The sequence below is a fragment of the Mesorhizobium sp. M0938 genome (genome assembly GCF_040319125.1).
Lineage (GTDB): Bacteria > Pseudomonadota > Alphaproteobacteria > Rhizobiales > Rhizobiaceae > Mesorhizobium > Mesorhizobium robiniae.
On the sequence record NZ_JAMYNS010000020.1, the window covers coordinates 54,422 to 109,140 of the forward strand.

Consider the following 54,719-nt stretch of genomic DNA (forward strand, 5'->3'; position numbering starts at 1 on the left):
CGAACAAGGTCAGGAGATAGGTTGCGGTGTGCGGCAGATCGAGCAGGACCAGCGGCCGCTCCGCCAGTTCCGCCAGCCAGATGCCGTCGCGCGCGGCGAGGGGATCATCCGCATTGAGCACGGCGTGTGCCGGCACCTTGCAGATGCGGGTGACGCTGTCGATACCGATCGGCCCGATGTCGTAGAGAATGGCCAGGTCGATCTGACCGGCGACAAGCCGTTCCTGCAGCTGGACTTGGTCGGCCTCGACCAGGTCGATCTCGACATCGCCGACGCTGTCGAGATAGCTGCGCAGCATTTCCGGCATGAACAGCGCCCCGAACGGCTCGAAACAGCCGATGCGCAAGACTTTCGGCACGCGGCCGCTGAGATCGCCGATGGAACGGTTGAACTCTGTTTCCGCCGCCAGCATGACGCGGGCTGCGGCGACGAAGCGTTGGCCGGCCGGCGTGATGGAGACGCCGCGCGCCGGCCGCCTGTCGAAAATACGCGCGCCCATCTCGGCCTCGGCCAGCGTGATCGCCGCCAGAATGGAGGATTGCGAGATGTAGAGCGATTTGGAGGCCGCCAGCACGCTGCCGAGGCGAGCGACCTCGCAGACATAGCGCAGCTGGCGGATCGTCAGGTTCATCACAGGCCATTATTACATTTAATAGCGCATGTTACTCAGAATAATACATTTTGTGGAAGTGAAGAAACGCGCCAAACTGCCTGTGCTGACAAGGCTGCCACGAGAGCGGCCATGGAACGAGGGGTTCGCACTGCATGCCGAATGGGATCTCTCCCATTGCCGACGCCGATGATCTGTGCCGCCTGAGCGCCGCGGAACTCAACGCCGCTTATCACACTGGTGCGCTGTCGCCCGTCGAGGTGACGATGGCGGTGCTTGATCGCGCTGAAGCGATTAATCCACTTTTCAACGCCTTCACCCTGGTCGACCGCAAGGCTGCGATCGACGCCGCCGGCGCTTCCGAAAAACGCTGGCGGGGAGGCGCGCCGCTGTCGGCGGCCGACGGCATACCGACGACGCTGAAAGATATCGTCTGGGTCGAGGGCTGGAGCGTGCGCTATGGCAGCAGGACCACGCCGGCGGCGCCTTGCGACAGGGATGCGCCCGCCGTTGCCCTGCTGCGCCGAGCGGGCACCACCTTCATTGGGCAGACGACGACGCCCGAATTCGGCTGGAAGGCGATCACCGACAGCGGACTTTGCGGCATCACGCGCAATCCCTGGAATGCCGAGAAGACGCCCGGGGGTTCTTCCGGCGGCGCGGCGGTAGCGGCCGCCACCGGAGCCGGCGTCTTCCACCTCGGCACCGACGGCGGTGGATCGATCCGGATCCCGGCTTCGTTCACCGGCATCGCCGGGCTGAAGCCGACCTTCGGCCGCGTGCCGGCCTATCCGTCGAGTGCGTTTGGAACCGTCGCTCATATCGGGCCGATGGCGCGGAGCGCGGCCGATCTTTCTGCTATGGCGGAGGCGATGTCCGGCCGCGATCTCAGCGACTGGCAGCAAGGCGCGGGAACGCTGACGCCGCTCGGGCGGATCGAGGCGACGCTGGAAGGCGCCCGGATCGGCTATTGGTCGAAGCCGGCATCCGGCGCGCTGGATGACGAGATTGCCGCGGCGATTTCGCAGGCGCTGAAGCATTTCGAGAGGTTCGGCGCAACGGTCGACGCGGTTGACCTTCCGGGCGGCGATCTTCTCAGTCTTTTCCAACACCACTGGTTCACCGGCGCCGCTGCGCGTCTGGCCCTTATCCCTGAGACCGAACGGGCAGGCATCGATCCGGGTTTCCTGGAGATCGCCCGGGTCGGGGCGGCGTTAGACGCCAAGGCACTGGTTGCCGCACAGTTACAGCGCGGCGAATTCGGCGCCGCCATGGACCGTCTGCTCGACGCCTATGACTTCATCGTTTCGCCGGGGACATCGGTTCCGGCCTTCGATGTCGGGCTTGAAGTTCCCTCGGGCAGCGGCCTGTCGCGCTGGACCGAATGGGCGGCGTTCAGCTATCCGATCAATCTCAGTCAGCAACCGGCCTGCGTCATCCCCTGCGGCATGACGGCGGCGGGCCTGCCGGTCGGCTTCCAGATCATCGGCGCGCGCGGCGATGATGCCCGCGTGCTTTCGGCGGCGGCCGACCTGGAAGCCGCATTTCGGCCGCTGACGCAAACGTTTGGCCTGAAGGATGTCGCCTGACCCGTTTCGTATGAAGAACAGACCATAACCGACGACAAAAAAAGGGGAATTTTGCCATGATCAACAGACGTGCAATGCTGCAAGGGGTGGTCGGCGCGGGAGCTGGCGCTGCTCTTCTTGCCGACATGAACAATGCGGCGATGGCCCAGGACGCCACCCCCATTCCGGTCGGCTCGGCCCTGCCGATGTCCGGCATCGCCGCCGCCGACGGCATCGAGTTCAAGAACGGCCTCGACCTCGCCGCCGAGGAGATCAACGCGGCAGGCGGCATTCTCGGCCGGCCTGTCGAAATCCACATCGAAGATACCAAGGAAATGGGCGCCGACCTGGTCAGCCAGTCGATGCAGCGCCTGATCGACCGTTTCACCGCACCGGTCATCATCAACGGCTACAATCTCGGCACCAACATGATCGAGATGGACGTCGCCGCCGACAACGACGTCATCATGATGCACTACAACACGCTGATTTCGCACAACGAGAAGTTCAAGACCGACCCGGCCCGCTACTACAGCTCCTTCCAGGGCGACCCGCCGGAATTCTGGTATGGCCCCGGCTGCCTGAATTTTCTGAAGACGTTGGCCGCGGACGGCAAATGGAAGGCACCGAACAAGAAGATCGCCATCATCCCGTCGGCCAATGAATATTCGATCGTCATCGCCAATGCGATCCGCGACAAGGCCGCCGAATACGGATTCGAGGTCAGCCTGTTCGAGACGGTTCCGTTCCCGACCAACCAGTGGGGTCCGACATTGGCGAAGCTCCGGCAAGATCCGCCGGCGGCGATCCTGGTGACGCATTTCCTGCCGCAGGACCTGGCGCAGTTCATGGTCCAGTTCCTCGCCGAGCCGATCAACAGCCTGATCTACATGCAGTATGGACCGTCGTTGCCGGCGTTCCGCGAGATCGGCGGCGAGGCGGTCAACGGCGTCGTCTATTCGACGGTGATCGGTTGCCTGCCTGACGATTTCTCCAAATCGTTCCGCGAGAGCTACCGGGCGAAGTTTGGTCCGAACTCCGCTTACATCACCGGATCGCAGACCTATGACGGCCTGTGGATGTGGGCGCTTGCCGCGGCAATCGCCGGTGGTCCGGGCGAGCCGTTCAACAAGGAGCAGACCACCAAGGTGGCCAACGCCATGAAACGGCTGGTCTATCGCGGGGTCAACGGCACCTACCGGGCCGATCCGGCGGGTCAGTCGGCCTTCTGCTACCCGACGCAGGTGGCGGATCCGTCGCTCGGCATGCCGCACCAGTTCCTGCAGCATCAGGATTACAAGACCGATCCAAAACTGATCGCGCCTGTGCTCTACGCGACGGACGACTTCATCCTGCCGCCATGGATCAAATGAACCGGAGGAACGGACGCGCCAAACCAGCCGGGTCAGGTGCCCGGCTGGTTTCCACGAGGTCAAGACGTGATGCCAGAGGCGAAGGATGACTGAGGCCGCAGGCCCGATGCTGGTTTGTGACAGCGTCGTCAAACGGTTCGGCTCGCTGGCCGCCGTCGACGGCGTGTCGATGGTGGTCAATCCGGGCGAGATCGTCGGCATTGGTGGGCCGAACGGCGCCGGCAAGACGACCTTCTTCGATGTGGTGACCGGCATTACGCCGGCCAGCAGCGGCCGGGTGCATTTCGGCGATACCGAGATTTCGACCCTTGGGGCGGATCGCATCTGCCAGCTCGGCATGGCCCGGACCTTTCAGCTCAATGCCGCCTTCGACAGCTTGACCGTGCGCGAAAATATAGAGATCGCTGCCTATTTCGGCCGCCAGCGGCGAAGGCTTGCCGGTTTCCGCCTGGGCGGGGATGTCCAGCAAGCGACGATGGAGGCTCTGGACTTCGTCGGACTTGCGGCCAAGGCTGAAGAGACCGTGGCGCGGCTGCCGGTGCTCGACCGCAAGCTCCTGATGATTGCCGGTGCCATCGCCACCAAGCCGAAGATGCTGTTCCTGGACGAGCCGGTTGGCGGGCTCAACGTCGCCGAGATCGACCAGATCATGGCGATGGTGCTGAAATTGCGCGACCAGGGACTGACCATCGTGCTGATCGAGCATGTCATGCGCTTTCTCCTGGCGCTGTCCAGCCGCGTCATCATCATGCACCATGGCAAGGTCATTTTCGAGGGCAGGCCGGACAAGGTGGCCGAGGACCAGACCGTCGTCGAAACCTATCTGGGACAAGGCACCCAGAAGCGGCTGAAGAAATTCTTCGACGACCAGGCCGCAACGCATCCGGTCGAGGGGGCGCAATGACGAGCGCAGCCGCCAAACCGCCCGTCCTGCAGCTCGACGCCATCGTCTCCGGCTATGACGGCCTCGAGGTCCTCAAGGGCATTTCGCTGACTGTCCATGCCGGCGAGTTCGTCACCGTCGTTGGCCCGAACGGACATGGCAAATCGACGCTTCTCAAGACGATCTCAGGCCTCGTGCCGCTACGCGGCGGGCAGATCAGCATCGACGGCCAGCGCCTGTCCGGAAAGCCACACGAAACGGCGATGCTGGGCGTCGCCCACGTGCCGCAGGGCGACATGCTGTTTGCGCAGATGAGCGTGCTCGAAAACCTTTTGATGGGCGCCTATCTGGCGTCCGACAAGGCCGAGATCAAGCGCCGGCTGGACGAGGTCTACACGCTGTTGCCGAAGCTCGCCGACCGCCGCGACCAAGTCGCCTCGAGCCTGTCCGGCGGCGAACGGCGCATGGCCGGCATCGGCCGTGGCCTCATGATGGGCGGACGCATCCTGCTGATCGACGAGCCGTCGCTCGGCCTGGCGCCGCTGATCATCGATCAGGTCTACGGCGTGATTGCAGAACTGAGCAAAGCCGGCCGGACGATCCTCCTCGTCGAGGAGAACCCGGCACGGGTCGAGGACCTCGCCGACCGCCTGCATCTGCTCGACGACGGCGCAATCGTCTGGTCGGGCAAACCCGCCGAACTGATGGCGCGCGACGAGCTCCTCGCAACCTATCTGGGAGGCTGACGCGATGACCGACGTTCTCATGGCCATTCTCGTCGCCGGCTTCACCTCTGGAGCGCTCTATGCCCTGGCGACGGTTGGGCTGTCGCTGGTCTGGGGCTCGATGGGCATGCTCAACATGGCCCATGCAGCAATGCTGACGCTTGGCGGCTACGTCGCCTACACGGTGATCACCTCGCTCGGCCTGCCGATCGCGATCGGTTTTGCCGGCGCCATTCTCGTGGGCGCCGCGGCCGGTGCGATCCTTTATTTTGCGATCGTTCGCAATCTGTTGAAGAACGACAAGTCGACATTCGAAGCCAACGTCATGATCGCCACGGTCGGCATCGGCATTGCGCTGGAGAATGCCATCCTGCTGACCTATGGCGGACAGCCGCTCAAACAGCCGGTCTCGATCGCCGGCGCCTTCCGCCTCGGGCCGCTGACGCTGCCATGGCAAAACCTTTTGATCATAGCAGTCGTCGTCGTCATGATGGTGGTGGTTTCGCTGGCGCTCGGCCGCACGCGGATGGGTCGCGCGATCCGGGCGACGGCACAAAACCGCGATGCGGCCCAGCTGATGGGCGTTGCCGTCAACCGCGTCTATCTGCAGGTGCTGATGCTGTCCGGCGCGCTCGCCGGTATCTGCGGCGTCATGGTCTCGTCGATGACGCAATTGTCGCCGCCGCTCGGCAACGATCCGATGCTGAAAGCCTTCATCATGTGCGTCGTCGCCGGTCTCGGCAATCTGCCGGGCGCGGTCGCCGCCGCGCTTGGCCTGGCGCTGCTCGAATCCTTCGTCCAGTACGCCCTGGGTGCTCGCTGGGGCTTTCCGTCGCTGTTGTTCGTGGTCATTGCCGTGCTGATCTGGCGACCGTCAGGCCTCTTCGGCCGCGCCGAAATCCGGCGCATGTGAGGGCACCATGGCAGACACCAGATCCATGTTGCGCATGTCCCGCTCAGCCAGGACCGATCTTGCCATCAGCCTGGTTCTGATCGCTGCGGCGGTTGCGCTGCCCTTCATGATCGACAGCCGCTACATTCTCGGCCAGATCGTGCTGGCGCTGTTTTATGCAACGATCGCATCGCAGTGGAACCTTTTGTTCGGCTTCTCCGGCATCTTCTCGCTGGCGCAAATGGCGATTTTCGCCTTCGGCGGCTACGCGACGGCGATGTTCTGCTTCTATTTCGGCTGGAACGTGTGGGCAGCGCTTGTGCCCGGCGCGCTCGGCGCGGTGCTGTTCTCGCTCGTCGTCGGCCTGGCCTGCCTGCGGCTGACCGGCGTCTATGTCGCGCTGCTGACGCTGGCGATTGCCCAGACGATGTATCTGCTGATCGTCACCGACACCGAATGCTTCGTCATGGTCGGCTCGGTCTGCCGCCAGTTCACCGGTGGCGCCGTCGGTTTTGCGCGCTTCGGCGATCTCGGCACCAGGGCCTTGCTGAGAGCGCAGTGGTTGGTCGGCAACTATGCGATCATTGCGGTACTGTTCGGCATCACCATGGTCTTCACCTACGCGATCGTCAAAAGCCCGATCGGTCTGGCCTTCCGGGCGCTGAAGGATAACCCCGGCTACGCGGTGGCGCGTGGCGTCAACCGCTTCCAAGCGCAGCTTCTGGTCTTCGGGATTTCCGCCTTCTTCACCGGGCTGGCCGGCGGTTTCTATGCCGCGCATTTCCAGGCGATCGGCCCCGGCGTGCTGTCGATGTCGCAGCTGATGTTCATCATCGCCATCGTCGTGGTCGGCGGCGTCGGCACGTTCTGGGGGCCGTTGGTGGGCACGGTGGTGCTGGTCCTGGCCGACGAGCTAATGCGCGAGAGCGGCGAATTCCGCACGCTCGGCCTCGGTCTGATCATCGCGCTGTCGGTGGTGCTGATGCCGAAGGGGCTGGTGGGCCGCTTTGGCGATCTTGTCCGCTGGCTGACGCGCAAGCGCAGCGGCCCAACGGGCAGCAAGCCAGTGGTGAGCAACATTGTGCAAAGCCCGGCTGCGGCCGGAAAATGAGAGACCGACGATGTTCGACACGATCATAGTGGGTGCCGGCTCGGCCGGCTGCGTGCTGGCAAACCGGCTCAGCGCCGATCCTGCCCGCAAGGTGCTTTTGCTGGAGGCTGGGCGCGAGGCGCCGCTCGCCTCGGATGTGCCGTCGGACTGGCCGACCATGTTCAACACCGCCGTCGACTGGGGTTACTACACCGAGCCGCAGGCCGGCTGCCGCGGCAGGCGGGTATTCTGGCCGCGCGGCAAGATGATCGGCGGTTCCGGCGCGCTGAACGCGATGATCTATATTCGCGGCCTGCCGTCCGACTATGATGGCTGGGCCGCCATGGGCTGCCCCGGCTGGGCCTGGGAAGACGTGCTGCCGGTGTTCAAGGCCAGCGAAAGCAATGCCGAGCTTGGCAACGATCCGCTGCATGGCGCCAACGGGCCGCTGCATATCGGCAACGTCGGACATGTCGATCCCAACGAGCTTGCCTGGATCGAGGCCTGCAAGGCCGCCGGCTACAAGCACAATCGCGATTTCAACGGCGTCGAGCAGGAAGGCGTTGGCCTCTTCCAGTTCACCATCAAGAACGGCGAACGCTGGGGCACCGGCAAGGCCTATCTGCGCCCGGCGCGGCAACGCCCAAACCTCACCGTGAAAACCGGGGTGCTGGCGACGGGCCTGATCGTCGAGAAGGGCCGGGTCAAAGGTATACGCTATCTGGTCAACGGCGTGCCGGAGACTGCCTTTGCCGACAGCGAGGTGGTGCTGTCGTCAGGGTCGATCGGCAGCTGCCAACTGATGCTGCTTTCCGGCATCGGCCCTGCCGACGAACTTAGAGAGATCGGCGTCGATCCAGTCCACGATCTGCCGGGCGTCGGCAAGGATTTGCAGGACCATATCAACATTCCGATCACCTTCTACACCAAGGACAAGATCGGCGTCGGCGCCTGGACCGACGAGACGCTGCAGCGCGATTTTGCGGAGTGGCAGACCTCGCGCAGCGGGCCGCGCTCCTCGCCTTGGGTGGCGGCCGGCGGCTTCGTCAGAAGCCGACCGGATGTCGAACCGGACCTGCAGCTTTACGGCGCCATCAGCCCGCATCGCGACTATGTGCGCTTCCTGTCGTCGAAGCCCGGCATCACGCTACACACCACGCTGCAGCGGCCGGACAGCCGCGGCGAGATCCGCCTGCGCTCGGCCAATCCGGTCGAATATCCGGCGATCGACCCGCGTTACTTCGTCAGCGACGAGGACGGCTCGGATATCGCCACGCTGGTCGAAGGCATCCGCATCAGCCGCCGGATCGCGGCGCAGTCGCCGCTCAAAGAAATGCTGGTCGGCGAAATCACGCCGAGCGCCGAATGCGAAAGCGATGCCGAGATCGCCGAGTACATTCGCGGCCACTGCACGACGCTCTATCATCCGACCAGCACCTGCCGGATGGGCACCGATAAAATGGCCGTCGTCGACCCAGCGTCGATGAAGGTGCACGGGCTGGACGGGCTTTGCATCGCCGACGCATCGGTCTTTCCAAAAATGGTCTCGGGCAACACCAACGCGCCGACGATCATGATCGCCGAACGCGCCGCATCGATGATCCTGGGAGGATAGGAAACAATGGCGACGGGTTGGAACTTCCACGAACTCTATCTCTGGCACGAGACCGGCAATGCGGCGCTGTTCTTTCAGCCGAGCCTGACCATAGAGCCGGGGGAGCATGCGGAAAATGCCGCGACCAAACGCCGGTTCCGCAACCTGATGGAGGTCTCGGGCCTCACCGAAAAACTGTGGAAGGTCGCCTCGGTCGCGGTGAGCGAGGACGATCTGGCCCTGTTTCACGATCGCGACTACATCCGCCGAATCAAGACGCTCAGCGACGAACGCGGCGGTGATGCGAGCTATCTCACGCCTTTCGGTCATGGCAGTTACGAGATCGCCTGCCTGGCGGCCGGCGGCACGGCGGCAGTGATGGATGCGGTGCTGAGCGGCGATGTCGACAATGGCTACGCGCTGGTGCGGCCGCCCGGTCATCATGCCGAACGCGCGCAAGGCCTGGGCTTTTGCCTGTTCGGCAATGTCCCGGTCGCCATCCTCAAGAACCGGGCCAAACATGGCTTCGAGCGGGTCGCCACCGTCGATTGGGACGTCCATCACGGCAACGGCACCCAGTCGGCCTTCTATGCGGATCCGTCCGTGCTGACGATCTCGATCCACCAGGAGGGGCTCTATCCGCCCGATAGCGGCTTCCACGAGGAACGCGGCGAGGGCAGAGGCGAGGGCTACAACATCAACGTGGCGCTACCGGCCGGATGCGGCCACGGCGCCTATATCTCCGTCTTCGAACGCATCGTGCTGCCGGCGCTCACTCGCTACAAGCCTGACTTAATCGTCGTGCCATCGGGCTTCGATGCCTCAGCGGCCGATCCGCTGGGGCGGATGATGCTGCACAGCGGCAGCTACCGCGAGATGACGCGGCTGCTGATGCAGGCGGCGGACGATCTCTGCGGCGGGCGGCTGATGATGTCACATGAAGGCGGCTATTCGGCTTCCTACGTGCCCTATTGCGGCCTGGCGGTGATGGAGCAATTGTCCGGCATCAGGACTGACATCGACGACCCGTTCCTGCCGGTCTTCGAAGGCTACGCCGGCCAGCCCCTGCAGCCGCACCAGGCAGCCATCATCGCCAAGGCGGAGGAACTGGTGGGCGGTATCAGATAGTGGATGTGAGTGGTGGTGCCGAGTGCGCTCAAGGTGTGCGCTCGAGATAGCCTGATCATCCCAAATTGACACGACAGCCGGTCTCGGCCATCCTTACGCCAGCCGCCTTCTTCTGCGGCAGCGTGTGTATGAGCGAGTCATGGCCAGTTCCGTCACCAGCCAGAAATCCAAGCGGGCCGCGGTGCGTAGGGCACTCGACCGCCACAAGGTCTACATCACCGCACAGAGCTTTTCCGCCGGCGCCTACAAGGCGCGTGTCCTCGTTGACGGTGAGGCCTACTGGGTCGACGAATTCCGGCTGAGCCAGCTTCAGCAGGGTCTGTCGCCGGCCGAGCTCGAATTGACGCCGGCCACTGACGATTGAGCTGTGTGAGGCACGACATCGGTCCGCCGCATGCTGACAAAATGATTCATGTGATGTGGGTCAAGCCCTTGTTTCTACAGGGCCGACGCATCCCGTTTGGGATGCGGACATGACGTCGAAGCTCAAGGCCTATCGCGCCAAGCGCGAATTCAGCAAGACACCGGAGCCCGCTGGCGGACTGGTTGCCGCAGAAGGCAACCGCTTCGTTGTCCACAAGCATCACGCTACCGCCGACCACTATGATTTACGTTTGCAAGTCGGGGATGTGCTGAAGAGCTGGGCGGTGCCTCGCGGCCCGTCGCTCAATCCCGCTGACAAAAGGTTGGCGGTCGAGACCGAGGACCATCCGCTCGAATATATCGACTTCGAAGGCGTCATTCCTGAGGGCGAATATGGCGGCGGGCCGATGATCGTCTGGGACACCGGCATCTGGGCGCCGATGGACGATGTCGAAAAGAGCTTGCGCACCGGTTCGTTCAAGTTCCGTCTGGCCGGCGACAAGCTGAATGGCGGCTGGATGCTGACCAGGCTGAAACCAAAGCCCGGCGGGGATGAGGGCAAAAAGAACTGGCTGCTGTTCAAGGAGCGCGATCTCGCCGCCGACGCCAAGCTCGACATATTGGAAGCCCGGCCAGAAAGCGTGAAATCCGGCCGCCGCATCGAGGAACTGGTCGAACCGCCGAAGCCTGCCGGGAGGCCTGTGAAACCTGTCGTGCTGAAGCCCGGCGCTTTGCCGGGCGCCGTCAAGGCGCCGCCGCCTTCCCGGATCGAGCCACAGCTGGCGACGCAGGTTCCGAAGCCGCCGGGGGGCGAAGGCCCCGCGGAAAAAACGCGCGAAACCTGGCTGCACGAGATCAAGTTCGACGGCTACCGCACCATGGCGCATCTGGCCGACAAGCAGGCGCGGCTGATCACCCGCGCCGGTCTCGACTGGACGAAACGCTATGGCGACCTTCCGCACGCCTTCGCCAGGCTGCCGTGCCGCGAGGCGGTTATCGACGGCGAGGTCGTCGTGCTCGATGCCAAGGGCATCAGCCGCTTCGCCCTTTTGCAGGACGCGCTGGCCGAAGGTGCCGGCAACAAGCTCCATTTCTACGCCTTCGATCTGTTGTATCTCGACGGATGGGACTTAAGAAAAGCGCCGCTCGGCCGGCGCAAGTCGCTGCTGTCGCAACTGCTGTCCGGTTTGGGCTCCAACTCCGCCATCCAGTTCTCAGACCATGTCGAAGGCGACGGCCAGGCACTTTATGACCAGGCCTCCGAGATGGGACTGGAAGGCGTCGTCTCCAAGCGCGCCACGGCAACCTACCAGAGCGGCCGCACCAAGACCTGGACCAAGACCAAGGCGCTCAAGTCCGCCGACTTCGTCATTGCCGGCTACACCACCTCCGACGCGGCCGAGGGATTGGCGGCGCTCGGCATGGCTGAATTCGAGGACGGCGAGTTGCATTATCGCGGTAAGGTCGGCACCGGCTTCGATGCCGCGACAGCAGGCGAATTGCTGGCCCGGCTGGAGCCGCTGCGCGCCGGCGCGTCGGCGCCCGAAGGGGTTCCGCGCGAGATCATGCGCGAGATGAACTGGGTGCGGCCGCTGCTGTCGGCCCGCATCCACTATGCCAACCGCACCGCGGACAATGCGCTGCGGCACGGCGTCTTCCGCGGCCTCAGGGATGTCGGCCTGTCGACGCCGGTATCGGCCAAGCGCAAGCGGCTGATCGCGGAGGCCGACCTCGCCACGATCTGGGTGACCAATCCGACGCGGCGGCTGTTCGGCAAGACGGGGCCGACCAAGCTCGATATCGCGGTCTATTACGCGCTGGTCGGCGACTTCATGCTGCCGCACATTCTCGGCCGGCCGGTGTCTCTGGTGCGCTGCCCGACCGGCAAGCCGCAGGATTGTTTCTTCCAGCGCCACGCCTTCACCGGCATGCCGCCTTCGGTCGTCACCTTCGAGGCGACCAACTCCGAGGGCGAGACCAAGTCGTATCTATCGGTCGAGGGCGCCAAGGGCTATCTGGCGCTGGCGCAGTTCGGCGTGGTCGAGTTCCACACCTGGGGCACCCATCGCACAAAACTGGACAAGCCCGACCTGGTCGTCTTCGACCTCGACCCGGGCGAGGGGATTGCGTGGCGCGAGGTGGTGGAGGCCGCGGTGCATATCAAGGGTGAGCTGGAGGGTCTCGGGCTGATGCCGTTCGCCAAGACCTCCGGCGGCAGCGGCATCCACATCACTGTGCCGGTGACGCAAAAGCAGAACTGGAAGAAGCTGCATCAGGCGAGCAGCGCCATTTCCACGCATCTGGCTGCCACAGCACCGGATACCTTCACCACCACCATGGGCAAGGACAACCGCAAGCGGCGCATCTTCATCGACTATCACCGCAATGCGCGGGGCCACACCTCCGCCGCACCCTATTCGCTGCGCGCCCGCACCAATCTGCCGGCCTCGACGCCGGTGAGCTGGTCCGATCTGGAATCCATCGACGCTCCGCAGGATTTGAATTATTCTTCGCTGCCGGGCCTTCTGGCGACTTCGGGCGATCCCTGGGCGGACATGGAAGATTTCGCTAGGGATTTGCCGGTATTGTGAGGGCTCGATGTAGGATTTCGGCGTTGTCATTCGTCCTTTGGACGAACAGCGCTGCAACAGTTCGACAGTGCACGGCCGCGTAGGAGAGAATTCATGGCGCCCAGGGCAAGTTGGAAAGGTTACCTCAAGCTCAGCCTCGTCAGCTGTCCGGTCCGGCTCTATCCGGCCACCAGCGCCAGCGAACGCATCAGCTTCAACCAGCTGCACAAGAAGACGCATAATCGCATCAACATGAAGCCGGTCGATCCCGAACTCGGGCTGGTCGAGCGCTCGGATCTGGTCAAGGGCTACGAATACGAGGACAAGCAGTACATCATCATCGATGATACCGACCTCGACGCGGTGCGCATCGAATCCAACCACACGATGAACATCGAGGCCTTTGTCGACGAGGGCGAGGTCGACGTCATCTATCAGGACGCGCCCTATTACCTGGCGCCCGATGGCGCGATGGCCGAGGAGACCTTCGCCGTGCTGCGCGAAGCCATGCGCAAATCCGGCAAGCTGGCGATCGCGAGGCTGGTGCTGTCCAGCCGCGAGCGCGTGGTGACGATCGGCGCGCGCGAGAACGGAATGTTCGTCTGCACCTTGAGGAACCCGAACGAAGTGCGCGGCACGGCTGAATATTTCGGCAACATCCCGGCCGGCAAACCCGATCCGGAAATGCTGCAACTCGCCGAAGCGCTGATCAAGCAGAAGGAAACCACCTTCGATCCGAAGAATTACGAGGACCGCTACGAGATCGCGCTGATGGGGATGATCCGCGAGAAGCTGAAGGGCCACAAGCCGATCATCGCGGCGGCGCCCGAGCGCGGCAATGTCATAAACCTGATGGATGCGCTGAAGGCCAGCCTGTCGCAATCTGCCAAGCCGCCGGCCAAGTCGAAGAGCAAGGGCGATGAGGCTGCGAAACCGGCTGCCAAGAAGGCGGCAGCAGGCGGCGCTGCCAAGGAAAACCCGTTGAAGGCCAATCTGCTGAAGGCCGTCGGCAAGAGCAAGGCGTGACGGTCCCCGCCGGCGGCATCTTCGGCGTCGTCGGCGCGCTGGCGGCGTTTCCGCTGCGGCTGGCCGCGCGTGAGGTCGCGCGCCAGCAGGGCCAGTTGCGGCGTGGCGTCACCAGGCGCACCAGCCATGTCGTGTTTGGTCGCACGCTTCTAGCCAAGGCGGGGGATGCCGAGATCGAGCGCCGCGTCGCGGCCGAGCGCGCGACCGGCCGTAAGCTGATCAGCGAGAACGGCTTTTTGCGCCTGCTCGGTCTGATGAAGGCGCCGGAGGCCTCGGCCCTGTCGCGGCAGTCGCTTCTCGATCAATCACGGTTGGCCGCATCCGACCTCGACCTTCTCAGCCTGTTCGATGCCTTCGAGCATGATTGCGAGCCCTATTCCTTCCGCGATTTGATCCTGGCCCGCAAATATGCCGGGCTGGTGGCCGGCGGCGCTTCGTGGGGGGCGATCGCGCGCTCGGTGCACCGCTCCGGCCCGGTCGCCTCGCTCACCGCCAAGTCGCTCAATGTCGGCTCGCAGTATGGGCGCGCGGATGCGATCTATCTCGAAGGCGGCCAGAGTGAACTGGACGGCCAGCTGCTGTTCGATCTGGGGTCGCCGGAAGACGACACGCTGGAAGAATTGTTCGCCGACGCTGAAGCGGCGGAGGAGGCTGAACATCACGAGCAGGCGGCGGCGCTCTACCAACGCTGCCTAGCCATCGATCCGACCGACGCCATCGCGGCCTTCAACCGCGCCAACTGCCTGCGCGCCTCAGGCCATGCAGCCGAGGCGGCGCATGATTATGCCCGCGCCATCAAGCTCGACCCCGGCTTCGTCGAGGCCTGGTTCAATCTGGCCGGGCTGATGACCGAGCAGGGCCGCGACGCCTCTGCGCGACGGCATCTGCAAAAGGCGCTCGCGTTCGATGCCAATTATGCCGATGCGGTGTTCAACCTCGCCCGACTGGAGTTCGACGCCGGCAACCTTGCGGAGGCGCGGCGGAACTGGGTGCGGTATCTCGAGCTCGACTCCAACTCCGAATGGGCGCGCATGGCGGCCAAGGGGGTACAGTTCGTCGATTTGCAACTGGCGCAGAAATCTGCGGGGTGAGGCTTCGTTTGGTCGCGCTTGAACACCCCCCTCTGGCCTGCCGGCCATCTCCCCCGCAAGGGGGGAGATCAAGCGCTCAGCCGCTTTCGCCATTCTCAAACGTTGCAAGAGTGAACGGCGCGTCCGAGCTGCCGATCTCCCCCCTTGCGGGGGAGATGGCCGGCAGGCCAGAGGGGGGTGGGACGGAACGCAGCCTCCATAAGTGGGGCACCTCATGACCACCTTCCTCTTCGACGGCCCCGACACTGCCCCCGTCACCATCCTGCTCGCCCATGGTGCTGGGGCGCCGATGGATTCGGCCTCGATGACCGCCACGGCAAAAGCGTTGGCCGAGGCCGGCTTCCGGATCGTGCGCTTCGAATTCCACTACATGGCCGCCCGCCGCTACGGCCACCGCAAGCCGCCGCCGCGGGCCGAGACGGTGAACCCCGAATACATCAAGGCGATCGCCGACCTGAGGGCGAAGGGCGTGAAGGGGCCGCTCATCATCGGCGGCAAGTCGATGGGCGGACGCGTCGCCTCGATGGTCGCCGACGAGATGTTTTCGAAGGGCGAGATTTCAGGGCTGCTCTGCCTCGGCTATCCCTTCCATCCGCCGGCCAAGCCGACGCAGCTGCGCACGAAGCATCTGGCCGCACTGAAGACGCCAACGTTGATGGTCCAGGGCACGCGCGACGAGTTCGGGACCAGGGACGAGGTCGCGACCTACGACCTTTCCGACCGCATCGAAATCCTCTGGCTGGAGGACGGCGACCACGACCTCAAGCCGCGCAAGAGCATCTCCGGCTTCTCCACCGCCGATCATCTGAAGACGATGACTGATGCAGTGAAGGCGTGGACTGAGCGCATCATGCGCTGAAGCAGGCCGATGAAAATCGCCACCTTCAACATCAACAACATCAACAGCCGGCTGCAAAACCTGCTGGCCTGGCTGGTTGTCGCCGAGCCGGACATCGTCTGCCTGCAGGAGCTCAAGGCCAAGGATACGCAGTTTCCGCGCACCGCGCTCGCGGATGCCGGCTATGGCGCGGTGTGGGTGGGGCAGCCGACCTGGAACGGCGTCGCCATACTGGCGCGTGGTTCAGAACCCGTTCTGACCCGCGAGGCGCTGCCCGGCGACGAGGAAGACCAGCAGGCCCGCTACATCGAGGCGGCGGTCAACGGCATCGTCGTCGCCTGCCTCTATGCGCCGAACGGCAACCCGCAGCCCGGTCCGAAATTCACCTATAAGCTGGCCTGGCACGAGCGCCTGAACGCGCATGCGGCGGAATTGTTCGACACCGGCCTGCCGGTGGTGCTGGCCGGCGACTACAACATCGTGCCCGAACCGCGCGACATATACCCGACCCGCTCCTATGACGATAACGCGCTGGTGCAGCCGGAAAGCCGGGCCGCCTTCGCAGCGCTGCTCGACCAGGGCTGGACCGACGCACTGCGCAAGAAGCACCCGAAGGACACGCTCTACACATTCTGGGATTATCGCCGCAACCGCTGGCAGCGCGATGCCGGCTTGCGGCTGGACCACATATTGCTGTCGAAGAAGCTGGCGCGCCGGCTGGCCGGTGCCGACATCGACCGCGACGTGCGCGGCGAGACCGGCGCCAGCGACCACGCGCCGGTATGGGTGGAATTGCGGTGAAGGATGGAGAGCCAATCTCCCCACGAGTGGGGAGATTGGCTTCTATCAGACGGGCATCGACAAGCCCGGCAATGGCCGGCATCATTGCCGGGTGAAGCGAAAGCGGCCCGAGGGGGGAGCCCGATGAACAGGTTTGTCGACAGGCTGCTCGCCGTGCTGCTGCTGGCGATCGGCTTGCTCTGCTCCATACGTGTGTATTTCGCGCTGAGCGGCGAGGGCGCCGGCGACGCTTTCGCCTTCATGCGCCTGGCTTTTTTCGGAGCGGCGGGCGTTGTCTCAGCCCTTGCAGCCCTGCTGTTCTGGGCCGGCCTGTTGCCGGGCCGATCGACGCTCGATCCGAAGACGCCTCTGTTCGGCAGAGGCGCCGAAACGCAACCCGCCGGACGACCACGCCTGCGGCAGCTCTTCGCCGTCGTTCCGTTCCTTGCCGTGCTCGCTCTGATGGCCGACCAGATCGGCCCCTGGTCGCGGCAGCCACAGGACGCCGGCAAAAGCCTGACCGCCGAGCCACCCGCGCCGAGCGCGCCAAAAAGCGAAGACGTCGCCAGCGGTCCGCCTGAGGCAGCGAGTGGGCCTGAGGCAGCGGTTGCGCCGCCAGAGAAAGCGCCTGCTGAGGCGGCACCTGCGTCGCCGACCGAGGTGACGGCCGAACCTCCGCCACAGAGCGGCAATGGCGATCAAACCGGCGACGCGGGCGCGGACCCCGGCGCGGGGGCTGAACAGGTTCAGCCTCCGGCTCCTGCCTCGCCACCCGAGGTCGCGCTTGCCCCGTCCGTTTCGTCTCCGGAGACTGCTCCAGCCCCGGCTCTGCCGCCGCAGACCGTTGCGCCGCTGCCCCAGGCTCCACCGCCGCAGCCGACGCAGCCCGATGGTCACCGCGAGCCCGTCGTCTGGCTGGCGGTGGCGCCCGACGGGCACTCGATCCTGAGCGCCAGCACCGACCGCACGATCAAGCTTTGGGATATCGACGGCAAGCGCCTGCTCCGCACTCTCGGCGTCCACAAGGACATGGCCCGGACAGCGCTTTTCCTGCCCGATGGGGCGCGGGCGCTGACGGCCGGCGACGATGGCGAGATCGTGCTGCGCCAGCTCTCCGATGGCGCTGTGCTGCATGTGTTTTCCTCAGGCCAGAACGGTGGCGTCAACAAGCTTGCGATCAGCCCCGACGGTAAACGTGCCGTGAGTGGGCACGACACCGGCAGGGTCATCGTCTGGGACATCGAGAAAGGGTCGGTGCTGCATGTGATGCCGGGGCACGACTGGTCGATCAGCGGGGTCGCCGTTTCGCCGGACGGCACACGCGCGATCAGCGGCAGTATCGAGGGCACGCTAAAACTATGGGACATCGGGACCGGCAAGCAGATGCGCAGCTGGCACGGGCATGAGCGCGGCCCCTATGGGATCGTGTTCATGGCCGACGGGCGCCATCTGATCACCGGCAGCGGCGACTATACGATCAAGCTCTGGGATCTTGACAGCGGCCGGGAAGTCCGGCGCCTCGAAGGCCATTCGGGCACGGTCTATGTGCTGGCGCTGTCGGCCGACGGCAAGCGGCTGCTCTCCGGCTCGCTCGACGGCACGGCACGGTTGTGGGACATGGAAACCGGCAGCGAGACCGCCCTGTTCGACAGCCGATCCGGTCCGATCTACGCGGTGGCGTTCGCCGCCGACGGCACGGTCCTGACCGGCGGCTACGACCGCACCATCCGGGACTGGCCGGCGGGCGGCGGTGAGGGCGTAGTGCTCTTCGCCGGCGCGCCGGAGTGATGTGCGAAGGCGGCCGCGACAGCCGATCTCCCCCCTTGTGGGGGAGATGCCCGGCAGGGCAGAGGGGGGCGCGAAGGATCGCCAGCCTTTGCTCTAACTCGTTCTCAACCAGGAACCAGTCTGCGGGCGTAGCTACGAATGATTGACAAGCCGGCGGGACAGCGCCCCCCTCTGTCCTGCCGGACATCTCCCCCACAAGGGGGGAGATCGGCTGTCGCGGCCGCCTTCGCAAAACCCCTTTACGGCATCGGATTTCGAGGCCAATACCGCCTCGACCAAGCGTGGGGGACACCATGACCAATCTCCACATCGTCGAGGCGTCGATCGAACAGTTGCGGCGGGCGCTGGAGGCCGGCACCGTTACCAGTGTCGAGCTGGTCGGCGCCTATCTGAGGCGCATTGCGCATTTCGATCGGCATGGGATCACCCTCAACGCCGTTCCGGTGCTTAACCCAAAAATGTTCGAGGAGGCTGCCGCGTCCGACCGGCGCCGCAGCAATGGTGCGACGCTCGGTCCGCTGGACGGCGTCCCCTATACCGCCAAGGACAGCTATAAGGTCTCGGGCTTGTCGGTGGCCGCCGGCTCGCCCTCTTTCGAACATCTCATCGCCGACGAGGATGCCTTCACCATCGCGCGGTTGCGGGCCGGCGGTGCGGTGCTCATCGGGCTCACCAACATGCCGCCGATGGCTAATGGCGGAATGCAGCGCGGCGTCTACGGAAGGGCGGAAAGCCCCTACAATGCCGATTACCTGACCGCCGCCTTCGCATCCGGCTCGTCCAATGGTTCCGGGACCGCGACCGCCGCCAGCTTCGCCGCCTTCGGGCTCGGCGAGGAGACATGGTCGTCGGGCCGCGCGCCGGCGTCGAACAATGCGCTGGTTGCCTATACGCCGTCGCGCGGCGTCATTTCGGTGCGCGGCAACTGGCCGCTGGTGCCGACGATGGACGTTGTGGTGCCGCACACGCGCAGCGTGGCCGATATGTTTGAACTGCTCGACGTGATCGTTGCCGACGACCCCGATCCGAGAGGCGATTTCTGGCGCGCGCAGCCCTGGGTGATGCTGCCGAAGAGTTCGGATGTACGGCCGCCACGCTATACCGGCCTCAGGCTGGAGGGGGCGCTGCAAGGCATGCGGCTCGGCGTACCCCGCATGTATATCGGCCGCGACACGCAGGTTGACGTTCCGATCCAGACCCGCGCGTCGGTGCTCGAGCTGTGGGAGCAAGCGGCAGCGGATTTGCGGCGGCTCGGTGCGACGGTGGTCGAGGTCGATTTCCCCATCGTCTCGAACTACGAACGCGACCGGCCGGGCACAAGGAACATGGTCGATCGCGGGCTGATTCCCAAGGAGTTCGCCGAGCGCGAAATCTGGGACCTGTGCGTCTTTGCCTGGGACGATTTCCTGCGCGCCAATGCCGACCCTGCCATCCCCGATCTCGCCTCGGTCGACGGCGCAAAGATCTTTCCGCAACCGCCGGGCACGCTGCCGGATCGTTACGGGGACAGCTTCGATCTGGCGGAGTATGTCGAGCGAGCCAAGCGCGGCGTGACACCTTTCACTGATGTCCCCGAGCTGGAGGCCGGCCTGAAAGGCCTGGAGGCGACGCGGCGGATCGACTTCGAGGATTGGCTCGAAGCGGAAGGGCTCGACGCGGTGGTGTTTCCCGCGGTCGCCGATGTCGGGCCGGCCGATGCGGATGTCAACGAGGCGTCCGCAGCGCTGGCCTGGCGCAACGGCACCTGGGTCGCCAACGGCAATCTGGTGTGGCGCCATCTCGGCATTCCGACCGTCACCGTGCCGATGGGCACGATGGCCGATATCGGCATGCCGGTCGGGCTGACCTTCGCCGGCAAGGCGTATGAGGACACGAAGCTGCTTCGGCTGGCCGGCGATTTCGAGCGTTTCGGCCAGCGCCGCACCCGGCCGCCACGCACGCCGGAATTGGCCGCCGATGTCTTTGCCGCCCGGCATGTCGCCCGCCAGCCCGACGATGCGCCGCCGCTGACCGTCACACTTGCCGCCGAGACGCGCCGTGCGGGAGGCCAAGACGAGATAACAGTCACGCTCGACGTGCATGGCGAGGTCGGAACCGAGATCAGCGTGAAAATCCATGTCAACGGCGAGCCCATTCGCATGCAGCGCACCGGCGCGCGCTTCACCGGACGTGCGGTCGTGCCGGCCAGCGAGCATGAGAGAATCCACAGCGTCTGGCGCGGCTCGTACGGCTCGATCGTCACCGCGGTCGTGCGTCTTGAGGACGGACGCGTCGCCGGCGCCTATGCGGTGACGGGAGGGATTGGATGAGATTGCGCCAGGTGAGACAGTTGCTGGTCGCTATGAAGGCAGCGAGGCCAGCCATTCATCCCAAAATTCCTGTTGTATGCGGACGAAGGTCGGCACAACGTCGTACCCGTCGTCAAATATATTGACCAAATCAGTCTTCTGGGGGAGCTGCCCCATTTTCACCTTGCAGGCGATCAATCCGCGGCTCATCTCGATGACCGTTCCTTCGGGATAAACATTCCCGCTCGCTCCATAACAAAAGGGCAGCAGGCCATCGAGTTCGAGTTGCTGGCGGATTTGGAACAGCGCCTCGAAATAGTCTTCCTCCTCGGCCTCGATCACCTTGTCACGGTAGCTGCAGGTGAGGTGGCAGACGGTTTCGGACGAGCGCAAAGTGAACACCGCTTGCTCGTCGCCGCCCGTGCCGCCACCGATCAGGAATACGGTATGCTGCTCGTCCATTTCCACCCCCCGGTTGCCGTCAGTGAAGATCGTAGTGCGGCGCGGGCCGGATTTCCATCTATTTACCTACTGCATCGGGCTGTCACGCGGCCGTCGCGTTCGAGACGACGCGAGACCGCGCTCGCTGCCCCTGCGGTCGCGCGGGTAAGGGCAACGCGGTGCTGATCGGGTTGACCTGACGGCATTCAGCGCGGCGTCTGCAGCCGGCCCTCAATCCGCGTCAATCCGGCTTGCAGGGGTCGGCCTTGGCCGCAGCGGTCTTGTCGCCTTCCTGCTGCGCCTCGGCATCCTGCTGCGAAGTGGCAAGGTTTTTATCCCCACCGCCTTCCTGGTTGGCAAGCGGCATGGTGTTGGCGTCCTTGTTGGCCGGGCCGCCCTCGACCTTGCTGCCGGCATTCGCGTCAGTTTCGAGAGGCGCATGCGTTCCGTCTTTTGCGATGCCTGATTGCGCTTCGATAGATGCAGTCGTGTCATGGCAGGTGGCGCTTGCCGTGCCGGCGGTCAGGCCGATCATAGAGGTGGCGAACAAAATAGCGGTAAGCGTCTTCATCTCATTCTCCTTTCGGTGTTTGAGGCTGTCTTTCTAAACTGCCGGCGGTATCCAAGGTTCCGCTAATTCAGTTCGAACTTCGAGACTGGAACGCTCAGAGGATCGTTCCGGCATCTAGCTGGCCGGCATCTCTCCGGCGTCGTATTGCCATTGATTTGCGGGCTTCCGCAGACGCGGCCTATCGCGTATTGGGCCGGGGAAAATCCCTTGGACACGCGTGAATAGTATGATTCGACTCGAAAGCATCAGCAAGCAGAACGGAAGGCAGATCGTCTTCATCGAGGCCTCTACCTCCCTGCAGAAGGGCGAGAAGGTCGGGCTGGTCGGCCCCAACGGCGCCGGCAAGACGACGCTGTTTCGGATGATCAACGGCGAGGAGCAGCCCGACGAGGGCCAGGTCTCGGTCGATCGCGGCGTCACCATCGGCTATTTCAGCCAGGATGTCGGCGACATGGAAGGCCGCAGCGCCGTCGCCGAAGTGATGGACGGCGCCGGGCCAGTGAGCGAGGTGGCGGCCGAGATGCGCGCGCTCGAAGCCGCCATGGGCGACCCGGAGCGATCAGATGAGATGGACGAGATCATCGCCCGCTACGGCGACCTGCAGGCGCGGTTCGAGGAGCTCGACGGCTATGCGCTGGACGGCCGTGCCCGCGAGGTGCTTGACGGTCTCGGGTTTTCCCAGGAGATGATGGATGGCGACGTCGGAAAACTTTCCGGCGGCTGGAAAATGCGCGTGGCGCTGGCGCGCATCCTGTTGATGCGGCCCGACGCCATGCTGCTCGACGAGCCGAGCAACCATCTCGACCTGGAAAGCCTGATCTGGCTGGAGCAGTTCCTGAAGAATTATGACGGCGCGCTGCTGATGACCTCGCACGACCGCGAGTTCATGAACCGCATCGTCAACAAGGTGGTGGAGATCGACGGCGGCTCGCTGACCGCTTACTCCGGCAACTATGAATTCTACCAGCAGCAGCGGGCGATCGCCGACCGGCAGCAGCAGGCGCAGTTCGAGCGCCAGCAGGCGATGCTGGCCAAGGAGATCGCCTTCATCGAGCGCTTCAAGGCGCGGGCGTCACATGCCGCCCAGGTGCAGAGCCGGGTGAAGAAGCTGGAGAAGATCGACCGCGTCGAGCCGCCCAAGCGCCGCCAGAAGGTGTCGTTCGACTTCCAGCCGGCGCCGCGCTGCGGCGAGGACGTGGTGACGCTGAAGAACGTCCACAAGGGCTATGGCAGCCGCTCGATCTATGAGGGGCTGGATTTCCAGGTGCGCCGCCGCGAGCGCTGGTGCGTGATGGGCATCAACGGCGCCGGCAAGTCGACGCTGCTGAAGCTGGTGGCCGGCGCTTCCGAGCCCGACAATGGCACAGTGGCGCGCGGGCCGAGCGTCAAGATGGGCTATTTCGCCCAGCACGCTATGGAAGTGCTTGAGGGCGAGCGCACTGTGTTCCAGACGCTGGAGGACACGTTTCCGCAGGCAGGCCAGGCGCCGCTACGCGCGCTTGCCGGCTGCTTCGGCTTTTCCGGTGACGAGATCGAGAAGAAATGCCGGGTGCTGTCGGGCGGCGAGAAGGCGCGGCTGGTGATGGCGCTGATGCTGTTCGATCCGCCCAATTTGCTGGTGCTGGACGAGCCGACCAACCATCTCGACATCGCCACCAAGGAGATGCTGATTACAGCACTGTCGCAGTACGAAGGCACCATGCTGTTCGTCTCGCATGACCGGCATTTCCTCGCGGCGCTGTCGAACCGGGTGCTGGAACTGACGCCCGACGGCATCCACACCTATGGCGGCGGCTATACGGAATATGTCGAGCGCACCGGGCAGGAAGCGCCGGGGCTGCGAAGTTAACCTTGCGGTGAGCGCGCAACAGGGGCCGAGCGGCCCGGCGTCGTGGCCTGAGGGGGAGGGACTGGCGCCGAGCCTAACCGGTTGGGGGTAGATCACCGGCCACATCAATACATACGCTGAAGCTAATGTAAGTGCAAGCTAATGTTTGGCATTAGCGCTGGCCAGCGGTTGTTTCCCATCCGTGCATCCAACACCGCTTACTGCCTTCAAGCCTTGGCTCCAATGCTGTATCCAGCCCCAAATTCAAGGAGCCCTTCGATGACCCCACACCTCGCCGGCGCCAGCATGGATGCAGCCGGCATGGCGGCCGATGACGAGCGCGCCCACGACGACGACGCGTGGCAGGACGATGTTCGCGCCGGCGTGCGGCATGCGCGCGACCTGGATTCCCTGCCGCTGTCGCCGGCCGAGCGCGCGGCGGTCCCAGAGGCGGCCGCGCGCCACAAGGTTCGCATCCCCAAAACCTATCTCGACCTGATCGACTGGAGCGACCCCGCCGATCCGATACGGGCGCAGGTTATCCCGTCGCCTGACGAATTGGCCGAGCAGGACGGCGAGCTCGACGATCCGATCGCCGACCATGAATTCAGCCCGGTGCCGCGATTGACGCATCGCCATGCCGACCGGGTTCTGCTGTTCCCGACCTATCAGTGCGCGGTCTATTGCCGGTTCTGCTTTCGCAAGGAGTCGCTGACCTCGATCGGCCGAGGTTTTTCACGCGAGGCGCTGGAGCCGGCCTTCGCCTATATCGAGGCCCATCCCGAAATCCGTGAGGTGATCCTGACCGGCGGCGACCCGCTGTCGCTGCCGGACAAGGCGCTGGCGGAAATCCGCGCCCGCATCGAGGCGGTTCCGCATGTGCGGCTGTTACGCATCCACACGCGCGTGCCCGTCGCTCTGCCCTCGCGCATCACATCAGGGCTGGTTCGCTCCCTGCAGGGCCGGCTGATGGTCACGGTCGTTACCCATTTCAACCACGCGCGGGAGATCACGCCGGCGGCCGAAGCGGCTTGCCGCACGTTGCGGCAAGCCGGTTTCGTGCTGCTCAACCAGAGCGTTCTCCTGAAAGGCGTCAACGACACGGTCGAAGTGCTGGAGGAGCTGTGCCGGGAGCTGATGTACCGCCTCGGCGTCAAACCCTATTACCTGCACCACGGCGACCTCGCCCGCGGCATGGCGCATCGGCGCACCACGATTGCTGAGGGACAGGCGCTGGCCAGCGCCCTGCGCGCGCGCCTGTCGGGCATCTGCAACCCCATCTATGTGCTCGACCTGCCGGACGGCGGAGGCAAGGTGCCGCTGGGGCCGTGCTATGTCGAGGCGCAGGAGGGGGAGACGTGGCGGATTCGCGGGCAGGATGGCGAGCTGAGGGCGTATACGGAGATTGTCGGCGACCTTTGAAAACTTGCGTTCCTCGCCCCGTAAGTGCCCCTCACCCGGATTGCCAACCGAATTGCAAAGGGCAATTCGGGGCAATCCGACCTCTCCCCGAGGGGGAGAGGAGCCAGCATTGACGCCTCTCTCTTCTCCCCGCCGGGGAGAAGGTGGCCGCGAAGCGGCCGGATGAGGGGGGCTTCGAGAAACAGTGGCCTTCCCTAAGCTAAGCGCAGGAGCTCCAGCCGCGACTGGTTGGAACCGGATCCAGCGCCTCGCATTTTAGAAGGGGCAAAGGAGCGCAGGGTGAAAGCTTTATCGGCGGCGGTTGGCGGTTTCGTGCTGACGCTTGCGGTTTTCGCGAGCGGGCTGGCCTTCGCCGTCTGGATTCTTGCCGCCGAGCCGGTCCGGCAGGCCGTCCCGACCTCCAGCGTCGCCGAACTGTGGCCCAAGGAGCCGCGGAAGGTGAACCCTGCCACGCAGCGCCTTGAGCGCCTTCCCGCCCGCCCGGTCGATCGCAGCTCGAAACCTGCCGATGCCGCAGCTTCGGCGCCCATAGTTACCGGCTCTATCCAGCCGCCAGCGGACGAGCAGCAGGCGGATGGGCAGCAGGCGGATGGGCAGCAGACGGTGCCTGCCGGCCATGTGGAATGGTGCGCAAGCCACTACCGCTCCTACAGACCAAGCGACGACCACTACACATCCTACAGCGGAGAACAGCGGCCCTGCATCTCGCCCTATCTCGATGCCGGCGCTGCCGAGCGCACCGCACAGCCTCCCGACGATGGCGCCAGCTATGTCGAGGCGAGCGACACGTTGCCGATGGATGGCTACGTTCCGTCGCAGGAAGCCGGCGCCGCCTGGCTTCCGCCCGACCACGTGCAATATTGCTTCAGCCGCTACCGCTCCTATCGACCGGAAGACAACAGCTACCAGCCCTATTCCGGCGGCCCACGCAGGCAGTGCGAGTAGGCGAGGCGGGCTGGCGGCTGCAGTGCATGGCGCCTTGTGCGGCCCCACCCAACGATCACGCAGATTTCTTGGATCGTTCGGGTTGGCGCGGCGTTCATCCGATACCCAAAGGAGGAATCGACATGGACGACGACCGGGAAGACAAGATTCGTGAGCGCGCATACCAGATCTGGGAACGTGAAGGCCGCATCCATGGCGATCCCGAGCGGCACTGGCACCGGGCCGAGGCCGAGATCGACAGGGAGGCAGCCCTGCCGCTGACGGCAGGCGATGCTTTGCCGGAAACCCGCGAGGTCGCGAGCTCCGACGTGTTGACGGTGGAGGCCCTGGCGATACGCACCGGCATATCGGGCGACCAGGCGCAGGAACTGATCGACAGGCTGGGCAACGACCGGGCGGCGATCGAGCAAGCCGCGCGCAACCTCAAGGGGAAGCAGCAGCTCGGGGAGTGACAGGATGATCAGAAAACTCAAAGACGGAAAATACCGCCTCTATTCGCGCAAGAAGGACGAAAAGACCGGCAAGCGCCGCAACCTCGGCACCTTCGATACCCGCGACGCCGCCGAGAAGCACGAACGCGAGGTGCAGTATTTCAAGCACCATTGAGGCGGCACTGCGGCCGGTGCCCGCCAGTCAGTTGCGCCGCATGCCTGGCGGATTCCAGCCCCTAACAAGCCGTCGGGAAGCCGCTACCGCTCCTATCGGCCGGAAGACAACAGCTACCAGCCCTATTCCGGCGACCCCGCAGGCGGTGCGAGTAAGCGGGCGCTGAGCGGCGCCTGTCGCTCGCCTGTGGCATCTGCAATCCCGTCGATGTGCTGAGCCATCAAGTTCAGGTGCAACCGGTGCGGCCGAAAGGACGCCACCGTGCGCAGCGGCGAACCGCGGGCTCCACTTACGCAACGGACGCCGATTGTGCGCGTTCTACCCATTAGGAGGAGCATGGCGACGGCCGGTCTCATGCGCTCACAATCGGAGGCAAAACCATGATGTCAAAGTACAAAGAAGCCCTTGATCGCGGGAAGGAAGCTCGCCGTGAGCAAGAGGGGAAGGTCGGCAATGAGAAGGCCGAGGGAGTGGACTTCGGCGCGCAAGCCAGGGCCTGGCTAAACGATATCGTGGTCGCGTCGTTGCAAGCGGCCCAAGCCGACGTGACGGGCGAAGTGTCTGTCGAGATGGACACCGCGCCAGGCCGCCAAACCAAAGCGTCAACACCGTCCATTCGGTTCCAAGTCTACAGGAAGCCAGGCATGGAGAAAGAAGCAGTCAGGAGGACGTTCACGGTCGACGTTCATCTGAGTGGGGAAGTGTCAGTCTCTTCGCCCGGGATCGTGGCGAGAGAAGTGGGAAACATAGGGGATAGGACTGACGAGCGGTTCTCTACCTTGCTGGCGGAACTGATCGAGGACGCAGCGAAGGGCACTTAGCCGGCAAGGTGCCGAGAGCGGGCAATTTCCAGCGCTGTCGCTCGGCTGCTGACACCGCTAAGTCTGTCAGCAATAGCTTTCCAGATGCCTCAAACACCCCCTCCGTTAACCTTTCGTTAACCATGGCTGGCTAGCGTTTACCTATCAGTAAGGAATCGCTGTCCGTGACCTTCGCCGCCCCCGTCGAGACCAAGTCCATTCGCTTTCGCGCCCGCTCCTTTGTCGCCTTCACGCTCACCCCGGAGGCGCCGCTTTCGGAGTGGCTGGAGAGCCTCGATCGCTGGATCGGCAATTCTCCTGGCTACTTTGCCGGCCGGCCGGTGGTGCTTAATCTCAATACGTTAAAGCCGGAGGTCGGTCAGATCGAAACGCTGGTTGCTGAGCTTGGCCTGCGCGGCATCCGCATCTATGCCATCGAGCTCGACGGCAGCACCGCACTTGAGTCCAATCTGCCGCCCGTGCTGATCGGCGCCAAGGAGGCCACCGCCGCGCTGCTCATGCAGGCCGACAGCAAGGGCAGGCCGGAAGAGACGGGCAAGCCAGAAGAAGGCAAGGCGGAAGAGGGTAAGCAGCCGGAAGACAGGCAGCAGGAAGCGCCGGCGACGCTGATGGTGAAGACGCCGATCCGCTCGGGCCAGTCGGTCTTCCACGCGCACGGCGATGTCATCGTGCTGGGTTCCGTCGCCTCCGGGTCCGAGATCGTCGCCGCCGGCTCCATCCATGTTTACGGCACGCTGCGCGGGCGAGCGTCGGCCGGCGTGCTCGGCCATTCGGCGGCGCGCATCTTCTGCCGCAAAAACGAGGCCGAACTGCTGTCGGTCGACGGCTGGTATTGCACCGCCGAGGAGATGGAGCCGTCCTTGCGCGGCAAAGCGGTCCAGGCCTTTCTCGAAAAAGACACGCTGCGCATCGCGCCGTTCAATTGACGATCCCAACAACAATAATGGAGGCATATATGGGCAAGGTAGTGGTGGTCACCTCAGGCAAGGGAGGCGTCGGCAAGACGACCTCGACGGCCGCCCTTGGTGCCGCGGTAGCGAGAACCGGCAAGAAGGTGGCGCTGGTCGACTTCGATGTGGGTTTAAGGAATCTCGATCTGATCATGGGCGCCGAGCGGCGGGTGGTGTTCGATCTGGTCAACGTCATCCAGGGAACGGCCAAGCTGTCGCAGGCGCTGATCCGCGACAAGCGGGTCGAGACGCTGTTCCTGCTGCCGGCCTCGCAGACGCGCGACAAGGATGCGCTGACCGAGGAGGGCGTCGGCGAGGTGATCGACAAGCTGCGCTCGGTGTTCGACTACGTCTTCTGCGACAGCCCGGCGGGCATCGAGCGCGGTGCGCAGCTCGCCATGCGCTTTGCCGACGAGGCGGTCATCGTCACCAATCCTGAGGTCAGTTCGGTGCGCGATTCCGATCGCATCATCGGTCTGCTCGATGCGAGAACCGTGAAGGCCGAGCGGGGCGAGCAGATCGCCAAGCATGTGCTGGTGACGCGCTACGATGCGGCCCGTGCGGCGCGCGGCGAAATGCTCTCGATCGACGACGTTCTGGAGATCCTGTCGACGCCGCTCCTGGGCATCATTCCCGAGAGCCAGGATGTGCTCAAGGCCTCCAACCTTGGTTCGCCGGTGACGCTCAGCGATCCCACCAATGCCGCCGCCCGCGCCTATATCGAGGCGGCCAAACGGCTCGAGGGCGAGGAGCTGCCGGTCGTCGTGCCGTTCGAGCGCAAGGGTTTCCTCGACCGGATCTTTGGAAGGAGGGCAGCATGAACCTGTTGGACCTTTTCAAGCGGCGCGGCAGCGCGCCGGTGGCGCGCGAGCGGCTGCAGGTGCTGCTCGCCTATGAGCGCCGCAGCCGCAGCCAACCCGATCTCGTCTCCATCTTGCGCGAGGAGATCATGGCCGTCATCGCCAGGCATGTGCAGATCGACCAGGATTATCTGCAGGTCTCGATGGAGCGCGGCGAGACGATGTCGACGCTGGATATCGACATCCAAATCCCCAACAAGAGCGCAAGGCCAATGGCGATGTCGGCCTGAGCTCGCAAAGTTCGGGCCCGCCGCGATCCTTCGCGCCCCCTCTGGCCTGCCGGCCATCTCCCCCACTTGGGGGAGATCGGCAGCTTTGGCGCTCCGCGCCCTCTTGCACCGTTGCAGATTGGCGAAAGCCGGCGAAACATCCGATCTCCCCCCAAGTGGGGGAGATGTCCGGCAGGACAGAGGAGGGCGCTGTCCCGCCTGCGTATCAAGTATATCGCCTGAGCGGCAGCCGCCGTCAGCGTCCCTTGCCCCACCCAACCACCTCTCGCTGCCTCACGACAGCCAAGCCCATTGGTTCTATCTCCGCCGCATGCCGTCGCGCATAGCCCGGCGGCAGGGAGGACCAACCACAGTGACGTCGATGCCGGTTATCAAGCCTGTTTCCGCACCCTTGCCCATCGCGGCGCTGCTCGGTGCCATGGTGTCGATCCAGATCGGCGCGGCTTTCGCCAAGGGCCTGTTTCCACTGGTCGGCGCGCAAGGCACGACGGCGCTGCGGCTGGTGGTCGGCGCGCTGATGCTGGCGGCGGTGCTGCGGCCTTGGCGGGTGCGGCCGTCCAAAGCCGTCTGGCCGTGGCTGGCCGCCTATGGGGTGACGCTCGCCGCGCTCAACCTTTTGTTCTACGCGGCGCTCAAGACGATCCCGCTCGGCATCGCGGTGGCGCTCGAATTTACCGGTCCGCTTCTGGTCGCGACGCTATCGTCGCGGCGCGGCAGCGACTTCGCCTGGGTGGCCCTTGCCGTCGCCGGCATCGTTTTGCTGTCGCCCCTCGTGCATTCGCGCCAGGCGCTCGATCCGGCCGGCGTGATGCTGGCGCTGGCGGCCGGCGGCTTCTGGGCGCTCTACATCGTGTTCGCGCAGAAGGCGGGCGCCGAACTCGGCGGCCAGACCACGGCTTATGGCCTGGCAATCGCCGCAGTGCTTGCGCTGCCGTTCGGCGTGGCCGAGGCTGGGCCGGCGCTGGTCGCGCCGTCGATCCTGGCCGGCGCCCTGCTGGTCGGGCTGTTTTCCAGCGCGCTGCCGTTCTGGCTGGAGATGGTGGCGCTGACCAGGATGCCCGCCAGGCTCTACGGCACGCTGACCTGCCTGGAGCCGGCGCTGGGCGCGCTGGCGGGGTTCCTGTTCCTGCACGAGATCCTCACCGGGCTGCAGTGCCTGGGGGTAGCCGCCGTCATAGCCGCTGCCTTCGGCGCCACCGTGACGAACAAGCCGCCGGTGCCTTCGCCCGAATAGGCCTCAACCAACGATTGTGCCAAGCATGGGCACACTTCAGGCCGGTTTGCCACTTGCGCAACCATTGAAAGGGTGAAAACGTTGGCTTGGGGTAAATGGGCAAGGGGGGTCGCCGCGGCTGTTGCAAGCTCCGGGACGACCTTGAAAAGCGATGAATTTTCCACAGTTCCTGGTGGGGATGACCACCGCGTCACTCGTCGTGGCACTCTCGACTTTTTTGACGACCGGTTCAATCTGGAAGGCGCTGGGTTGGACAGTCCTGACCTGGATCGTTTTGCAGGTTGGATATTTTGTGTTCGTCGTCCGGCTGATCTATAGAGGGCGAAAGACACACAGGTGATCCGCAACCCGCTGTCTGGCCGGACCGTCGGTATCCGGGCGTGTCGAGATTCAGATCCAGGCGGGCTGAATATCTATATGCTTAGATCATAATGTAGCTAAAATAGACAATATGGTCTAAGCCTTTTGAAGCCGGACATGTTCGGTTCTGGAAATGTGCTTTGGACGTTCTATTACTTTAGTCAACCAGTATATATTTCCTGATACATATACCTGGGTTGGGCCACGCGGAAGCCTGCCTGAGGCTCGTGCAATCGCTACCCCAGAAGATAAAGGACGCTTCTTGCCCGACCGGCTCCGGATATCCGCGGTCGAGACGAGGCGGGCGAATGACGCTGCGATCTCCCGCACGAGCGGGAGATCGGCAGCGTCGCCGCTCACTCCGCCGCCAGCTTGTCTTGCGTCTTGGTGTCGAAATCGCTGGCGTCGTGGCGCTCGTGGAGCTGCATCGCCGGCTCGCCAAAGGCGCGGTTGACCATGCGTCCGCGCTGTACGGCCGGTCGCGCATCGATCGCGGCGGCCCAGCGCTGCACGTTCTTATATTCCTGGACCGACAGGAACTCGCCGGAATCATTGTACATGCGCCCGAGCGCCAGCCCGCCATACCACGGCCACACCGCCATGTCGGCGATGGTGTAGTCGGCCCCAGCCAGATATTCAGTCTCGGCCAGGCGCCGATCAAGCACATCAAGCTGGCGCTTGGTCTCCATGGCGAAGCGGTCGATGGCATATTCGATCTTTTCCGGCGCATAGGCGTAGAAATGGCCGAAGCCGCCGCCGAGATAGGGCGCCGAGCCCATCTGCCAGAACAGCCATGACAGGGTTTCAGCGCGCGCCGGCTGCTCGGTCGGCTGGAATTCGCCGAATTTTTCGGCCAGATGCACCAGGATAGAGCCGGATTCGAAGACGCGGATCGGCTTTGGCCCGCTGCGGTCCATCAGCGCCGGGATTTTTGAGTTGGGATTGACCTCGACGAAGCCGCTGCCGAACTGGTCGCCGTCGTTGATCCTGATCAGCCAGGCGTCATATTCGGCGCCTTTGTGGCCGAGCGCCAAGAGTTCCTCCAGCATGATCGTCACCTTGACGCCGTTCGGCGTCGCCAGTGAATAGAGCTGCAGCGGATGCTTGCCGACGGGCAGCTCCTTGTCATGCGTCGGGCCGGCGATCGGCCGGTTGATGCTGGCGAAGGCGCCGCCATTCTCCTTGTTCCAGGTCCATACTTTCGGCGGAGTGTATTCGGTCATCTCGGGAGGCCTTGTGTTGGGAAGGGCGTGGGAAGTTCAGCTTGCGCAACGAAAGAGGAGCGAGGATGGAGCAGGCTCATCCACACACGGATACAGATAGCGTGGCGATACAGGTAGTGCGGACAGCAGGAAGTTCAACTTGTGTTGAACTATTATCGATGCTGCGTGCCGATCCACGTTCCCCCCTGGTAAGGGCCCACCGATGCCCTTGCGCCTCGTCACATGCGCCATACCTATAGGAGATATCAGGCCTTTGGCGGCCGCCATGAATATTGCCGGGATTGAAAGCATGACTATCGATACAATTTTGCGGTCCATCGTGGCGGTGCGCGCTTCGATTCCCGACGACGCCTTCACTGCCAATGCGCTGGGCACGAGCCGGGAAGGCAGCGGCGTGGTCATTCGCGACGACGGGCTGGTGCTCACCATCGGCTATCTCATCACCGAGGCGGAAGAAGTCTGGCTGACCGACCACAATGGGCGTGTGGTCCCCGCGCACGCGCTCGCCTACGACCAGGAAACCGGCTTCGGCCTGGTGCAGGCGCTGGCGCCGCTCGGCCTGCCCGCGGTGGCCCTCGGCGACGCGGCCAGGGCCAAGGCCGGCGATCCCGTCGTGCTGGCCGACGGCATCGGCCAGTCGGTCAGCGCGCACATCGTCACCAAGCAGGAATTCGCCGGCTATTGGGAGTATCTGCTCGACGAGGCGATCTTCACCGCGCCGGCCCATCCGTCATGGGGAGGTGCGGCACTCATCGGGCAGGATGGCAGGCTGCTCGGCATCGGTTCGCTGCGCCTGCAGATGAGCCGCGCCGGCGAGATCGCCGATATCAACATGGTGGTGCCGATCGACCTTCTGCCGCCCATCCTCGACGATCTCTTGACACGCGGCCAAGTTGCCAAGCCACCGCGCCCGTGGCTAGGCGCGTTCTCCGCCGAGAGCAATGGCGAGGTCGTGGTGATGAGTGTTGCCGAAGGCAGCCCGGCCGCCGAAGCCGGCCTGCGCCAGGGCGACATCATCTCGGATGTGCGCGACGGCGAAGTCGACGGGCTCGCCGACTTCTACCGCAAGCTGTGGCAGAACCCGGCGGGCGCCGAGATCCCGTTGCGGGTGGTGCGCGACGGCCGCGAGACCTGGCTGCGCGTCAAGTCGGCCGACCGCAACAGCTTTCTCAAGAAACCGCAGCTGCAGTAAAGCAGGCAATACCGGTCACCTGATGCATCCAAGGCTGCTCAAGACGTTCCTCGCGGTTGCGCGATGTCGAAACATCACCCGCGCCGCAGAGGAGATCCACCTTGCGCAATCGAGCGTGAGCGATCAGATCCAGACGCTTGAGAACGAGCTTGGCACGGTGCTGTTCACGCGGTCGAAGCAAGGCCTGCAGCTGACGCCGGCGGGCACCACGCTGATGCCTTATGCGCAAGGTATTCTGATGCTGGCCGAAGAGGCACGGGCGGCTGTGGACGTAACTGCCGAACACACCGCCGGATCGGTGACGATCGGCGCATTGGAGACGATCGCCTCGGCGAAGCTTGCGCGGTGGCTGCCGGATTTCCAGGCCGCCCGTCCCGACATCGAGCTTCGGCTGACGGTCGCGGGCAGCGGCGATCTCATGCGCAAGCTGAAAGATGGCGACATCGACGTCGCCTTCTGCTTCGACAGGGACGGTTTCGACAAGGCCGACGAGCACCTCGCCAAGCGGACGCTATCGGCGGAACCATTGATCCTTATCGTTCCTCCTGAGGAAGCAGCGATGAGAGGCGATCTCACGGCGCTTGGCAATATGCGCTTCGTGGTCACCGAAGCCGGATGCATCTATCGGCACCTGTTCGAAAAGGCTTTTGCCGAGGCGGGCATCGTATCGCCAAGGCTCGCCGCCGAAGTCGGCAGCATCGGCACGATCGTACGCCTGGTGGCGGCCGGCACTGGCCTCGGTCTGGTGCCGCGCCTGGCGGTGGTCGAGGCGCTTGATCGTGGCGAGGTCATCGAAATGCCCTGGCCGGGTCCGGTTGGCACGGCGTCGTTCGCCATGATCTGGCGCCGCAGACGGGTTCAGCCGCCCGCATTGAAACTGCTGCTGGCGGCCGCGGGCGCCAATTTCGCGCCGGTCAGACCAGCCGATGTCCGCCCTCGACATGCAGTGTCGTCCCTGTCGTGAAAGCGTTGCCCATCAGGAAGCAGATGGCGTCGGCGATGTCGTCGGGTTGTCCGACCCGCCCAACCGGCAGCCGCTCTGCCATCGCATTCAGGGTTTCGTCCTTCCTGTCACCGGCAACGAAACCCCAGATCGGCGTATCGACCCAGCCAGGCGAGACGGCGTTGACGCGGATGGGCGCCAGTTCGACGGCGAGCGCTCGCACGAGCCCCTCCAGTGCCGCATTGACGGCGGCGACGACCGAGCCTCGCGCCGACGGCCGATAGGCCGCGATGCCGGACGTGAAGGTGATCGAGCCCGTGGCTGAGAGTATGGGCGCGCCATGCTTGGCCAGCAGCAGCGGCCCGTAGAATTTGCTTTCCACCACTCTCTGCGCCGCCTTCAGCTCGAGCGCAGGCAAGAGCTCATAGGCGCCTTCGATATCGGCTGCGGTGCTGACGATATGGTCGAGCCGGCCGATCCGCCTGAACAAAGCGGCGACCTGGTCCTCCCGGATGATATCGACCGCGACCGTGTCCAGTGTGGCAGGATTGCCCAGTTGCTCGCGGGCGCGCTTCAGCCTGTCCTCGTTGCGCCCGGCAATTATGACCTCGGCGCCAGCCTCGAGACACCGCCTTGCCAGCGCCAGACCCATCCCGGAACTGCCGCCGACGACCAGAACTTTCCTGTTTCCCATATCCGCCATCCTTCGCTTCCACAGACGATCACTTCGTCAGGGAAGTCGCAGGTCAGGGCTCGAAGCGGAAACGGAAGAAAACGATAGTGCTATCGGAAAATCCGATGGTGCGGCGTGCCTCACGCGCCGCAGGCGCTGAAGCCCATTCCGGGGCTCCACTCCGAAAAGGCAATGACCTTGCCTTCCACCGCCACGGTCTTCTGCTTTGTGGTGCCATCGGGCTGCATCTTGCTGCTTTTGCCCTTGCCGGTCAAAACATTGTAGTCGCAGTCGCTTGCGACATTGTCCTCAAGATAATCGTGATAGTTATAGGCAAAACCGGCGACGATGAAGGCATCGTTGCGGTATGCGAGCGTCAGCGTCTGGTTGGTTCGTTTACTACCAACCGGCATTGCCGGCAGATCCAGCTTGATCGAGCCGTTCGGCAATGCGGCCAGCCCCGGCTCGGTGTCGGAAGCCTCATAGCCCGGCCGGTCGTAACCGTTCCACTCCCCGTAGATCTGCTCACGCACGATGCCGGCAGGCTTGAGAAAATCGGCCTCGCGGTCCCTGAGGAAGAAATACATGTCCATCGGGTCGCCGGGCTTGGTCTCGACGATCATCACCAGATCGACGGCGCCGTCGCCATTCCAGTCGCCAGTCAGCGCGGTGATGATCTTCTGGGTTTCGATGGGTTCCGCCAGGGCTATGGTTGGCACCAGCAGCATCAGACCGAACAGCATCGCTCGCACGGCAATATATCCCCCAGTTGAAGCCCGCCGCCATGGCCGGTTCTGCCAGGGAGATTCCTACAGTACGACGGGAAGAACCGCCATGGGCGCGAAGGACCGACCTGCGCAAAGTAGCCGGCGTTCCGGGCATAATCAGGCCCGGCCCGATGTCCCATCCTCGCCAAAAACCCCGATTACCCAGTCGATGAACACCCGTACGCGCGGCGCGAGCTGGCGGTTTTGCGGGTAGAGCGCCGACAGTGGCGTCGGCGACGGCGGATAGTCCGGCAGCACCTCGACCAGCGTGCCGCGCGCGAAATCGCCGGCGAAGCGGTAGTGTGGCGCTTGTACGAGGCCGAAGCCGAGGCGAGCGAGTTCGGCCATCGTGTCGGAGCCGTTGACTGTCACCCGGCTTGGGAGCGCGATGGTGCGCAGCTCGCCGCCAACCGTGAATTCGAGCGGCATGACCTCGCCGGTCCGCGACGAGCGGAAGCCGACCATTGCATGGCCACCGAGATCGTCAGGCGTTGCCGGCACGCCGTGCTTCTCCAGATAGGCGGGGCTGGCGCAGGTCACTTCGCGCAGCGTCGCCACCTTTCGCACGATCATGCCGCTGTCGGCCTGTTCACCGGAACGCAGCACGCAGTCGACGCCTTCGCGCACCAGGTCGACCAGCCGGTCTCCGTCGCCGATATGCAGATCGACCCTGGGGTAGCGGTCGAGGAACTCGGCGAGCCGCGGCAGGATGAAATGGCGAGCCATGAAGCCGTGCACGTCGATCCTGAGCTGCCCTTGCGGCTGCGCCGCCTGAAAGCCGGCCTCGGCATCCTCCACATCTGCCAGGATGGCGAGGCAGCGCTGGTAATAGGCCTGGCCGTCGAGGGTAGGGGTGACGTGGCGCGTGGTGCGCTCGAGCAGCCTGACGCCGAGCCGCGCCTCCAGCTCCTTGATCGCTTCGGTGGCGGTGGATCGCGACAGGCCAAGATCGGCGGCGGCGGCGGTGAAGCTGCCGCGCTCGATCACACGGGAGAGAAGGCGCATCCGGTCGAGACTGTCCATGTCAATTGTTCGCCATATCCGAATGGTGTTGGCAAGACCCGAACGATTATCCCGGTCAATTTATCACCTACCTTCAGTCGACAAGAATTGGAGATCCGTCATGGCTATACAGAATGGAAGGGCGGCGCTGGTGACCGGCGCCTCGAAGGGCATCGGCGCGGAAATCGCCAGAAGGCTGGCTCGCGACGGCTTTTCGGTCGTCGTCAATTACGCCAGAGGCGCTGAAGCCGCCGACAGCGTGGTGCGCGAGATCGACGCGGCGGGCGGCGTGGCAATCGCAGTCCACGCGGATGTCGGCGAGCCCACTGACGTGGCGCGTTTGTTCGACGCTGCCGAGCAGGCCTTCGGCGGGCTCGACGTGCTGGTCAACAATGCTGGGATCATGAAACTTGCGCCGCTCGCTGGGATGGACGACACGGATTTCGACCGGCAGATCGCGGTGAACCTCGGCGGCGTGTTTCGCGGCATGCGCGAAGGCGCCAGGCGGCTTCGCGACGGCGGCCGTATCATCAGCTTCTCGTCCAGCGTCGTCGGACTCTACCAGCCGACCTACGGCGTCTACGCCGCGACCAAGGCCGGCGTCGAGGCGATGACGCATGTGCTTGCCAAGGAACTCGGGCCGCGCGGCATCACCGTCAATGTTGTGGCGCCGGGACCGGTGGCGACCGAGCTGTTCCTCGGCGGCAAGTCCGAGGCGCTCGTTGAAACCATCACCAAGACGATCCCGCTCGGGCGGCTCGGCCAGCCTGCCGACATCGCCGGCGTGGTGTCCTTCCTCGCCGGTCCGGATGGCGGCTGGGTCAACGGCCAGGTGCTGCGCGCCAATGGCGGCACGGTCTGATTTTTCTCCAAAAACCAACAAGGAATCGACGCCATGCCATTCGCAAATTTCAAGATGCCCGAGCGCGCTCTGTCCGCCGGGCAGAAGGAAGACCTCATCCATAAGACCACCGCTTTGTTCGTCGAGATGTTCGGCGAAGGCGTGCGGCCCTACACAATGGTGCTGATCGAGGAAGTCGCCGACGGCGGCTACGGCCGCGCCGACGAAGTGTTCACGATTCCTGGGGATTAGCGGCGGCATCTTGAGCCGTCGGTGACGCTGCCGATCTTCCCCACACGGAGGGAGATTGGCAGCTTCGCTGTCTCGCCAGCCTTGCAACGGTGGCTCCGTTGCTGCTTCATCAAGATGAAGGCGAGGCAGCAAGGAGGAAACCGATGACCACCGCAAAAAGGCCGGCCCGCTAATGGCGCCCATCAAGGTCGATCCTGCCAAGGTCCGCGAGTTCAGCGATGCCGAAAGCTTCTACACCTGGCTCGGTCAGCACCACGACACCGAGACAGAGGTCTGGATCAAGATCCACAAGGTCGGTTCGGGGCTGCCTTCGATCACGCCCAAGGAGGCCATCGACGTCGTTTTGTGCTGGGGCTGGATCGATGCCGTGCGCAAAAGGCTGGACGACAAAAGCTATTTGCAGCGCTACACGCCGCGTGGCAGCAAGAGCATCTGGAGCCAGATCAACGTCGACAACGTCGCCCGGCTGATCGAGCAGGGGCGGATAACCGAGCATGGGCTGAAGCAGGTCGAGGCGGCGAAGGCCGACGGGCGCTGGGCGCGCGCCTATGGAAGCGGCAAGAACATGAAAATGCCCGGCGATTTGCAGGCCGCCATCGATGCCGAGCCCGAGGCCAAGGCGATGCTGGCAACGCTCAGCGCCCAGAACCGTTTCGCGCTCGCCTTCCGCATCCACAACATGAAGACCGAGGCCGGACGCGAGAAGAAGATCGCGGCGTTTGTCGAAATGCTGAAGCGCGGCGAGACGATCTACCCGCAAGGGAAGAAGTGAGGGGTTGTGGCCGGGTGTTCGTGCCACACTTTTCCTGAACCGCTCTAGAAGCACTGCCCCCGTGGCGCCTCCCATACCCCGTCGCCCACTCCTTGCGCAGTAACGGTTTCTTCTTTGCTTTTGCCGCACAATGGCCGCGACGGGTCGGGCGAAGTGCAGGGCATGGCCGAAAAGAAGGATCGCAACGGAGAGTTCTGGGAGCTGGCGCTCGAACGCGCGCATCTTGGAGTCTGGGACTGGGATCTCACGAGCGGCGACTGTTTCTACTCGGCGATGTGGTCGCAGATGCTGGGCTATGGCGAAGGTGAGCTTGCCAAGACAAGCGACCTCTGGCTGCAGCTGACGCACCCAGACGATCGCGAGCGGGCGGTGGCCAGCGGCGAACGCCACATTGCCGGCCTGACCGATTCTATCGAGACCGAACTCAGGCTGAAACACAAATCCGGCCACTGGGTGTGGGTTCTCGATCGCGGCGGTGTGGTCGAGCGCGATGCTGAAGGCCGGCCGATCCGGCTTATGGGCGTCCAGACCGACATCACCAAGCAGAAGCAAGCGGAAGCGGAGCTCGAACAGGTCAATGCTCGATTTCGCCTGGCATTGGCCGCCAGCGGCACCGGGATCTGGCATCACGACCTTGCCGCACACAAAAGCTACTGGGACGAGCGCACCCGGGAAATCTTCGGGCTTGTCGCCGACACCGACGAGGTGTCGAGCGACCTCTGGCACAGCTATCTGCATCCGGACGATAGGGACAACGCCGAGCGGGCCCACAAGGTGCCGTTGCAAACCCAGAAGGTCGTCGCCGTGCAATACCGGATCGTCAAGCGGGACGGCGAGGTCCGACATGTCGAATCGTTGATACGCTTCATCGCCGACGCTCAATCGTCAGGCCAGATCCTGGGCACGGTGCGCGATATCACCGAGACGAAGCAACGCGAGCAGGAACTCGCCCATGCGGCTCATCACGACGCCCTGACCGGCCTTTTGAACCGTGCCGCATTCGACCGGCTGCTGGCCCATCATATCGCAACGGCGCGCCCGCTCGCAGTCTTCTACGTCGATCTCGATTACTTCAAGGCGCTGAACGACTTCGCCGGCCACGCCGCCGGCGACCTCGCGCTGAAGAGTGTCGCCATGGGCATTCTGGGCTGCCTGCCGCCGTCGGCGCATGCCGCGCGCCTTGGCGGCGACGAGTTCGCGCTGCTGGTGCCCGATTGCGATGCAGCGCAAGCCGAGCGTCTGGCTGGCGATGTCCTCGCGGCGGTTCGCGACGCGGACCTAGGCTCGACGGCGACGTCGCGCAAGCTCGCCGCCAGCATCGGCATCGCCTTTGTCGCCGATCAGAATACTGCGGTGGCTGACGCGCTCGCCTGTGCCGACGACGCCTGCTATGCGGCCAAGGCCGCCGGGCGCAATCGCTTCGCGGTGTTCTCCCCCGAGACGACATCCGGCGCCGGCGGCCTCAATGCGGCGCGGCTGGCAGCCGACACTGTCGACGCCATGGAGGACGGGAGGCTGAAACTGTTCGGCCAGGAAATCCACCGGCTCGGAAAATCCTGGGAAGAGAGCCGCCAAGTCGAGGTCCTGGCTCGTCTCGTCGGGCGCAATGGACAGCTGATCCCACCGAGCGAGTTCATCCCGGCAACGGAGCGGTTCGGCGTTGCCTCGCGGCTCGACCGCTGGATCATCAGGACGGCACTCTCGCTTCATGGGCCGGCGCTGAGGTCGGGGGCGCTCACGCTCGGCTTCAACCTTTCGGCGCAGACGCTGAGCGATCCGCAGCTTTGGGATTTCGTCGACGCCGCAATCGACGAGACCGGGGCGCCGCATTCGGGTATCGGCTTCGAGATCACGGAAACCGCTGCGGTCACAAATTTCACGGCTGCCGAACAGTTCGTCCGCAAGGCGCGCGAGCGGCGCTGCCGCGTTAGCCTCGATGATTTCGGGGCGGGCATGAGCTCGTTCGAATATCTCAGGCGCTTTCCCGTCGACGTGATCAAGATCGACGGGTCCTTCATCGAGCATATTGCCGAGAGCCGCTTCGACCGCGAAATCGTCTCGGCCATATCGGGCATCGCCAGAAGCCTCGGCTGCTCCGTGGTGGCGGAGAAGATCGAAGAACAGGATGCGCTCGACATCCTCAGGGATATGGGTGTTGCCTTCGGCCAGGGATTTCTGTTGCACCGGCCGGAGCCGCTGCAAGCGATCGTGGCACGAGCGAGCGCGCAAGTGGCCCTGCCGGCGGGACGGCAAGCGTAGACTAGAGTGGTTCATCGTTTCACGGAAATGCCGAACCGCTCTATCTCTTTGTTTTTGCGCAATTCCGGACGGAAAACCGTTTCACACTTTTCCTGGAATTGCTCTAGTTCTTCCGCTTGGCACCAGATGACGTCGTCGTGCTGACCCAGTCCTGGGCTTCACGCATGATCTTCAGCGCTTCATCCGGCGTCAGGCCGCACTTGCGGGCAAAATAGGTCGCCTCATAGGCTTCCGCTGAAGAGACTGCGGAAATGCTGGAAGGTTCCAGTTTTGACTTCTTCTTCGCCATGCTGGTTCGCCGACTGTGAATCGATTAGTCAGCTAATATAGCACCTTTGTTTGTCAAGGCAAAATCCCGGGCAAATGGCGAGCGGGCAGGTGGGCGAGATCCGCCCGCCGGGCCAATACGCCTTCTGCAGACAAAGGCAGCGTTCCAGGGAGGAAAGTCTATGCTGCTGGCAGCGCTACCATCAGGAGGCTCGGCTCTGCCGGGCCTCGATCGAGGCGGCCTCGGAGTCTGTCTCGTTCAAGAGGCTGCAGAGCGAAACGGCCTCACCGTGACACAGGCCGATCAGCGCAAGCGCCGAGAACTGGGCCGGCAGATCGAGCCTGGTGTCCCAGATCATCCACCGGCCGGTTGGCTCCATGACACATTCAAAGCGCAGTACACGATCCGACATCCGACCCCCAACGATTTCCCGCCTGGGTGGTACCGCGTCAAAGTAAATGAGTTATTGCGTTCTTGAAACCTAGCGTTGAATCCGCTCGACAGCGCCGGCAGGCGGGAACAGGCGGCTTGGTCAACCGGATGATGTCCGGATCGACGAAAGCGGATACGGATCAGGCGTTGCGGCTTGCCATGTGCGCGTCGAGCTTTTTTCTCGAGGGCCCGTACCGTTTGATGATGGTCGCGGCCTCGCTCGGCGGTATACCGTATTTTTTCGCAAAAGCCGCAACGTCGTAAGGCTCCTCGCCGGCGGCCGGTTTGCGATCCTGTTTGGTCTTGGATTTGTCGTCGGCCATGTCGTCCTCCGTCACATCTGGTCGTTATAGGGTCCCTTGGTCCGGCCGACCATCCTTGTGAATTTTAAAAATGTGCTGGCGCGTTGCAGCAGCCTGATCGGCACGGGCGCGGTTGGTTCCCGCTCATGGGCTCGAACCACGATTCACGCCTTCAAAGGGCGCTGTCCTACCATTAGACGAAGCGGGAATAGAGGAAGTGGACGCTGTCTAGCACTTTCTCATTCGCGCATGAAGCCGCTTCATGCCTTCATTCCCGGAAAATGCGCGCCGATCCATGAGCGCGAGAGCTTTCTGGGTCAACCAATGAACTGTCCCGGCCCTCAGCCTAGACCCGGACTATCGCGAGCATCCACGCCAAAAGCTCCAACAACAATAGAAACAAGGCAAGCTGTAGCGCGACGCGCAGGCGCTGAATGATCCGCCAGTTGCTGGCCATGTCGGTTTTAATGCGGAGCGCAAGCGCGCGGTGCATCACATCCATGGTTCCAGAAGGGGTTTGGGTTCCAGAAGGGTCTTGATCGACAAAATCCTGGAGCAGCTGCTCCGGATCGAAGCGGAACGTAAGATTGTAGTAGGGCCACAACATGATCACGACCAGCAGCCCGATCAGGAAAAGCAGCGCCAGCGCCAGCCAGTCCCACGGCCCCAGCCCATCCAGGAGAGCCCTGCCGCCGAGGAGAGAACTCACGAACGCGGTTGCAAAGATCAGATTGCCCGCCCGTGTATTGAGGCTCTCCACCACATTCTGCTGGTGTAGGAGACCACGCACTGCCTCCGCATAAACAAAGGCCAGGCGAGGGTCAGGTGCCGCGGCGGGTTGGGGGTGCCTTTCGCCCGCAGATGAAGGATGCTCGGGCATGAGTGCCGTCCCGCGTTCCAGTATGAACCACGATAAGGACAATGGCAGCTGCCTGTCTACCTCTGCCGCCTGTCAGGGGCTGCCGGCCTTGACGCCAGAACACTCTGCCCCAGATTACCCGGCGGAGTTGCAGATATGCGATACGACTGGCAGGGGCCGCCCAGATTCCTGGAACGGCATTTCGGTATTGTTATTGCAATTGGCCTGGTTGCAGGACTGTCGGTCCTGGCCGTGCTGGGCTACACGCCTTAGAGCCTCGGATTCAGCACCCAAATCCCTAATGTAAGCGAAAAGTAACGGTGCGACGCAACCAGACGGGTGCCACGTGCATTTCAATGCATGACGATGTTTCGCCCCGACAACCCCGCAAAATGCTGCGCCTATTGCGGCGGGCGCGATCATGGCTACGAGGACTGCCCGCAGCGGAAAGCTGACGCCGGATCGCAGAAGGAGCCGGACGTCGATCCAGCCCCAGACCCGGCACGGCGGGCGGACAAGCCCGACAAAACCGCAGCCTGAACCATCCCGCAGATCGGCTCCAAATCGAACGAGCGTCTATCGCTTCTGCGTGTGCCCAACGGCATTGGCGAAAGAAATGTTACCCTTGATCTCGCGCATGGCCATCGAGGTGATCGTCCGGCGCACGCCGGGCAGGCGGCTGAGCTCGACGCGCAGCATCCTGTCCAGCGCCATCATGTCGACTGTCACGATCTGCAGGAGATAGTCGGCTTCGCCTGTCGTGGCGTGGCAGCGCCGGATCAGCGGATGTGCCTGGACCGCGGTCTCGAAGGCTTCGGAAAGCTCGAAATCGATCGACACCTGGATGAAGGCTTCTATGCCGAAGCCGAGTTTGGCCGGGTCGATCCGCGTCGAGTAGCCGCGGATGATGCCGGCGTCCTCCAGCGCCTTGACCCGTTTCCAGCATGGCGTCTTGCTCAAGCCGACCTCGTCGGCGAGCACCGCGAAGGAGATTCGCGCGTCACGTTCCAGCGCCGCGACGATCTTCCGGTCGAGGGCATCCAGCATAACCGTTCTCCAAAATGGCTTTATCAATGGACTTTCGTCCTTCATTTTCCGCCATTTGGATAACAGAAAGGAACAATGTTCAAGCCAAAAGCGCTTATCCTTCAGGCTCGGACTAAACAGATGCCTGAGCCGATGGGCCGGGCAAAGGAGCATCTGCCATGCACAAGCCGGACTATTATGCCCGCATCGAAGCACCTGAGATGCGCGACTACGGCGTCTACCTCAGGTGCGACGAGCTTCTCGCCTGCCAGAAGCCGCTGGCCGAGATGGTCAATTCCGACGAGCTGCAGTTCCAGATCGTGCACCAGGTCGAGGAGCTGTGGATGAAGCTCATCACCTATACGCTGGTCGATGTCGTCGACTTCCTCGAGCGGCAGAACACGCATCGCATCGTCACGCTGATGGGCCGCGTGCATCGGCTGATGCGCATGATGACGGCGCAACTCGACCTGCTCGAAACCATGTCGCCCAAGGAATACCAGGAGATTCGGCTGCAGCTAGGCAATGGCAGCGGCCAGGAATCGCCGGGCTTCAAGCTCTTGCTGCGCATGCCGCCGGACCTTTGGCGGGCTTTCAAAGCCTCCTATCTCGATGGCCGCGGGCTCTCGGTCGAGGATGTCTATGACGCGCAATACGATCATGGCGACAGCTATGTCGTGGCCGAGGCGCTGATCGAATTCGACGAGCTGTTCCAGAAATTCCGCGCCAACCACCTCTACCTCATTCATCGCTCGATCGGGCTGGGCTCGAAATCGCTGAAGGGCCGGCCGGTCGAACTGCTCGAGGCCGGCGCCCGCCACCGCTTCTTTCCGGAACTGTGGGATGTCCGCTGCGCCATGACCGACCGCTGGGGCAGCCAGTATGGGACTGTGCGGGATTCGATCAGCCACCACGCGGCCGAGTAGTCCGAGCCCAGCACCTGCGGCGGCCGGCCATTTGCGCTGGCCCAGCCAGTATTCTCAGGGATGATGTCGGGTTTGCGGCTGGTGTATCGTCCTTGGGGCGAAACCCGTCGCAAGCCTGGAGGATGTCATGTCGTTGGAAACCGCTCAATCACTCACTCAATCGCCGTGGCAGACTGCCGCAATCCTCATCGGCCGGCTGATCTTCGCGGCCGTCTTCCTCCTGGCGGTGGTCTTCAAGTTCACCGATATGGGTGGCACCGCGGGCTACATCGCCGCCGTCGGATTTCCGTTCCCGCTGTTTCTGGCCTGGTGCGCGGCGCTGCTTGAAGTGGTGCTGGTCGTGTGCTTCCTGACCGGCGCTTTCTTCACACCGGCCGCGCTCGTTGCCGCCGTCTACGTCATCTTCCTCGGCTTTGCCTTCCACGGGCCGTCCCACTGGGCCGGCAACCAGGCCGAGTTCGGCTTCTTCGTCGACCATTTCACCTTCCTGGCCGGACTGCTGTTTGCCGCCGTGCATGGGCCTGGCCGAGTGCTGACGCTGAACCGTGCATTCGCCAGATCCTGATCCGGGAGTTGCGGCCGCAAAGCACGGAGCAGGCCGGTGGCGTAGTCCGATATATTTTCTTCCTCTAATGTTTCGGCCCGGCGAAGATGGACTTATATTGCCTCTGTACTTGTGACTTTGAACGCGATAGGCAAGACACGGGTCTTTTGGGGGAAATTCATGAGTATCGCCACGCGTTTTGCTGCCGTCATCGTCGGCGCGTCACTGCTTGCCGGCTGCACCACGCTGACGGAAGGCGAGTTCAACTCGATGCATGCCACGCTTGAAGGTAGCCGTGCCGTGAAGCGCATGGTCATCAAGGACTGCATTGCAAGAGAGAAAGCTACGCCGCTCGGCGAAAAGAAGACTTATGCCGCGTTCATGAATGTGAGCGTGGCGAAGTACGAGACAGCCTTCTGCAGCCGTCTCAATAATGCCCTTGCCAATGGCAGGCTGACCTACGCCGACTATGTGAAGCTGCATTCGCCCGCCGCCGACCACAGCAAACTCATCAGGATCATGCAGGGCCGCTAGACCGGCCGCCTCGGCGCGTCAGTTCTGTTCGCCGCCTTACATCTGGTCGTTGTAGGGTTCCTTCATCTGGCCGACCATGCGCGCCAGTTTCGAGAATGACGGCATGTCCGCCTCCGGCTGACACTGATTGGCCAGTTCCAGCAGCCGGATCGGGAAGTTGACGGCATCGCGGCTCGACGCCGACATGCCTTCCGACCGCTCCTCGCTGGTCTCGCCGGCTTCGGCCTTGCGCAAGGCAATGTCTATCTCCTCGACCGAGAGCACGCCCTTGCGGACAAGGACCTGGTTGATCGATGCGACGGCCATCAGCAGGCCTTCGAGTTGCAGATTGGCGACATTCATGGCTGGTTGCTCCCATTGGCTAAAGCACGTCGCGTTCCGCGCTTGGCGGCATGCATCAAGCTGCAAACGCGCGAGCGTCTTTTCCGATCCGGCATGGCGGTACGGGGATCGGGCGCTTCGCAGGCTTTCATGTGCAAATCGCTCGGTTCAGGAATTTTTTCCTTTAATCGACCGCTTGACCATTGACATCGTGCCGGCAGCTATGCTATAGATTTGGGCATGGTGCTGATTTGCGCCAACGACCCGCCCGCCGAGGCGGGTTTTTTGTTTCAAGCCCCTTTCGAACGCTTGCTGCCTGTGTTGCCGAGATCAAATGTCGGCGGGACAGCACCCCCTCTGTCCGTCCGGACATCTCCTCCACAAGGAGGGAGATCGGCTGTCACCTCGGCTTTCGCCAATCACCGGCATCGCGGAATGGGGACTGCGCTCTAGCTGCAATCTCCCATGTGGGGGAGATGTCCGGCGGGATCGGGGGCGCGAAGGAACGCGACGTGTGTGGTCGTCGGTTTCACTCACGAGCTTTGTCAAAGTATTTCGGTCAACGCACACCGCGCATTCCAGAGAATCCCCATGTCCGATCGTTACGCAACCATCATCACCGACGATGACGGCCGCGAGGTCGTCAGCGCCATTGGCCAGTTCGAGGGTGCGGCGCCGCAGGGGCGCGCTGGCCGTGTCGAACAGGTTTCGCCCGGCGTGCTGATCGGCATGGTGCGGGGCGGTCCCGTCGATGCGGCCGGTGGCTTCGGGTTTCCGCAAGCGGGCGTCAGCGACGGTGCCGTGAGTGTCGTCAGGGTGGCGCTCAAAGCCCTATCAGCGACCGGCAAGGCAAAGCCCGGCAGCACGGCTGTGGCAAGGCCCGGTACGGCAAGCCGGCCGCGGAAACCAAAGGCAAAGCGCGCCGGCAAGCAGGCGAAGTCCCGCAAGCGACCAACGCAGGCGGTCAAGAAAACGGCGAGGCCTGAGATCGCGGCGCGCGCCGGAACTGCGGAGTAGCGGCATGGCGGAGGTCACCGACGATCCGCCGGCTGCGGCGAAATCCACGCCGCAACCCAGGTCCTCAAGCCGGCCGAAGCGAACGAAAAAGACGCTGGCCGATGGTTTCCTGGAAGCGATCCGCGCCGATTTCCGGGCGCATGGCGCCGGCGTCATCGCCGAGGTTCGCAGTGAAAAGCCCGACCAGTATCTGAAGATCGTGCTGTCGGTGCTGCCCAAGGATCTCGGCGCCAACATCAACACTCTGGATGGATTGAGCGATGACGAAATCAGGCAGCGCATCCGCGGCCTCGAAGCCGTCCTCCGGCCGTTCCTCCAACAGCCGGACCTCGAAAAGCCGAGCCTCGAAAAGCTTGGCCTTGAAAAGCCAGGCCGCGGCAAAAACCGAGTATCTGAGCCTGCTCAGCGAACTGGACCGCAGACGCCGCGCTAACCAGCTTGCCGCCTACCGGCCCTATCCAAAACAGGCCGAGTTCCACGCGGCGGGTGCGACCAGCCGCGAGCGGCTGTTCATGGCCGGCAACCAGCTTGGCAAGACAAGGGCCGGCGGTGCCGAATGGGCAATGCACCTGACCGGCCGCTATCCCGAGTGGTGGCGAGGCAAGGTGTTCGACACGGCCGTGCGGCTGTGGGCGGCCGGCGTCACCGCCGAGGGCACGCGCGACAACCCGCAGCGCATGCTGATCGGCCCGCCGCAGCAGCCGGCGGCGTGGGGCACCGGCATGATACCGGCCGATGCCATTGTCAGCACCATCATGGGGCGCGGCGCGCCCCATGGGCTGGACAGCGTCGTGGTCCGCCATGGCGGAGGCGGCGACGTCCAGGCCGATGAATCGGTGCTGTCGTTCAAGAGTTTTGAGAAGGGCCGCGAGAAGTGGCAGGGCGAAACACTGCACGGCGTCTGGTTCGACGAGGAACCGCCGCTCGACATCTATTCCGAGGGGCTGACCCGCACCAATGCGACGGGCGGCATCACCATCGTCACCTTCACGCCGCTGCTCGGCATGTCGGAGGTGGTGCTGTTGTTCTTGTCGGCCGGTGAGATGGAGAAGATGGTGAGGGGCTAGTGGTCGGTCCGTCCGAGGACTTCGTTCCTCGCCTATCGCCATCGGCATGCGTCACCTTCGCGCCCGCTTTCGGTCAGGGCGAGTTCGGGCAGCTGCCGGCAATGATGAATGCCAGACCGCATGCTGCGATATCTGGTTGTGCTCGAAGCAATCCGTCGACAGCTTGCTGTTTTCTGGATCGGCAGACGCCTGCGCCCATTCGATATAGGCGTCAACGACCATCAATCTCGCACGGCCGGCCAGCCCCAAACCGTAGCGCCTCACCACCGGCTCGGCATGGTCCAGCATCGCATGGATCGTGCCTGACGCATCGTCCCGCCACTGCCCGGAAATTTCCGCTATCGACGAAAACGGCGTTGCCGGCCTGAGCGATGCGGCGCGCTGGCGGGCGAACTTCAACTGCCAGTCCTTTGCAAAGCGCACGAACTGGATGGCTCCCATGCGCACACCCTCATGCACATCTGCAAGAGCAAACAATGCTTGCGCCAGATAGTCGCCATCGCCACGCGTGCTGCATCGCAAGATAGACTCTAAGGCATCGAAGCGCGTGCGCGGGTTGTCATCTGCCAGCAACGCGGCCAGTTCGCCCACCATCGAACTGATGTTCTGGTTTTGAAACGTGGCAAGAAACGCACCTGTTGCTCGCGTCCGGGCATTGCCCGATATGAGCAGGAGACGCAGGCTTTCCAGCGGAACCGTCTTGCCGAGCTCACTGAGAAAGTCGTTGGCAAGCGCGCCGTTGTCGTCATCGGAGGGCGACATCAGCCGCTGCAGCATTTCCGGACCGGTCATGGCATTTGTCGATTTGCCGAGTGGCAGCAGGATCTTGCCGCCTTCGCTGAAGAAAAGATGAGCGGTCTCGCTGTCCTCGGCGGACAGGCGCATGGCCTCGAATAGATCTGTCATGGCAAAGAGTGGCTTTCCCACCCGCGTAGAGTACAGGCCACGCGCAATGCTCCGGCCCAACAAGCATCGGTTTCGCCGATGCCGGGCAAGACCTAGCGCATAAAGCCGCAAAGGGAAAGATCAGTGGAAGTCGCTCGCCGCGGCAATTTAATTACGGAACTCTAATATGTCCCGTCACGTCACCTTCATGACCATCGCCGATGCCGGGCACTATACGCCCGACCAGCGCGCCGCGATCGTCGCCGCCTATCCAGCGCATGAGCGTGAGGCGCGGGCCAAAGGCATTCCGGTGCTGGGCTCCGGCCGCATCTTTCCGGTGGCCGAGGAGCTGATCGCCTGCGAGCCGTTCCGGCTGCCGCGCTATTGGCCAAGGCTCGGCGCGCTCGATTTCGGCTGGGACCATCCGTCGGCCGCGGTCGAGCTGGCCTGGGATACGGAGGCCGACGTCGTTTACGTCGCAAAGGCCTGCCGGGCGTCGCAGCAGACGCCCGCCATGCAGGCGCTGACGCTCAAACCCTGGGGCGAATGGCTGCCCTGGGCATGGCCGCGCGACGGCCGCCGCGAGACGCTGGAAGGTGCGGGCATAGCGTTGGCCCGGCAGTATGCCGCGCACGGGCTGAACATGCTTTCCAGCCATGCGCAGTTCGCCGACGGCTCGGTCTCGGTCGAAGCCGGGCTGATGGAAATGCTCGATCGCATGCAATCCGGTCGTTTCAAGGTGTTCTCGACACTTCTGCCCTGGTTCGAGGAATTCCGCCTCTACCACCGCAGGGGCGGCCAGGTGGTGAAGCTGCGCGACGATTTGATGGCGGCGACCCGCTACGGCGTGATGATGCTGAGGGAAGCGATGGTGGATCCGGCGGAGTTCAGGACGGCGCGCAGGCAGGTGGGGCAGAGCGATCCGCTAGGGGCGTTTCGGTAACTTGACGGCAGCCATACACCATGACCGTCCGTATCATCCCCGCCACCCTGCGCGACCTGTCCTACATCGCCGCCAACCTGCGCGCCGAAGACCGCGCCGAGATCGCCTGCCAGCTCGACCAGTGGTCACCGGCGCTGCTGGCACTGACGGCGCTGCAGGGTTTTGCCTATGTCGCCGAGCTGGACGGCAATCCGGAAGCCGGCTTCGGCGCCGCCGAACAGCGCGGCGGCTTATGGATCGCCTGGAGCTGGGGCACGCGCCGCATGAGGCGCTGCGTTCCTGGGATTACGCGGTTCTTTCACGAGGCGCTCGGGCCGCAGGTTGCGGCGCGTGGCGCCTGGCGGGTCGAGGCGCGGGCGCTTGCCGCCAATGAACTGGCGCTGCGCTGGCTTGGCCGGCTCGGCGCCACTGAACGCTGCCGTCTGCCGGGCTATGGCCGCAACGGCGAAACCTTCATCCTCTTCGACTGGACAAGAGAAAGCTGGAACCATGTGTCTGTTGCAAAAACCACCCGCCTTGAAGCCGCTGCCTTCGACACCGACCATCGCCGACAAGGACGTGCAGGCGCGCGAGGCAGCACTTCGGGCTGAACTCGAGCAGCGCCAGGGCACAGCCGGCACGGTGAAGACCGATCTCGCGCCCGGTGATCTCACCGGCCAGCGCCGCGTACTTCTGGGGGTGTGAAATGGGCGCGATGAAACGGGTGTTCAGGAACCGGTGCGGCTGGCCCTGGTGGTACTGGCGGCGGCTGGCGCGGCTGGTGAAGCGGCGGGGATAATCTCCCCCCTTGAGGGGGAGATGGCCGGCAGGCCAGAGGGGGTCGGCGCGACCGGACGCGGCCTCCTGCGGCAGATCAAGGTTGGCGCCTTACGCGCGGCGACCCCCTCTGTCGCCTTCGGCGACATCTCCCCCTCGAGGGGGGAGATTACGCTTTCTTCGCGAACGCCCAGACCATCAGCGGATATTCCTCGTCGTTACTGAGGTCGCGCCATAGGCCGTAGGCCCGCACCGGGCCGCCGATATGGGCTTTTGCGCAGGCTTTGTTGCCCCAGCTGAACACCTCTATGCCCGCTTCCGGAAAGCCGCCTTCCACCAGTACCTGCTTCAGGCCGGCGGGGGTCCAGCGGTTGTAGTCGTGCGGCCTGGCATGCACCCTGAACAGGAACGGTGTCGCCACCATCGCCCAGCCGCCCGGTCTGGTCATGGCGTGGATATTCTGTGCTGCGGCGAGCGGGCGTTGCACATGCTCCAGCACCTGGTCGGCGATGACGACGGAATATTGCCGGTCGGTGCGGTCCTTGCAGATGTCGAAATCGGGGAAATCGACCGAGGTATAATTGGAGCACATCGTCTTCCAGTAGCGGTTCCAGCCGGGCGAAACCTCGATCACGTCAGATGATTTGCGGCCGTCGGCCTCAAGAAACGCGGTGAACGCCTCGATTTGCGTGATGCGCAGCCAGTTGCGGGAATCGTAGCCGATAAGCCGCTTTGCAACCTGCTTGCTTCGCCTCGTCAAGGCACCGGGTAGGCTTTCCGTCATTGCCACATTGGCCTCCTGCAAAGGCCCACCGCGCTATCTTTGAACATCGAAAAAGTGGGCAAAATTCGACCTGCTCTCAGAAAAAGATCTGAGCCTCGAACAAGCGACACCACCGAAGAAAGATTGCCATGACAAGCGATTCCCGTGCCCACGATATCCTGTCGCGACAGGCAGAACTGGAGAGCGAGCGCAGCCAGTATGAGGCTGTTTGGGAGGCGGTGTCGGAATTCTGCGATCCCGATGCGCCCGATTTCTGGAATGGCCGCCGGCAATCCAGCGCGGGCTCACAGGCCGAGCGGCAGGAGCGGCGCGGTGCGCGCGTCTACGCCAATACCATCAACTCGGCCGCCAACGGGCTGGCCGCGGGGCTCGAAAGCCTGATTATCCCGCAGTCGGAAAAATGGCACGGGCTGTCGACCGCCGCCATGAATGACGAGGAGAGCGACGAAGAAAAGGAATGGGCGGAAGCGCTGCGCGACTTCCTGTTTGCGCTGCGCTATTCCGCCAATTCGAACTTCGTGCCGGCGACGCAAGCCTGCCTGCGCAATGTCGTGCGCTACGGTCCGGCCTATCTCTATGCCGAGGAGGGTTTTGGCGGCACGCTGATCCGCTATGCCTCGATTCCGGTGGTCGAGGGTTTTCTCTCGCGCAACCGCTGGGGCCAGGTCGATATTTTCCACCGCCGCTACGAGCGCACCGCGCGGCAGGCGGCGCAGCTGCTCGGCTATGAGAAGCTGCCGGCGCGGATCAAGATGCTGGTCGACGACCCGGCCAAATGCGAGACGAAGATTTCGCTGATCCAGTGCATCCAACCGCGCGACGAGCGCAAGATGTATCGGCTGGGCGGCTCCTACCAGTATCTCGACACGGCATTCGCTTCTTATCACGTCATCGAGGACGAGGAGGTCATCGTCAGGGAGAGCGGTTTCCGCTCCTTCCCGGTGTCGTGCTTCAACTGGCGCCGCTACGAGGGCGACCCCTATGGCATCTCGCCGACCATCGAGGCGCTGACCACGGTGCGCGAGGAAAACGCCGTGCGCCGCTCGGGCCTGCGCGCCCTGCAGCAGATCACCGATCCGGCGACCGCCTCGAAGGCGCGGCTCGACTATGTGCCAGTGCTCAATCCCGGCGAGAATTATCCCGGCCTGATCGACGACCAGGGACGGCCGCTGATCGCGCCGATCGCCACCGGCCAGAACCCGACCTATGCGTTCAATTATGCCGACAGCCGGGCCGAGGAGATCCGCGACATGATGTTCGTTAATCTGTTCCAGACGCTGGTGCAGAACCCGCAGATGACAGCGACCGAAGCGCTGATCCGGCAGGAAGAGAAGGGCGCGCTGCTCGGACCATCCGGCTCGATCATCCAGGCTGGATTCGCCAGCAATCTCGACCGCGAGTTGGGCATCCTGGAAGACAAAGGACTGTATGACGAAGACAGCCGCTTCCTGCCGCCGGCGAGCCTGGCCGGGAAGGCAGTACGGCCGACCTTCACCGGTCCGCTCGACGTGCTGCGCCGCTCGGCCGAGGCGCGCGACACCATCCAGGTGGTGACGACGGCCATGCAGATGGCGCAGTTCGATCCCGGCGTCATGGACAATATCGACGGCGACGAGGCGCTGAAGATCGTGCAGGGCGCCGGCCGCAGCCCGCAGCGCATCTTTCGCCGCCAGGACGAGGTCGCCGGTATCCGCGACGCCAGAGCCAAGGCTCAACAAGCCCAAGCTGGTATGGCGGCGATCGCCAACGCCGGCAAAGTGGCCAAGGACGCCGTGCCCGCCGCCGTGCAGGCGCGCGACAGCGGTCTGCTCGATGGCTTGCAAGGCATGCTGCAGGGCGGTCAGCCTGACATGCCGGGCGGCCCGGCTGCGCCGGGTGCCGGCGCATGAGCCGCAAACGTTTCGCCCATTCCGGGCAGGCCGGTGGTCCGGCGAAAGCGCGCGATGCCTTGGCAAAGGCCTATCTCCGGGTGTTCTCCGGGCAGGATGGCGAGATGGTGCTGGCCGACCTCGCGGCGACGGCAGGCTATTATCGCCGCCCGTCCTATGGCGAATGGATGGCCAGGACCAGGACACCGAACGGCTTCGAACTGCATAGCGCCTTGAGCAACGCGCGCGCCGAAGTGGTGCAGCACATTATGGGGTTTCTGACGCTGGACGCGGCGCAGCTGGCGGCGCTGGAGAAGGCGGCGAGGGCGGAGGGATAAGGACTTTAGGAGCGCCGGCTCACCGTGGTTACGGCCCGCTCCGGCCTATCATTCATGCGAGTCCACGAACCCGCCCAGCTCACAACGGGACCAGAATAGGGCCCCTGAAGGCCAAGCCCTGTTTGGCCAATGGCGCCGTCATTGGCGACCTCCCCAAAATTCATGACTCGCGAAGGCGGCGGCACCAGCCGGACCGCCGGCGCAGCGCCGCTGGAGAAGGCGGCACGGACGGATGGGTAGGGTGCGGGGAGCACTGACCTTGCGGAGGCCCGCTTCGGTTTGCAAGCCCACGAACCTACGGGAGGATGCTGGCAGGGCAGGTGAGGGGCGGTGCCAGCATTTCAGAACTTTGCGCTGCCCCTCATCCCCTGCCGGGACCTTCTCCCCGTGAACGGGGAGAAGGGGCGCTACGCTCAATAATTGCCTTCGTAGTAGCGGTCGTCGCAAGGTGCGGTGTAGATGCGGCCGCTGTTGCGATCCTGGTAGCGGCAAAGCTGCTCGCCGCGCCGCTGCGGCGTGGTTGCACTGCCGACGACCGCACCCAAAAGGGCACCGCTGGCTGCGCCGATAACCGTGCTCTTGGTGTTGCCGCCGATCGCTTGACCGACGAGCGCGCCGCCCGCCCCGCCGATCAACGCGCCGGTTCCGGCTCTCTGCTGGCCTTCGGTCTGCGCACACCCTGCCAGCACGGCAGTCAGAAGCGCGGCGGCAATGGCTTTCTTAATCATGTAAAGTCCTCCTTTGAAGGCCGAAGGGCCGAATAAATTCCCAAGTGCGATCGCATTGCGGCGGAACGGGGGCACCGCGCCTCACGAAATAAGACATGGTTTCTTTCGTCTTGATGAACGAGACCTCCGGTCCGGAAAGATCACGGTCAAACAAAAAAATCATAAAAATCATGGTTTAACAAGATGATAGAGCTGGGCTCTATCGAAATGAATCAGGCTCCGGCCGCAACGAACCCGCCTGCGGCGGGTCCAGCCGATCCCCCAAATCCCCCAAGAATGGAGAATGCCATGACCCGAGGTCTTTCCCGGACGCTTTCCCGTG

Annotated in this window: 61 protein-coding genes and 1 tRNA gene (2 of these 62 running past the window's edge); 45 read left to right on the forward strand and 17 right to left on the reverse strand. The window is 63.9% G+C overall.

Annotated features, from left to right (window positions below):
- A protein-coding gene (locus NKH73_RS27480) for a LysR family transcriptional regulator (RefSeq protein WP_352937610.1) crosses the window boundary here: on the reverse strand, nt 1-631 show its 5' portion. The gene continues 335 nt to the left of window position 1, outside the view; only the first 631 of its 966 coding nucleotides appear in the window; it begins with the start codon at nt 629-631; its stop codon lies off the left edge, out of view.
- A 134-nt stretch (nt 632-765) separates the two neighbouring features.
- Here NKH73_RS27480 and NKH73_RS27485 point away from each other — a divergent pair, with 134 nt between their 5' ends.
- From NKH73_RS27485 to NKH73_RS27560, 16 genes are all read left to right on the forward strand, one after another.
- Nucleotides 766-2,199, forward strand: a complete 1,434-nt coding sequence (locus NKH73_RS27485; RefSeq protein ID WP_352937612.1) for an amidase — start codon at nt 766-768, stop codon at nt 2,197-2,199.
- 56 nt (nt 2,200-2,255) lie between these two features.
- Nucleotides 2,256-3,551, forward strand: a complete 1,296-nt coding sequence (locus NKH73_RS27490; RefSeq protein WP_352937614.1) for an ABC transporter substrate-binding protein — start codon at nt 2,256-2,258, stop codon at nt 3,549-3,551.
- Nucleotides 3,552-3,636: 85 nt separating this feature from the next.
- Nucleotides 3,637-4,455, forward strand: coding sequence for an ABC transporter ATP-binding protein (locus NKH73_RS27495; protein WP_352937616.1), 819 nt, complete (start codon nt 3,637-3,639; stop codon nt 4,453-4,455).
- Nucleotides 4,452-5,180 carry an ABC transporter ATP-binding protein gene (locus NKH73_RS27500; protein WP_352937618.1) on the forward strand — a complete coding sequence of 243 codons (729 nt, stop codon included), beginning with the start codon at nt 4,452-4,454 and terminating at the stop codon, nt 5,178-5,180. Before NKH73_RS27495 ends, NKH73_RS27500 begins: the two co-directional genes overlap by 4 nt.
- A gap of 4 nt (nt 5,181-5,184) precedes the next feature.
- Nucleotides 5,185-6,072, forward strand: a complete 888-nt coding sequence (locus tag NKH73_RS27505; protein ID WP_352937620.1) for a branched-chain amino acid ABC transporter permease — start codon at nt 5,185-5,187, stop codon at nt 6,070-6,072.
- A 7-nt stretch (nt 6,073-6,079) separates the two neighbouring features.
- The gene (locus NKH73_RS27510) at nt 6,080-7,162 is read left to right on the forward strand and encodes a branched-chain amino acid ABC transporter permease (RefSeq protein ID WP_352937622.1); all 1,083 of its coding nucleotides are present in this window, start codon (nt 6,080-6,082) and stop codon (nt 7,160-7,162) included.
- A gap of 10 nt (nt 7,163-7,172) precedes the next feature.
- Nucleotides 7,173-8,756, forward strand: coding sequence for a GMC family oxidoreductase (locus NKH73_RS27515; protein ID WP_352937624.1), 1,584 nt, complete (start codon nt 7,173-7,175; stop codon nt 8,754-8,756).
- 6 nt (nt 8,757-8,762) lie between these two features.
- On the forward strand, nt 8,763-9,863 hold the full coding sequence (locus NKH73_RS27520; RefSeq protein WP_352937626.1) for a histone deacetylase-like amidohydrolase: 1,101 nt from the start codon (nt 8,763-8,765) through the stop codon (nt 9,861-9,863).
- Between the two features lie 139 nt (nt 9,864-10,002).
- Complete coding sequence (locus NKH73_RS27525) at nt 10,003-10,227, forward strand: hypothetical protein (protein WP_352937627.1); 225 nt, start codon at nt 10,003-10,005, stop codon at nt 10,225-10,227.
- Nucleotides 10,228-10,336: 109 nt separating this feature from the next.
- Nucleotides 10,337-12,817, forward strand: a complete 2,481-nt coding sequence (gene ligD / locus NKH73_RS27530) for a DNA ligase D (RefSeq protein ID WP_352937629.1) — start codon at nt 10,337-10,339, stop codon at nt 12,815-12,817.
- 93 nt (nt 12,818-12,910) lie between these two features.
- Nucleotides 12,911-13,822, forward strand: coding sequence for a non-homologous end joining protein Ku (gene ku, locus NKH73_RS27535; RefSeq protein WP_352937630.1), 912 nt, complete (start codon nt 12,911-12,913; stop codon nt 13,820-13,822).
- Nucleotides 13,819-14,913, forward strand: a complete 1,095-nt coding sequence (locus NKH73_RS27540) for a tetratricopeptide repeat protein (RefSeq protein ID WP_352937631.1) — start codon at nt 13,819-13,821, stop codon at nt 14,911-14,913. Before ku ends, NKH73_RS27540 begins: the two co-directional genes overlap by 4 nt.
- Nucleotides 14,914-15,127: 214 nt before the next feature.
- Nucleotides 15,128-15,772, forward strand: coding sequence for an alpha/beta hydrolase family protein (locus NKH73_RS27545; RefSeq protein WP_352937632.1), 645 nt, complete (start codon nt 15,128-15,130; stop codon nt 15,770-15,772).
- A gap of 9 nt (nt 15,773-15,781) precedes the next feature.
- Nucleotides 15,782-16,552, forward strand: a complete 771-nt coding sequence (locus NKH73_RS27550) for an exodeoxyribonuclease III (protein WP_352937634.1) — start codon at nt 15,782-15,784, stop codon at nt 16,550-16,552.
- A gap of 123 nt (nt 16,553-16,675) precedes the next feature.
- Nucleotides 16,676-18,319 carry a WD40 repeat domain-containing protein gene (locus tag NKH73_RS27555; protein ID WP_352937635.1) on the forward strand — a complete coding sequence of 548 codons (1,644 nt, stop codon included), beginning with the start codon at nt 16,676-16,678 and terminating at the stop codon, nt 18,317-18,319.
- 293 nt (nt 18,320-18,612) lie between these two features.
- Nucleotides 18,613-20,628 (forward strand): amidase, encoded by a 2,016-nt coding sequence (locus NKH73_RS27560; RefSeq protein WP_352937636.1) that lies wholly within the window; start codon nt 18,613-18,615, stop codon nt 20,626-20,628.
- 30 nt (nt 20,629-20,658) lie between these two features.
- On the opposite strand, the gene NKH73_RS27565 is transcribed toward NKH73_RS27560, so the two are convergent.
- Both NKH73_RS27565 and NKH73_RS27570 read right to left on the reverse strand, forming a co-directional pair.
- On the reverse strand, nt 20,659-21,069 hold the full coding sequence (locus NKH73_RS27565) for a hypothetical protein (protein ID WP_352937637.1): 411 nt from the start codon (nt 21,067-21,069) through the stop codon (nt 20,659-20,661).
- 220 nt (nt 21,070-21,289) lie between these two features.
- Nucleotides 21,290-21,619 (reverse strand): hypothetical protein, encoded by a 330-nt coding sequence (locus tag NKH73_RS27570; protein ID WP_352937638.1) that lies wholly within the window; start codon nt 21,617-21,619, stop codon nt 21,290-21,292.
- 226 nt (nt 21,620-21,845) lie between these two features.
- On the opposite strand from NKH73_RS27570, the gene NKH73_RS27575 reads away from it, so the two are divergent.
- The 12 genes from NKH73_RS27575 (at nt 21,846) to NKH73_RS32625 (ending at nt 30,855) form a co-directional block, all read left to right on the forward strand.
- Nucleotides 21,846-23,468, forward strand: a complete 1,623-nt coding sequence (locus NKH73_RS27575) for an ABC-F family ATP-binding cassette domain-containing protein (protein ID WP_352937640.1) — start codon at nt 21,846-21,848, stop codon at nt 23,466-23,468.
- 300 nt (nt 23,469-23,768) lie between these two features.
- Complete coding sequence (locus tag NKH73_RS27580; RefSeq protein ID WP_352937706.1) at nt 23,769-24,869, forward strand: KamA family radical SAM protein; 1,101 nt, start codon at nt 23,769-23,771, stop codon at nt 24,867-24,869.
- Between the two features lie 279 nt (nt 24,870-25,148).
- Nucleotides 25,149-25,814 (forward strand): BA14K family protein, encoded by a 666-nt coding sequence (locus NKH73_RS27585; RefSeq protein WP_352937641.1) that lies wholly within the window; start codon nt 25,149-25,151, stop codon nt 25,812-25,814.
- Between the two features lie 122 nt (nt 25,815-25,936).
- On the forward strand, nt 25,937-26,266 hold the full coding sequence (locus NKH73_RS27590; RefSeq protein ID WP_352937643.1) for a DUF2934 domain-containing protein: 330 nt from the start codon (nt 25,937-25,939) through the stop codon (nt 26,264-26,266).
- Between the two features lie 4 nt (nt 26,267-26,270).
- Entirely contained in the window at nt 26,271-26,420 is a 150-nt protein-coding gene (locus NKH73_RS27595; protein ID WP_352937644.1) for a hypothetical protein, read from the forward strand.
- A 51-nt stretch (nt 26,421-26,471) separates the two neighbouring features.
- Entirely contained in the window at nt 26,472-26,636 is a 165-nt protein-coding gene (locus NKH73_RS27600) for a BA14K family protein (protein WP_352937708.1), read from the forward strand.
- A 164-nt stretch (nt 26,637-26,800) separates the two neighbouring features.
- Nucleotides 26,801-27,241, forward strand: coding sequence for a hypothetical protein (locus NKH73_RS27605; protein ID WP_352937646.1), 441 nt, complete (start codon nt 26,801-26,803; stop codon nt 27,239-27,241).
- Nucleotides 27,242-27,405: 164 nt separating this feature from the next.
- Nucleotides 27,406-28,167: a septum site-determining protein MinC gene (gene minC / locus NKH73_RS27610; protein ID WP_352937648.1), complete on the forward strand. Its 762-nt coding sequence runs from the start codon at nt 27,406-27,408 to the stop codon at nt 28,165-28,167.
- 29 nt (nt 28,168-28,196) lie between these two features.
- Nucleotides 28,197-29,012, forward strand: a complete 816-nt coding sequence (gene minD / locus NKH73_RS27615; RefSeq protein WP_352937649.1) for a septum site-determining protein MinD — start codon at nt 28,197-28,199, stop codon at nt 29,010-29,012.
- Nucleotides 29,009-29,281: a cell division topological specificity factor MinE gene (minE, locus tag NKH73_RS27620; protein ID WP_352937650.1), complete on the forward strand. Its 273-nt coding sequence runs from the start codon at nt 29,009-29,011 to the stop codon at nt 29,279-29,281. Before minD ends, minE begins: the two co-directional genes overlap by 4 nt.
- Nucleotides 29,282-29,642: 361 nt before the next feature.
- The gene (locus tag NKH73_RS27625) at nt 29,643-30,515 is read left to right on the forward strand and encodes an EamA family transporter (RefSeq protein WP_502894031.1); all 873 of its coding nucleotides are present in this window, start codon (nt 29,643-29,645) and stop codon (nt 30,513-30,515) included.
- Between the two features lie 178 nt (nt 30,516-30,693).
- Nucleotides 30,694-30,855, forward strand: coding sequence for an exopolysaccharide production repressor protein (locus NKH73_RS32625; protein ID WP_502894033.1), 162 nt, complete (start codon nt 30,694-30,696; stop codon nt 30,853-30,855).
- A 376-nt stretch (nt 30,856-31,231) separates the two neighbouring features.
- On the opposite strand, the gene yghU is transcribed toward NKH73_RS32625, so the two are convergent.
- Nucleotides 31,232-32,098 carry a glutathione-dependent disulfide-bond oxidoreductase gene (gene yghU, locus NKH73_RS27630; protein WP_352937653.1) on the reverse strand — a complete coding sequence of 289 codons (867 nt, stop codon included), beginning with the start codon at nt 32,096-32,098 and terminating at the stop codon, nt 31,232-31,234.
- 289 nt (nt 32,099-32,387) lie between these two features.
- Between yghU and NKH73_RS27635 the strand changes: the two genes are divergently transcribed.
- Both NKH73_RS27635 and NKH73_RS27640 read left to right on the forward strand, forming a co-directional pair.
- Nucleotides 32,388-33,290, forward strand: coding sequence for a S1C family serine protease (locus NKH73_RS27635; protein ID WP_352937654.1), 903 nt, complete (start codon nt 32,388-32,390; stop codon nt 33,288-33,290).
- A 22-nt stretch (nt 33,291-33,312) separates the two neighbouring features.
- A complete protein-coding gene (locus NKH73_RS27640) occupies nt 33,313-34,254 on the forward strand; it encodes a LysR family transcriptional regulator (protein WP_352937655.1) in 942 nt (313 codons plus the stop codon).
- On the opposite strand, the gene NKH73_RS27645 is transcribed toward NKH73_RS27640, so the two are convergent.
- From NKH73_RS27645 to NKH73_RS27655, 3 genes are all read right to left on the reverse strand, one after another.
- Complete coding sequence (locus NKH73_RS27645) at nt 34,205-34,927, reverse strand: SDR family oxidoreductase (protein WP_502894024.1); 723 nt, start codon at nt 34,925-34,927, stop codon at nt 34,205-34,207. The two genes, NKH73_RS27640 and NKH73_RS27645, sit on opposite strands and share 50 nt — an antisense overlap.
- Nucleotides 34,928-35,046: 119 nt before the next feature.
- Nucleotides 35,047-35,649, reverse strand: a complete 603-nt coding sequence (locus NKH73_RS27650; RefSeq protein WP_352937709.1) for a hypothetical protein — start codon at nt 35,647-35,649, stop codon at nt 35,047-35,049.
- Between the two features lie 141 nt (nt 35,650-35,790).
- On the reverse strand, nt 35,791-36,696 hold the full coding sequence (locus NKH73_RS27655; RefSeq protein ID WP_352937658.1) for a LysR family transcriptional regulator: 906 nt from the start codon (nt 36,694-36,696) through the stop codon (nt 35,791-35,793).
- A 100-nt stretch (nt 36,697-36,796) separates the two neighbouring features.
- On the opposite strand from NKH73_RS27655, the gene NKH73_RS27660 reads away from it, so the two are divergent.
- The 4 genes from NKH73_RS27660 to NKH73_RS27675 all read left to right on the forward strand — a co-directional run bounded on the left by NKH73_RS27660 (nt 36,797) and on the right by NKH73_RS27675 (nt 40,799).
- A complete protein-coding gene (locus NKH73_RS27660; protein ID WP_352937659.1) occupies nt 36,797-37,537 on the forward strand; it encodes an SDR family oxidoreductase in 741 nt (246 codons plus the stop codon).
- Between the two features lie 33 nt (nt 37,538-37,570).
- Nucleotides 37,571-37,768 carry a tautomerase family protein gene (locus NKH73_RS27665; protein WP_352937661.1) on the forward strand — a complete coding sequence of 66 codons (198 nt, stop codon included), beginning with the start codon at nt 37,571-37,573 and terminating at the stop codon, nt 37,766-37,768.
- A gap of 172 nt (nt 37,769-37,940) precedes the next feature.
- Nucleotides 37,941-38,540, forward strand: a complete 600-nt coding sequence (locus tag NKH73_RS27670) for a YdeI/OmpD-associated family protein (RefSeq protein WP_352937662.1) — start codon at nt 37,941-37,943, stop codon at nt 38,538-38,540.
- Between the two features lie 162 nt (nt 38,541-38,702).
- On the forward strand, nt 38,703-40,799 hold the full coding sequence (locus tag NKH73_RS27675) for an EAL domain-containing protein (protein ID WP_352937663.1): 2,097 nt from the start codon (nt 38,703-38,705) through the stop codon (nt 40,797-40,799).
- 103 nt (nt 40,800-40,902) lie between these two features.
- On the opposite strand, the gene NKH73_RS27680 is transcribed toward NKH73_RS27675, so the two are convergent.
- The 6 genes from NKH73_RS27680 to NKH73_RS27705 form a co-directional block, all read right to left on the reverse strand.
- A complete protein-coding gene (locus tag NKH73_RS27680; protein WP_352937664.1) occupies nt 40,903-41,088 on the reverse strand; it encodes a hypothetical protein in 186 nt (61 codons plus the stop codon).
- Between the two features lie 181 nt (nt 41,089-41,269).
- On the reverse strand, nt 41,270-41,425 hold the full coding sequence (locus NKH73_RS27685) for a hypothetical protein (RefSeq protein WP_352937665.1): 156 nt from the start codon (nt 41,423-41,425) through the stop codon (nt 41,270-41,272).
- Between the two features lie 214 nt (nt 41,426-41,639).
- Nucleotides 41,640-41,822: a DUF3606 domain-containing protein gene (locus tag NKH73_RS27690; RefSeq protein WP_352937666.1), complete on the reverse strand. Its 183-nt coding sequence runs from the start codon at nt 41,820-41,822 to the stop codon at nt 41,640-41,642.
- A 113-nt stretch (nt 41,823-41,935) separates the two neighbouring features.
- Nucleotides 41,936-42,009, reverse strand: a tRNA-Gln gene (locus NKH73_RS27695).
- Between the two features lie 138 nt (nt 42,010-42,147).
- On the reverse strand, nt 42,148-42,681 hold the full coding sequence (locus NKH73_RS27700; RefSeq protein ID WP_352937667.1) for a hypothetical protein: 534 nt from the start codon (nt 42,679-42,681) through the stop codon (nt 42,148-42,150).
- Between the two features lie 555 nt (nt 42,682-43,236).
- Entirely contained in the window at nt 43,237-43,707 is a 471-nt protein-coding gene (locus tag NKH73_RS27705; RefSeq protein ID WP_352937668.1) for an Lrp/AsnC family transcriptional regulator, read from the reverse strand.
- A 158-nt stretch (nt 43,708-43,865) separates the two neighbouring features.
- On the opposite strand from NKH73_RS27705, the gene NKH73_RS27710 reads away from it, so the two are divergent.
- The 3 genes from NKH73_RS27710 (at nt 43,866) to NKH73_RS27720 (ending at nt 45,690) form a co-directional block, all read left to right on the forward strand.
- Nucleotides 43,866-44,612, forward strand: coding sequence for a tryptophan 2,3-dioxygenase family protein (locus NKH73_RS27710; RefSeq protein ID WP_352937669.1), 747 nt, complete (start codon nt 43,866-43,868; stop codon nt 44,610-44,612).
- A 127-nt stretch (nt 44,613-44,739) separates the two neighbouring features.
- On the forward strand, nt 44,740-45,177 hold the full coding sequence (locus NKH73_RS27715; RefSeq protein WP_352937670.1) for a DoxX family protein: 438 nt from the start codon (nt 44,740-44,742) through the stop codon (nt 45,175-45,177).
- A 159-nt stretch (nt 45,178-45,336) separates the two neighbouring features.
- On the forward strand, nt 45,337-45,690 hold the full coding sequence (locus NKH73_RS27720) for a hypothetical protein (protein WP_352937672.1): 354 nt from the start codon (nt 45,337-45,339) through the stop codon (nt 45,688-45,690).
- Nucleotides 45,691-45,726: 36 nt separating this feature from the next.
- Here NKH73_RS27720 and NKH73_RS27725 read toward each other — a convergent pair whose 3' ends face one another.
- Nucleotides 45,727-46,032, reverse strand: coding sequence for a hypothetical protein (locus tag NKH73_RS27725; RefSeq protein WP_352937673.1), 306 nt, complete (start codon nt 46,030-46,032; stop codon nt 45,727-45,729).
- Nucleotides 46,033-46,602: 570 nt separating this feature from the next.
- On the opposite strand from NKH73_RS27725, the gene NKH73_RS27730 reads away from it, so the two are divergent.
- The 3 genes from NKH73_RS27730 to NKH73_RS27740 are packed head-to-tail and all read left to right on the forward strand — an operon-like array spanning nt 46,603 to nt 48,095.
- Nucleotides 46,603-47,028 carry a hypothetical protein gene (locus NKH73_RS27730; protein WP_352937675.1) on the forward strand — a complete coding sequence of 142 codons (426 nt, stop codon included), beginning with the start codon at nt 46,603-46,605 and terminating at the stop codon, nt 47,026-47,028.
- 4 nt (nt 47,029-47,032) lie between these two features.
- A complete protein-coding gene (locus NKH73_RS27735) occupies nt 47,033-47,461 on the forward strand; it encodes a hypothetical protein (RefSeq protein ID WP_352937676.1) in 429 nt (142 codons plus the stop codon).
- Complete coding sequence (locus NKH73_RS27740; RefSeq protein ID WP_352937677.1) at nt 47,388-48,095, forward strand: terminase large subunit domain-containing protein; 708 nt, start codon at nt 47,388-47,390, stop codon at nt 48,093-48,095. Before NKH73_RS27735 ends, NKH73_RS27740 begins: the two co-directional genes overlap by 74 nt.
- Before the next feature lie 51 nt (nt 48,096-48,146).
- Here the strand turns inward: NKH73_RS27740 and NKH73_RS27745 are convergent, their stop codons facing one another.
- Nucleotides 48,147-49,112 (reverse strand): hypothetical protein, encoded by a 966-nt coding sequence (locus tag NKH73_RS27745; RefSeq protein ID WP_352937678.1) that lies wholly within the window; start codon nt 49,110-49,112, stop codon nt 48,147-48,149.
- A 55-nt stretch (nt 49,113-49,167) separates the two neighbouring features.
- On the opposite strand from NKH73_RS27745, the gene NKH73_RS27750 reads away from it, so the two are divergent.
- Complete coding sequence (locus tag NKH73_RS27750; RefSeq protein ID WP_352937679.1) at nt 49,168-49,923, forward strand: phage terminase large subunit family protein; 756 nt, start codon at nt 49,168-49,170, stop codon at nt 49,921-49,923.
- 20 nt (nt 49,924-49,943) lie between these two features.
- Complete coding sequence (locus tag NKH73_RS27755) at nt 49,944-50,513, forward strand: hypothetical protein (RefSeq protein WP_352937680.1); 570 nt, start codon at nt 49,944-49,946, stop codon at nt 50,511-50,513.
- 335 nt (nt 50,514-50,848) lie between these two features.
- Here NKH73_RS27755 and NKH73_RS27760 read toward each other — a convergent pair whose 3' ends face one another.
- A complete protein-coding gene (locus NKH73_RS27760; RefSeq protein ID WP_352937682.1) occupies nt 50,849-51,463 on the reverse strand; it encodes a methyltransferase domain-containing protein in 615 nt (204 codons plus the stop codon).
- 128 nt (nt 51,464-51,591) lie between these two features.
- Here NKH73_RS27760 and NKH73_RS27765 point away from each other — a divergent pair, with 128 nt between their 5' ends.
- Nucleotides 51,592-53,352, forward strand: a complete 1,761-nt coding sequence (locus NKH73_RS27765; RefSeq protein ID WP_352937683.1) for a portal protein — start codon at nt 51,592-51,594, stop codon at nt 53,350-53,352.
- Nucleotides 53,349-53,669 carry a Bbp19 family protein gene (locus NKH73_RS27770; protein WP_352937684.1) on the forward strand — a complete coding sequence of 107 codons (321 nt, stop codon included), beginning with the start codon at nt 53,349-53,351 and terminating at the stop codon, nt 53,667-53,669. Before NKH73_RS27765 ends, NKH73_RS27770 begins: the two co-directional genes overlap by 4 nt.
- Nucleotides 53,670-54,082: 413 nt before the next feature.
- Here NKH73_RS27770 and NKH73_RS27775 read toward each other — a convergent pair whose 3' ends face one another.
- Entirely contained in the window at nt 54,083-54,397 is a 315-nt protein-coding gene (locus tag NKH73_RS27775) for a YMGG-like glycine zipper-containing protein (RefSeq protein ID WP_352937686.1), read from the reverse strand.
- Nucleotides 54,398-54,685: 288 nt separating this feature from the next.
- Between NKH73_RS27775 and NKH73_RS27780 the strand changes: the two genes are divergently transcribed.
- On the forward strand, nt 54,686-54,719 hold the beginning of the coding sequence (locus tag NKH73_RS27780) for a hypothetical protein (RefSeq protein ID WP_352937687.1). Its footprint extends 539 nt past the window's final position; only the first 34 of its 573 coding nucleotides appear in the window; it begins with the start codon at nt 54,686-54,688; its stop codon lies beyond the right edge, outside the window.

Bases quoted from the DNA above. Each gene is read 5' to 3' on its own strand.
- NKH73_RS27485 (WP_352937612.1), top strand. From the start codon at position 766: ATGCCGAATGGGATCTCTCCCATTGCCGACGCCGATGATCTGTGCCGC.
- NKH73_RS27490 (WP_352937614.1), top strand. From the start codon at position 2,256: ATGATCAACAGACGTGCAATGCTGCAAGGGGTGGTCGGCGCGGGAGCT.
- NKH73_RS27495 (WP_352937616.1), top strand. From the start codon at position 3,637: ATGACTGAGGCCGCAGGCCCGATGCTGGTTTGTGACAGCGTCGTCAAA.
- NKH73_RS27500 (WP_352937618.1), top strand. From the start codon at position 4,452: ATGACGAGCGCAGCCGCCAAACCGCCCGTCCTGCAGCTCGACGCCATC.
- NKH73_RS27505 (WP_352937620.1), top strand. From the start codon at position 5,185: ATGACCGACGTTCTCATGGCCATTCTCGTCGCCGGCTTCACCTCTGGA.
- NKH73_RS27510 (WP_352937622.1), top strand. From the start codon at position 6,080: ATGGCAGACACCAGATCCATGTTGCGCATGTCCCGCTCAGCCAGGACC.
- NKH73_RS27515 (WP_352937624.1), top strand. From the start codon at position 7,173: ATGTTCGACACGATCATAGTGGGTGCCGGCTCGGCCGGCTGCGTGCTG.
- NKH73_RS27520 (WP_352937626.1), top strand. From the start codon at position 8,763: ATGGCGACGGGTTGGAACTTCCACGAACTCTATCTCTGGCACGAGACC.
- NKH73_RS27525 (WP_352937627.1), top strand. From the start codon at position 10,003: ATGGCCAGTTCCGTCACCAGCCAGAAATCCAAGCGGGCCGCGGTGCGT.
- ligD (WP_352937629.1), top strand. From the start codon at position 10,337: ATGACGTCGAAGCTCAAGGCCTATCGCGCCAAGCGCGAATTCAGCAAG.
- ku (WP_352937630.1), top strand. From the start codon at position 12,911: ATGGCGCCCAGGGCAAGTTGGAAAGGTTACCTCAAGCTCAGCCTCGTC.
- NKH73_RS27545 (WP_352937632.1), top strand. From the start codon at position 15,128: ATGACCACCTTCCTCTTCGACGGCCCCGACACTGCCCCCGTCACCATC.
- NKH73_RS27550 (WP_352937634.1), top strand. From the start codon at position 15,782: ATGAAAATCGCCACCTTCAACATCAACAACATCAACAGCCGGCTGCAA.
- NKH73_RS27555 (WP_352937635.1), top strand. From the start codon at position 16,676: ATGAACAGGTTTGTCGACAGGCTGCTCGCCGTGCTGCTGCTGGCGATC.
- NKH73_RS27560 (WP_352937636.1), top strand. From the start codon at position 18,613: ATGACCAATCTCCACATCGTCGAGGCGTCGATCGAACAGTTGCGGCGG.
- NKH73_RS27565 (WP_352937637.1), bottom strand. From the start codon at position 21,069: ATGGACGAGCAGCATACCGTATTCCTGATCGGTGGCGGCACGGGCGGC.
- NKH73_RS27570 (WP_352937638.1), bottom strand. From the start codon at position 21,619: ATGAAGACGCTTACCGCTATTTTGTTCGCCACCTCTATGATCGGCCTG.
- NKH73_RS27575 (WP_352937640.1), top strand. From the start codon at position 21,846: ATGATTCGACTCGAAAGCATCAGCAAGCAGAACGGAAGGCAGATCGTC.
- NKH73_RS27580 (WP_352937706.1), top strand. From the start codon at position 23,769: ATGGCGGCCGATGACGAGCGCGCCCACGACGACGACGCGTGGCAGGAC.
- NKH73_RS27590 (WP_352937643.1), top strand. From the start codon at position 25,937: ATGGACGACGACCGGGAAGACAAGATTCGTGAGCGCGCATACCAGATC.
- NKH73_RS27595 (WP_352937644.1), top strand. From the start codon at position 26,271: ATGATCAGAAAACTCAAAGACGGAAAATACCGCCTCTATTCGCGCAAG.
- NKH73_RS27605 (WP_352937646.1), top strand. From the start codon at position 26,801: ATGATGTCAAAGTACAAAGAAGCCCTTGATCGCGGGAAGGAAGCTCGC.
- minD (WP_352937649.1), top strand. From the start codon at position 28,197: ATGGGCAAGGTAGTGGTGGTCACCTCAGGCAAGGGAGGCGTCGGCAAG.
- minE (WP_352937650.1), top strand. From the start codon at position 29,009: ATGAACCTGTTGGACCTTTTCAAGCGGCGCGGCAGCGCGCCGGTGGCG.
- NKH73_RS27625 (WP_502894031.1), top strand. From the start codon at position 29,643: ATGCCGGTTATCAAGCCTGTTTCCGCACCCTTGCCCATCGCGGCGCTG.
- NKH73_RS32625 (WP_502894033.1), top strand. From the start codon at position 30,694: ATGACCACCGCGTCACTCGTCGTGGCACTCTCGACTTTTTTGACGACC.
- yghU (WP_352937653.1), bottom strand. From the start codon at position 32,098: ATGACCGAATACACTCCGCCGAAAGTATGGACCTGGAACAAGGAGAAT.
- NKH73_RS27635 (WP_352937654.1), top strand. From the start codon at position 32,388: ATGACTATCGATACAATTTTGCGGTCCATCGTGGCGGTGCGCGCTTCG.
- NKH73_RS27640 (WP_352937655.1), top strand. From the start codon at position 33,313: ATGCATCCAAGGCTGCTCAAGACGTTCCTCGCGGTTGCGCGATGTCGA.
- NKH73_RS27645 (WP_502894024.1), bottom strand. From the start codon at position 34,927: ATGGGAAACAGGAAAGTTCTGGTCGTCGGCGGCAGTTCCGGGATGGGT.
- NKH73_RS27650 (WP_352937709.1), bottom strand. From the start codon at position 35,649: ATGCTGTTCGGTCTGATGCTGCTGGTGCCAACCATAGCCCTGGCGGAA.
- NKH73_RS27655 (WP_352937658.1), bottom strand. From the start codon at position 36,696: ATGGACAGTCTCGACCGGATGCGCCTTCTCTCCCGTGTGATCGAGCGC.
- NKH73_RS27660 (WP_352937659.1), top strand. From the start codon at position 36,797: ATGGCTATACAGAATGGAAGGGCGGCGCTGGTGACCGGCGCCTCGAAG.
- NKH73_RS27665 (WP_352937661.1), top strand. From the start codon at position 37,571: ATGCCATTCGCAAATTTCAAGATGCCCGAGCGCGCTCTGTCCGCCGGG.
- NKH73_RS27670 (WP_352937662.1), top strand. From the start codon at position 37,941: ATGGCGCCCATCAAGGTCGATCCTGCCAAGGTCCGCGAGTTCAGCGAT.
- NKH73_RS27675 (WP_352937663.1), top strand. From the start codon at position 38,703: ATGGCCGAAAAGAAGGATCGCAACGGAGAGTTCTGGGAGCTGGCGCTC.
- NKH73_RS27680 (WP_352937664.1), bottom strand. From the start codon at position 41,088: ATGGCGAAGAAGAAGTCAAAACTGGAACCTTCCAGCATTTCCGCAGTC.
- NKH73_RS27685 (WP_352937665.1), bottom strand. From the start codon at position 41,425: ATGATCTGGGACACCAGGCTCGATCTGCCGGCCCAGTTCTCGGCGCTT.
- NKH73_RS27690 (WP_352937666.1), bottom strand. From the start codon at position 41,822: ATGGCCGACGACAAATCCAAGACCAAACAGGATCGCAAACCGGCCGCC.
- NKH73_RS27700 (WP_352937667.1), bottom strand. From the start codon at position 42,681: ATGCCCGAGCATCCTTCATCTGCGGGCGAAAGGCACCCCCAACCCGCC.
- NKH73_RS27705 (WP_352937668.1), bottom strand. From the start codon at position 43,707: ATGCTGGATGCCCTCGACCGGAAGATCGTCGCGGCGCTGGAACGTGAC.
- NKH73_RS27710 (WP_352937669.1), top strand. From the start codon at position 43,866: ATGCACAAGCCGGACTATTATGCCCGCATCGAAGCACCTGAGATGCGC.
- NKH73_RS27715 (WP_352937670.1), top strand. From the start codon at position 44,740: ATGTCGTTGGAAACCGCTCAATCACTCACTCAATCGCCGTGGCAGACT.
- NKH73_RS27720 (WP_352937672.1), top strand. From the start codon at position 45,337: ATGAGTATCGCCACGCGTTTTGCTGCCGTCATCGTCGGCGCGTCACTG.
- NKH73_RS27725 (WP_352937673.1), bottom strand. From the start codon at position 46,032: ATGAATGTCGCCAATCTGCAACTCGAAGGCCTGCTGATGGCCGTCGCA.
- NKH73_RS27730 (WP_352937675.1), top strand. From the start codon at position 46,603: ATGTCCGATCGTTACGCAACCATCATCACCGACGATGACGGCCGCGAG.
- NKH73_RS27735 (WP_352937676.1), top strand. From the start codon at position 47,033: ATGGCGGAGGTCACCGACGATCCGCCGGCTGCGGCGAAATCCACGCCG.
- NKH73_RS27750 (WP_352937679.1), top strand. From the start codon at position 49,168: ATGTCCCGTCACGTCACCTTCATGACCATCGCCGATGCCGGGCACTAT.
- NKH73_RS27755 (WP_352937680.1), top strand. From the start codon at position 49,944: ATGACCGTCCGTATCATCCCCGCCACCCTGCGCGACCTGTCCTACATC.
- NKH73_RS27760 (WP_352937682.1), bottom strand. From the start codon at position 51,463: ATGACGGAAAGCCTACCCGGTGCCTTGACGAGGCGAAGCAAGCAGGTT.
- NKH73_RS27765 (WP_352937683.1), top strand. From the start codon at position 51,592: ATGACAAGCGATTCCCGTGCCCACGATATCCTGTCGCGACAGGCAGAA.
- NKH73_RS27770 (WP_352937684.1), top strand. From the start codon at position 53,349: ATGAGCCGCAAACGTTTCGCCCATTCCGGGCAGGCCGGTGGTCCGGCG.
- NKH73_RS27775 (WP_352937686.1), bottom strand. From the start codon at position 54,397: ATGATTAAGAAAGCCATTGCCGCCGCGCTTCTGACTGCCGTGCTGGCA.